Source organism: Bradyrhizobium sp. Rc2d (assembly GCF_900099855.1).
Taxonomy (GTDB): Bacteria; Pseudomonadota; Alphaproteobacteria; order Rhizobiales; family Xanthobacteraceae; genus Bradyrhizobium.
The window spans coordinates 1-57671 of sequence record NZ_FNCU01000032.1; the positions used below are offsets into that span (position 1 = coordinate 1).

Annotated in this window: 50 protein-coding genes and 1 pseudogene (1 of these 51 running past the window's edge); 27 read left to right on the forward strand and 24 right to left on the reverse strand. The window is 64.0% G+C overall.

Annotated elements, in window-relative coordinates:
* Positions 1-723: 723 nt before the first annotated feature.
* Positions 724-1167, reverse strand: a complete 444-nt coding sequence (locus tag BLV07_RS30625; protein ID WP_091893399.1) for a MarR family winged helix-turn-helix transcriptional regulator — start codon at positions 1165-1167, stop codon at positions 724-726.
* A 179-nt stretch (positions 1168-1346) separates the two neighbouring features.
* Between BLV07_RS30625 and BLV07_RS30630 the strand changes: the two genes are divergently transcribed.
* The 7 genes from BLV07_RS30630 (at position 1347) to BLV07_RS30660 (ending at position 9128) form a co-directional block, all read left to right on the forward strand.
* Positions 1347-2534: a substrate-binding domain-containing protein gene (locus BLV07_RS30630; RefSeq protein ID WP_176945867.1), complete on the forward strand. Its 1188-nt coding sequence runs from the start codon at positions 1347-1349 to the stop codon at positions 2532-2534.
* A gap of 168 nt (positions 2535-2702) precedes the next feature.
* Complete coding sequence (locus BLV07_RS30635; RefSeq protein ID WP_091893564.1) at positions 2703-4217, forward strand: amidase; 1515 nt, start codon at positions 2703-2705, stop codon at positions 4215-4217.
* A gap of 138 nt (positions 4218-4355) precedes the next feature.
* A complete protein-coding gene (locus BLV07_RS30640) occupies positions 4356-5213 on the forward strand; it encodes a branched-chain amino acid ABC transporter permease (RefSeq protein WP_091893403.1) in 858 nt (285 codons plus the stop codon).
* A 4-nt stretch (positions 5214-5217) separates the two neighbouring features.
* Complete coding sequence (locus tag BLV07_RS30645; RefSeq protein WP_091893405.1) at positions 5218-6435, forward strand: substrate-binding protein; 1218 nt, start codon at positions 5218-5220, stop codon at positions 6433-6435.
* A 192-nt stretch (positions 6436-6627) separates the two neighbouring features.
* On the forward strand, positions 6628-7719 hold the full coding sequence (locus BLV07_RS30650; RefSeq protein ID WP_091893407.1) for a branched-chain amino acid ABC transporter permease: 1092 nt from the start codon (positions 6628-6630) through the stop codon (positions 7717-7719).
* The gene (locus tag BLV07_RS30655; RefSeq protein ID WP_091893409.1) at positions 7706-8440 is read left to right on the forward strand and encodes an ABC transporter ATP-binding protein; all 735 of its coding nucleotides are present in this window, start codon (positions 7706-7708) and stop codon (positions 8438-8440) included. The genes BLV07_RS30650 and BLV07_RS30655 overlap by 14 nt, the downstream gene beginning before the upstream one ends.
* Positions 8433-9128 (forward strand): branched-chain amino acid ABC transporter ATP-binding protein, encoded by a 696-nt coding sequence (locus tag BLV07_RS30660; RefSeq protein ID WP_091893411.1) that lies wholly within the window; start codon positions 8433-8435, stop codon positions 9126-9128. The genes BLV07_RS30655 and BLV07_RS30660 overlap by 8 nt, the downstream gene beginning before the upstream one ends.
* A 179-nt stretch (positions 9129-9307) precedes the next feature.
* Here the strand turns inward: BLV07_RS30660 and BLV07_RS30665 are convergent, their stop codons facing one another.
* The 4 genes from BLV07_RS30665 to BLV07_RS30685 form a co-directional block, all read right to left on the reverse strand.
* Positions 9308-10870 carry a L,D-transpeptidase family protein gene (locus BLV07_RS30665; RefSeq protein WP_244551248.1) on the reverse strand — a complete coding sequence of 521 codons (1563 nt, stop codon included), beginning with the start codon at positions 10868-10870 and terminating at the stop codon, positions 9308-9310.
* Between the two features lie 527 nt (positions 10871-11397).
* A complete protein-coding gene (locus BLV07_RS30675; RefSeq protein ID WP_091893415.1) occupies positions 11398-12360 on the reverse strand; it encodes an acetyl-CoA carboxylase carboxyltransferase subunit alpha in 963 nt (320 codons plus the stop codon).
* A 343-nt stretch (positions 12361-12703) separates the two neighbouring features.
* Positions 12704-13660, reverse strand: a complete 957-nt coding sequence (xerD, locus tag BLV07_RS30680; protein WP_091893417.1) for a site-specific tyrosine recombinase XerD — start codon at positions 13658-13660, stop codon at positions 12704-12706.
* 17 nt (positions 13661-13677) lie between these two features.
* Positions 13678-13824: a histidine kinase gene (locus tag BLV07_RS30685; RefSeq protein ID WP_074116966.1), complete on the reverse strand. Its 147-nt coding sequence runs from the start codon at positions 13822-13824 to the stop codon at positions 13678-13680.
* Positions 13825-13970: 146 nt separating this feature from the next.
* On the opposite strand from BLV07_RS30685, the gene BLV07_RS30690 reads away from it, so the two are divergent.
* The 3 genes from BLV07_RS30690 (at position 13971) to BLV07_RS30700 (ending at position 17124) form a co-directional block, all read left to right on the forward strand.
* Positions 13971-14582: a shikimate kinase gene (locus tag BLV07_RS30690; RefSeq protein WP_164939658.1), complete on the forward strand. Its 612-nt coding sequence runs from the start codon at positions 13971-13973 to the stop codon at positions 14580-14582.
* On the forward strand, positions 14579-15727 hold the full coding sequence (gene aroB, locus BLV07_RS30695) for a 3-dehydroquinate synthase (protein ID WP_091893421.1): 1149 nt from the start codon (positions 14579-14581) through the stop codon (positions 15725-15727). The genes BLV07_RS30690 and aroB overlap by 4 nt, the downstream gene beginning before the upstream one ends.
* 92 nt (positions 15728-15819) lie before the next feature.
* Entirely contained in the window at positions 15820-17124 is a 1305-nt protein-coding gene (locus tag BLV07_RS30700; protein WP_091893423.1) for an HlyC/CorC family transporter, read from the forward strand.
* Positions 17125-17259: 135 nt separating this feature from the next.
* Here BLV07_RS30700 and BLV07_RS30705 read toward each other — a convergent pair whose 3' ends face one another.
* Positions 17260-17529, reverse strand: coding sequence for a BolA family protein (locus BLV07_RS30705; protein WP_091893424.1), 270 nt, complete (start codon positions 17527-17529; stop codon positions 17260-17262).
* 129 nt (positions 17530-17658) lie between these two features.
* On the opposite strand from BLV07_RS30705, the gene BLV07_RS30710 reads away from it, so the two are divergent.
* Positions 17659-18291: a J domain-containing protein gene (locus tag BLV07_RS30710; RefSeq protein ID WP_091893426.1), complete on the forward strand. Its 633-nt coding sequence runs from the start codon at positions 17659-17661 to the stop codon at positions 18289-18291.
* Between the two features lie 2 nt (positions 18292-18293).
* Here BLV07_RS30710 and BLV07_RS30715 read toward each other — a convergent pair whose 3' ends face one another.
* Both BLV07_RS30715 and BLV07_RS30720 read right to left on the reverse strand, forming a co-directional pair.
* A complete protein-coding gene (locus BLV07_RS30715; RefSeq protein WP_091893428.1) occupies positions 18294-19331 on the reverse strand; it encodes a sensor histidine kinase in 1038 nt (345 codons plus the stop codon).
* A gap of 256 nt (positions 19332-19587) precedes the next feature.
* On the reverse strand, positions 19588-20682 hold the full coding sequence (locus BLV07_RS30720) for a citrate synthase/methylcitrate synthase (RefSeq protein WP_091893430.1): 1095 nt from the start codon (positions 20680-20682) through the stop codon (positions 19588-19590).
* Between the two features lie 77 nt (positions 20683-20759).
* Between BLV07_RS30720 and BLV07_RS30725 the strand changes: the two genes are divergently transcribed.
* Positions 20760-21980: a citrate synthase family protein gene (locus BLV07_RS30725; protein WP_091893432.1), complete on the forward strand. Its 1221-nt coding sequence runs from the start codon at positions 20760-20762 to the stop codon at positions 21978-21980.
* A gap of 168 nt (positions 21981-22148) precedes the next feature.
* Here BLV07_RS30725 and BLV07_RS30730 read toward each other — a convergent pair whose 3' ends face one another.
* Positions 22149-22808 (reverse strand): DedA family protein, encoded by a 660-nt coding sequence (locus BLV07_RS30730; RefSeq protein ID WP_091893434.1) that lies wholly within the window; start codon positions 22806-22808, stop codon positions 22149-22151.
* Between the two features lie 306 nt (positions 22809-23114).
* On the opposite strand from BLV07_RS30730, the gene cobS reads away from it, so the two are divergent.
* The 5 genes from cobS to BLV07_RS30755 all read left to right on the forward strand — a co-directional run bounded on the left by cobS (position 23115) and on the right by BLV07_RS30755 (position 29343).
* A complete protein-coding gene (gene cobS / locus BLV07_RS30735; protein ID WP_091893436.1) occupies positions 23115-24113 on the forward strand; it encodes a cobaltochelatase subunit CobS in 999 nt (332 codons plus the stop codon).
* Positions 24114-24270: 157 nt separating this feature from the next.
* A complete protein-coding gene (cobT, locus tag BLV07_RS30740; protein ID WP_091893438.1) occupies positions 24271-26172 on the forward strand; it encodes a cobaltochelatase subunit CobT in 1902 nt (633 codons plus the stop codon).
* Complete coding sequence (locus tag BLV07_RS30745; protein ID WP_091893440.1) at positions 26169-27254, forward strand: esterase-like activity of phytase family protein; 1086 nt, start codon at positions 26169-26171, stop codon at positions 27252-27254. The genes cobT and BLV07_RS30745 overlap by 4 nt, the downstream gene beginning before the upstream one ends.
* A 270-nt stretch (positions 27255-27524) precedes the next feature.
* Positions 27525-28637, forward strand: coding sequence for an NADH:flavin oxidoreductase/NADH oxidase (locus BLV07_RS30750; protein ID WP_091893442.1), 1113 nt, complete (start codon positions 27525-27527; stop codon positions 28635-28637).
* Positions 28638-28935: 298 nt separating this feature from the next.
* Positions 28936-29343, forward strand: coding sequence for a hypothetical protein (locus tag BLV07_RS30755; RefSeq protein WP_091893444.1), 408 nt, complete (start codon positions 28936-28938; stop codon positions 29341-29343).
* Positions 29344-29546: 203 nt separating this feature from the next.
* Here BLV07_RS30755 and BLV07_RS30760 read toward each other — a convergent pair whose 3' ends face one another.
* Positions 29547-29798 carry a PilZ domain-containing protein gene (locus tag BLV07_RS30760; RefSeq protein WP_091893446.1) on the reverse strand — a complete coding sequence of 84 codons (252 nt, stop codon included), beginning with the start codon at positions 29796-29798 and terminating at the stop codon, positions 29547-29549.
* A 438-nt stretch (positions 29799-30236) separates the two neighbouring features.
* Positions 30237-31562, reverse strand: coding sequence for a T6SS phospholipase effector Tle1-like catalytic domain-containing protein (locus tag BLV07_RS30770; RefSeq protein WP_091893450.1), 1326 nt, complete (start codon positions 31560-31562; stop codon positions 30237-30239).
* 163 nt (positions 31563-31725) lie between these two features.
* On the opposite strand from BLV07_RS30770, the gene BLV07_RS30775 reads away from it, so the two are divergent.
* Positions 31726-32406, forward strand: coding sequence for a hypothetical protein (locus tag BLV07_RS30775; protein ID WP_091893452.1), 681 nt, complete (start codon positions 31726-31728; stop codon positions 32404-32406).
* A 414-nt stretch (positions 32407-32820) separates the two neighbouring features.
* Here the strand turns inward: BLV07_RS30775 and ftsZ are convergent, their stop codons facing one another.
* From ftsZ to BLV07_RS46635, 3 genes and pseudogenes are all read right to left on the reverse strand, one after another.
* Entirely contained in the window at positions 32821-34080 is a 1260-nt protein-coding gene (gene ftsZ, locus BLV07_RS30780) for a cell division protein FtsZ (RefSeq protein ID WP_091893454.1), read from the reverse strand.
* Between the two features lie 52 nt (positions 34081-34132).
* On the reverse strand, positions 34133-34645 hold the full coding sequence (locus BLV07_RS30785; protein WP_176945868.1) for a hypothetical protein: 513 nt from the start codon (positions 34643-34645) through the stop codon (positions 34133-34135).
* Positions 34646-34774: 129 nt separating this feature from the next.
* Positions 34775-34932 (reverse strand): annotated as a pseudogene (locus BLV07_RS46635) (phospholipase effector Tle1 domain-containing protein); the annotation flags it as partial.
* Positions 34933-35208: 276 nt separating this feature from the next.
* Here BLV07_RS46635 and BLV07_RS30790 point away from each other — a divergent pair.
* Together BLV07_RS30790 and BLV07_RS30795 are read left to right on the forward strand one after the other, a co-directional pair.
* Positions 35209-36945, forward strand: a complete 1737-nt coding sequence (locus BLV07_RS30790; protein WP_091893459.1) for an ATP-dependent nuclease — start codon at positions 35209-35211, stop codon at positions 36943-36945.
* The gene (locus tag BLV07_RS30795) at positions 36942-38666 is read left to right on the forward strand and encodes a UvrD-helicase domain-containing protein (RefSeq protein ID WP_091893461.1); all 1725 of its coding nucleotides are present in this window, start codon (positions 36942-36944) and stop codon (positions 38664-38666) included. The genes BLV07_RS30790 and BLV07_RS30795 overlap by 4 nt, the downstream gene beginning before the upstream one ends.
* 162 nt (positions 38667-38828) lie before the next feature.
* Here BLV07_RS30795 and rpmB read toward each other — a convergent pair whose 3' ends face one another.
* On the reverse strand, positions 38829-39137 hold the full coding sequence (gene rpmB / locus BLV07_RS30800) for a 50S ribosomal protein L28 (protein ID WP_091893463.1): 309 nt from the start codon (positions 39135-39137) through the stop codon (positions 38829-38831).
* A 529-nt stretch (positions 39138-39666) separates the two neighbouring features.
* Here rpmB and BLV07_RS30805 point away from each other — a divergent pair.
* From BLV07_RS30805 to BLV07_RS30835, 5 genes are all read left to right on the forward strand, one after another.
* Positions 39667-40476 (forward strand): DUF3108 domain-containing protein, encoded by an 810-nt coding sequence (locus BLV07_RS30805; protein WP_176945875.1) that lies wholly within the window; start codon positions 39667-39669, stop codon positions 40474-40476.
* A 735-nt stretch (positions 40477-41211) separates the two neighbouring features.
* On the forward strand, positions 41212-44592 hold the full coding sequence (locus BLV07_RS30815; protein ID WP_091893467.1) for a helicase-related protein: 3381 nt from the start codon (positions 41212-41214) through the stop codon (positions 44590-44592).
* Positions 44593-44617: 25 nt separating this feature from the next.
* Positions 44618-44869 carry an RNA-binding S4 domain-containing protein gene (locus BLV07_RS30820; RefSeq protein ID WP_091893470.1) on the forward strand — a complete coding sequence of 84 codons (252 nt, stop codon included), beginning with the start codon at positions 44618-44620 and terminating at the stop codon, positions 44867-44869.
* 131 nt (positions 44870-45000) lie between these two features.
* Positions 45001-45339: a ferredoxin FdxA gene (gene fdxA / locus BLV07_RS30825; RefSeq protein WP_091893472.1), complete on the forward strand. Its 339-nt coding sequence runs from the start codon at positions 45001-45003 to the stop codon at positions 45337-45339.
* Between the two features lie 344 nt (positions 45340-45683).
* Positions 45684-46496, forward strand: a complete 813-nt coding sequence (locus BLV07_RS30835) for a CarD family transcriptional regulator (RefSeq protein WP_091893477.1) — start codon at positions 45684-45686, stop codon at positions 46494-46496.
* Positions 46497-46636: 140 nt separating this feature from the next.
* On the opposite strand, the gene BLV07_RS30840 is transcribed toward BLV07_RS30835, so the two are convergent.
* Positions 46637-47008 carry a winged helix-turn-helix transcriptional regulator gene (locus tag BLV07_RS30840; protein ID WP_091893479.1) on the reverse strand — a complete coding sequence of 124 codons (372 nt, stop codon included), beginning with the start codon at positions 47006-47008 and terminating at the stop codon, positions 46637-46639.
* A gap of 108 nt (positions 47009-47116) precedes the next feature.
* Between BLV07_RS30840 and BLV07_RS30845 the strand changes: the two genes are divergently transcribed.
* Positions 47117-47821, forward strand: coding sequence for a glutathione S-transferase family protein (locus BLV07_RS30845; RefSeq protein WP_091893481.1), 705 nt, complete (start codon positions 47117-47119; stop codon positions 47819-47821).
* Positions 47822-47862: 41 nt separating this feature from the next.
* On the opposite strand, the gene BLV07_RS30850 is transcribed toward BLV07_RS30845, so the two are convergent.
* From BLV07_RS30850 to cyoA, 7 genes are read right to left on the reverse strand one after another with little or no spacing between them, the layout of a single operon-like run.
* Positions 47863-48396, reverse strand: coding sequence for a response regulator transcription factor (locus BLV07_RS30850; RefSeq protein ID WP_091893483.1), 534 nt, complete (start codon positions 48394-48396; stop codon positions 47863-47865).
* Positions 48386-49792, reverse strand: a complete 1407-nt coding sequence (locus tag BLV07_RS30855; RefSeq protein ID WP_176945869.1) for an ATP-binding protein — start codon at positions 49790-49792, stop codon at positions 48386-48388. The genes BLV07_RS30850 and BLV07_RS30855 overlap by 11 nt, the downstream gene beginning before the upstream one ends.
* Positions 49764-50615 (reverse strand): SURF1 family protein, encoded by an 852-nt coding sequence (locus BLV07_RS30860; RefSeq protein ID WP_091893485.1) that lies wholly within the window; start codon positions 50613-50615, stop codon positions 49764-49766. Before BLV07_RS30860 ends, BLV07_RS30855 begins: the two co-directional genes overlap by 29 nt.
* Positions 50612-50992 carry a cytochrome o ubiquinol oxidase subunit IV gene (gene cyoD, locus BLV07_RS30865; protein ID WP_091893488.1) on the reverse strand — a complete coding sequence of 127 codons (381 nt, stop codon included), beginning with the start codon at positions 50990-50992 and terminating at the stop codon, positions 50612-50614. Before cyoD ends, BLV07_RS30860 begins: the two co-directional genes overlap by 4 nt.
* Entirely contained in the window at positions 50989-51618 is a 630-nt protein-coding gene (gene cyoC / locus BLV07_RS30870) for a cytochrome o ubiquinol oxidase subunit III (RefSeq protein ID WP_091893490.1), read from the reverse strand. The genes cyoD and cyoC overlap by 4 nt, the downstream gene beginning before the upstream one ends.
* On the reverse strand, positions 51619-53616 hold the full coding sequence (gene cyoB, locus BLV07_RS30875) for a cytochrome o ubiquinol oxidase subunit I (protein WP_091893492.1): 1998 nt from the start codon (positions 53614-53616) through the stop codon (positions 51619-51621).
* A gap of 11 nt (positions 53617-53627) precedes the next feature.
* Positions 53628-54791 (reverse strand): ubiquinol oxidase subunit II, encoded by a 1164-nt coding sequence (cyoA, locus tag BLV07_RS30880; protein ID WP_091893493.1) that lies wholly within the window; start codon positions 54789-54791, stop codon positions 53628-53630.
* Positions 54792-54973: 182 nt separating this feature from the next.
* Here cyoA and BLV07_RS30885 point away from each other — a divergent pair, with 182 nt between their 5' ends.
* Entirely contained in the window at positions 54974-56302 is a 1329-nt protein-coding gene (locus tag BLV07_RS30885) for an MFS transporter (protein ID WP_091893495.1), read from the forward strand.
* A gap of 161 nt (positions 56303-56463) precedes the next feature.
* Here BLV07_RS30885 and BLV07_RS30890 read toward each other — a convergent pair whose 3' ends face one another.
* Positions 56464-57671: the 3' portion of a M48 family metalloprotease gene (locus BLV07_RS30890; protein WP_143035534.1), read on the reverse strand. 283 nt of this gene lie beyond the right edge of the window; the window shows 1208 of its 1491 coding nt (coding positions 284-1491); its start codon lies beyond the right edge, outside the window — the gene reads right to left on this strand; its stop codon occupies positions 56464-56466.

A 57671-nucleotide genomic window follows, 5' to 3' on the forward strand; every position in this document is an offset into this window, starting at 1 on the left:
GGCACCTACTATCTTGCAGCGCAGCAAGCCTCAGTCCAAATTTCCCCGGTGAAACTCTCGGTCGCTATCAGCACCCTAAAACGCTACAGCTACCCCGCAGCCCAAGACGAAGCTCGATGATGCGTTCGGGCTAGCTGCGGGCTCCGAGACACTGGGGCCAGCCCAAATGCATCAGCGACTCTGGGAGAGCTGGGAGTCCATCAGCAGTCCAAGATGCACAGGAGAAAAGGCAGGGTTCTCGACAAAAAATTGACAGGGCAGTTCTTTGCAGAATCCGAAGTAAAATACGCCTTTGAAAACGCTCGACAATATCCCGTAACGGTTGTATTGCGCTGGAAGTACAAGCACTGCCACGGCAAGTATGCGTAAGGCTTGAATGTATTTGTGAGGCGCGACGTCAGCGCCTCGTTCCCCGCTGTCGTCGCCCGGCTTGACCGGGCGACCGAGTCCGCCGCCTCTCGGCTCAATCACAGCATTCTCTGGAATACTGGATCGCCCGATTAAATCGGGCGATGACAGTTGAGTGTGTCGCGCTCAGCTCTCACCCCACCGTCGTCCTGGCGAAAGCCAGGACCCATTACCACAGGGGGAAGTCGCGGCGCGACGCCGGCAACCGCGAGTCTTCGCCAAACCAAATGCGGTGGTAATGGGTCCTGGATCAGCGCTCGGCTCTGCTCGCTTGTCCAGGACGACGTGCTTTGAGAAGCCGAACTTACTCACCCCTCAATTCGAGCTGTCGATCAAGCTCTCCAGCAGCCGCTTCAATTCGCTGGTCGACTTGTCGCCGTAGCTCTCCAGGATGTGCTCCTCCTGGTCCACCGCGAGCGAGTTGAGCTTCTTGCTCAGCACCTTGCCGTGGTCGGAGATGAACATCAGCACCTTGCGGCGGTCGTTGGGGTCCTGCACGCGGTAGACCAACGTGTCCGAGACCATACGGTCGATCATCTTGGTCAATGTCGGATGGTTGAGCAGCACGGCATCGGCAAGCTCGCCCATCGAATGGCCGTTGCCATCCGACAGCACTTTCAAGATGCGCCATTGCTCGACCGGCACGCCCTCCTTGCTCAACCGCAGTTCGAGCTGCCGGTTGATTTCGCGGTTAGCTTGCGCGAGCAGGTAGGCGAGGTGTTCGGTGATCGGGGAGTTTTCTTTCGACGGTTTTGCCACGGCTAAGACTTCGTCTTGACCCAAATGAGTGAATGTCTTGCAATCAATGCTGCATCTATATGCACTTCAATTGTTGAATATTCAATATTTTCAAAATAGGATCATTGCCCAACAAAAGGGCGGAAGCCGCGGCCGCCTGCTCAATGTGCTTTCAGGTCTGGTCCCAGACAGGAGTTGGCGTGCGCGCGACGGTAAACTTCCCGGCTCACGGCGGCCCGGCGTTGCCGCCGTCCTTGCTGTTCAGGAATCTGTCGTCGTCATCGGCGGCTGATGGTGTCTTGTCGCCCAGGGATCACGCCTTCTTCCGGCGGCGCGGCGCGAACAAGCTGCGGATCGGCGGCTTCATCTGCTGCACCGGCTCGCCCGGGGTCTGGGGCCCCTGTGCGACCAACAGTGCCAAGCTCGCCGTCGCCGAGATCAACAAGCGCGGCGGCATCCTCGGGCGCGAAATCGAGCTTTCCATTTACGACGCGGGCGGGCCGCTCGACGAGGTGCTGAACCGCGCTGAGCAGGCGATCGCATTCGACGAGGTCGATCTCATCGTCGGGCTGCACACCAGTGCGATCCGTGTCGGCTTGCGCGACGTCACCACGCGTCATCGCATCCCCTACATCTACACGCCGGTCTACGAGGGTGGCGAGCGCACGCCGGGCGTGATGGCGATCGGCGAGACGCCGCGCTGGCAGAGCCGGCCCTCGATCCACTGGCTCGCTGACGTCAAGAAGGCGTCGCGCTGGTACCTGATCGGCAGCGACTATGTCTGGCCCTGGCAGTCGCATCGCGCCGTGAAGAACTACATCAAGGAGACCGGCGGGCAGGTCGTCGGTGAGGAGTTCGTCCCCCTCGGCGAGGATAATCACGAGCCACATCTGGCGCGCATCCGCGCCACGAAGCCCGATGTCGTGCTGATTTCGCTGATCGGCACCGACAGCATCACCTTTAACCGTGCCTTCGGCGAATGCGGGCTTGCCGCGACGACGCTGCGGCTCGCGGGCGCGATGGACGAGACCGTGCTGCTCGGCATCGGCGCCGACAACAGCGAGAATATGTTCTGCGCCTCCGGCTATTTCCCCGGCATCGGCTCGCGGGCCAACGATGACTTCCAAAGCCGCTATCGCACGATGTTCGGACCGAACGCTCCGCCGATCGGCTCGCTCGGCCAGTCCACTTACGAAGGCCTGCGTTTCCTCGAAGCCGTCGCGAACAAGGCAGGTTCGCTGTCCATGGCTCCCATGCTCGCGGCGGGGCGCAACGTCGTTTATGGCGGCGCGCGCGGCCCGGTCACCGTTCGCAACGGTCACGCCCGCATGCAGATGTATCTCGCCGAGGCCGACGGTCTCGACTTCAAGCTGATCAAGCCGGTCTGAGCGAGATTGTCCATCGGTTGCGGGCGGATCTTCGAAATAATACTTGAAAAGGAAAATATTTCCGTCTGTAATATCGAGGTGAAGCCGGTCGGCTCCGCGCTGTGCAGGCGCGGTGCCCAAGCGGCTTCCGTCCACGCCAGGGATCAAGAAGCCTTTGAGGAGAGCGCCGTGACAGTTGTCCTTCCCACGCCAGCCCAACTTCGCAGCGTCGCCGAGCAGTGCGGCCTTTCGCTGACCGACGACGACGTCGCCTCGTTCCGCGGCCTGATGCAGGGCTCGATCGAGGCCTACAATCTCGTGGCCACAATGCCGGACGAGGTGCCGGAGGTGAAGTATCCCCGCACGCCGGGCTATCGGCCCTCGGCCGAAGAGAACCCGCGCAATGCCTGGTATCGCAAATCGACCGTGAAGGGCGCCGCCAGCGGCAAGCTCAAGGGCAAGACCGTCGCGCTGAAGGACAACATCATGCTCGCCGGCGTTCCCATGACCAACGGCTCGTCGACGCTGGAAGGCTATGTGCCCGATTTCGACGCCACCATCGTCACGCGCATGCTCGATGCCGGCGCCGAGATCGTCGGTAAAACCCATTGCGAGCACTTCTGCCTGTCGGGCGGCAGCCACACCGGCTCCTACGGGCCGGTGCACAATCCGCACAAGATGGGTTACTCGGCCGGTGGCTCGTCGTCAGGCTCGGGCGTCGTGATTGCGCTCGGCGAGGTCGACATGGCGATCGGCGGCGATCAGGGCGGCTCGATCCGCATGCCGTCCTCGTTCTGCGGCATCTACGGAATGAAGCCGACCTGGGGCCTCGTGCCCTATACCGGAATCATGCCGATCGAGATCTACGTCGATCATACCGGCCCGATGACCGCGACGGTTGCCGACAATGCGCTGCTGCTCGAAGTGCTCGCCGGCGACGACGGCTACGATTCCCGCATCAAGGCTCCGAAGGTCGAGGAATATACCAAAGCGCTCGGCCAGGGCGTCAAGGGCATGAAGATCGGCATCGTCAAGGAGGGCTTTGAGCAGCCGGGTGCAGAGGCCGCGGTGAATGAGAGCGTGCGCGAGGCGGCGAAACGCTTCAGGGATCTCGGCGCCAGCATCGAGACGGTGTCGATCCCGATGCACCTCCTGGGCGGCGCGATCTGGACCCCGATCGGCACCGAAGGCCTGACCCAGACCATGATGTTCGGCGACGGCTACGGCCTCAGCCGCGGCGATCTCTATTCGACCTCGCTGATGGACTTTCATCGCGGCTGGCGCCGGCAGGCCGATTCGCTGTCCGAGACCACGAAATTGTTCATGATGCTCGGCACCTACATCAACAACAATTTCGGTCCACGCTTCTACGGCAAGGCGCTCAACATCTCGCGACGGCTGACCGCGGCCTACGACAAGGCGTTCGGGGATTACGATCTGCTGCTGATGCCGACCACGCCGATGAAGGCGACGCCGCTGCCGGCCCCCAATGCCAGCCGCGAGGATTACGTTGCCCGCGCGCTCGAGATGATCTCCAACACCGCGCCATTCGACATCACCCATCATCCCGCGATGTCGCTGCCCTGCGGCATGGTCGACGGCCTGCCGGTCGGCCTGATGCTGGTCGGCCGCATGTTCGAGGAAGCCACGATCTATCGCGCCGCTCATGCCTTCGAGCAGATCGGCGACTGGAAGAAGATGTGAGCGAGGCTTCGATGCAGCCGAACGGAGCGCCAGGGCGTTTTCGAGCGAAGCGGATACCGGTTCGCGTCAAGAAAGCGCGTCAAAACAAGAATCCAGAGCCCCGTTCCGATTCCATCGGAGCGGGAAAGGCTCCGGCGCATGGCTAACGCGTTCGTCGCGGCGTTCGAGATCCTGAGCTTTGGCGCGATCATCGTCCTGATCGTGCTGGGGCTCGGGATCATCGCCAGCATGATGGGTATCTTCAACTTCGCGCAGGGCGAGTTCGTCCTGCTCGGGGCCTACATCACCTATCTCGCCTACGCCAAGGGACTGCCGATCTGGGTCGGCATGGTTGCGGCGCCCTTTGTGGTCGGCGCGCTCGGCTTCGTGCTGGAGGCGCTGATCATCCGCCGCTTCTACGCCGCGCCCATCGTCGCCATGCTCGGCACCTATGCGCTCGGCCTCATCATCCGCGAATCCGTGCGCGGCCTGATCGGCGGCTTCTATCTCACCGTGCCCGAACCGATCGGCGGCTCGATCGACATCGGCGCCATGCACATCTCGGCCTGGCGCTTCACCATCATCGTCATCACGCTCTTGGTCATGGGCGGCTGCTATCTGCTGCTGTCGCGCACGAGCTTTGGCCTGCGCGTGAGGGCGACGCTGGAGAATCCGTCGCTGGCGCGTGCGTCGGGCATCTCCACGCCGCTGATCTACGGCGCCACCTTTGCGTTTGGCGCAGCGCTGGCCGGCCTTGCCGGTGCGCTGATCGTGCCGGTGTTCAGCCTGTTTGCCGATCTCGGCCTGCGCTTCCTGATCCAGGGTTTTGTCGCGGTCATGGTCGGCGGCGTCGGCTCCTTCATCGGACCGGTCGCAGGCGCCGGCGTCATCGGCACGCTCAGCGCCGCGTTGCCCTGGGTGATGGCGCCCGTCGTCGCCGACGTGCTCGTCTTCGTGCTCGCCATCGTCTTCATCAAATTCCGCCCGCAGGGCCTCATCGCTGGAAAAGGGGTTTAGTCACATGTTCGATCGCACTCAGCTCTCACGGCGCCGCTTCCTCTCCAATTTCGCCTTTGCGTCCGGTGCGGTCGCAACCGGCGTCGGCAGCTGGGTGATCCCGGCGCCCTGGGCCAATGCGGCCGAAGCCCCGATCAAGGTCGGCATCGCCACCGACCTCACCGGTCCGATCGCCTATGCCGGCAATGCCGACGCCAACGTCGCCAAGATGGTGATCAAGGAGATCAACGCCGCCGGCGGCCTGCTCGGCCGGCCGCTCGAGCTCTATATCGAGGACACCGCCTCGAACGAATCCGTCGCGGTCGGCAACGTGCGAAAACTGATCCAGCGCGACAAGGTCGACATGGTGCTGGGCGGCATCACCTCCTCGATGCGCAACGCGATCAAGGATCCGATCGTGGCGCGCGGCAAGACGCTCTACATCTATCCGCAGCTCTACGAGGGCAAGGAGTGCACGCCCTACCTGTTCTGCACCGGCCCGACGCCGGCGCAGCAATGCGACGAGTTCATCCCCTGGCTGATCAAGAACGGCGGCAAGAAATTCGCGCTGCCGAGCGCCAACTATGTCTGGCCGCACACGCTCAACATCTATGCCCGCAAGGTGATCGAGGCGAATGGCGGCGAGGTCGTGTTCGAGGAATATTACCCGCTCGACCAGATCGACTTCTCCGCAACCGTCAACCGCATCATCTCCAACAAGGTCGACGTCGTCTTCAACACTGTCATCCCGCCGGGCGTCGGACCGTTCTTCAAGCAGCTTTATGAAGCCGGCTTCCTCAAGAACGGCGGACGGCTCGCCTGCGTCTACTATGACGAGAACACGCTCAACATCAACCAGGCCGCCGAGATCGAGGGCCTCGCCAGCTGTCTCGACTATTTCAAGGTGCTGACCAAAGAGAACCCGTTCGACGCAAAAATCCAGGCGGCGTACGAGAAGGATTTCCCGGGCAACTTCCTGTTCGCCGCCGGCAGCGCTGCGACCGGCACGTATCGCGGCCTGAAGCTGTGGGAAGCCGCGGTCAAGGAGGCCGGCAAGATCGACCGCGAGTCGGTAGCCGCCGCGCTCGACCACGCCAAGATCGCCGAAGGTCCCGGCGGACCTGCCGAAATGGTGCCAGGCAAGCGGCACTGCAAGATGAAGATGTACACCGCGGTCGCCAAGGGCGGAAACTACGAGATCGTCGCCCGCAGCAGCGGCCTCGTCGATCCCAAGGAATGCTGAATCTTCACCTCCCGTAGGGAGAGGTCGGATCGCATCGCAAGATGCGATCCGGGTGAGGGGATCTGGTCTCACTGGGGCGCCGCGGCCCCTCACCCGGATTGCACTGGACGATGCTTCGCATCGCCAGGTGCAATCCGACCTCTCCCCGCTGGGGAGAGGTCGATCGGCCACCATGGAGGGCTTTAACTCGGAATGCTGAAATCGATGGGTGTAGCTAAGCAGGTGGTCCACGCCGCGGTCGGGGACGACATGGACGTTTCGGTGGCCGAAGGCGTGCCAGCCGAGCGATCGTCGGCGCGAAAAGCCCTGCCGATCGTGGAGGCGGTCGTGCTCGTCGCGGCCCTGCTCGCGCCGCTGGTGCTGCAGGACTACCTCACGGTGTTCGCAACGCGCGTGATCATTCTGGCGCTGTTCGCACTGTCGTTTGACCTCGTCTGGGGTTATGCCGGGATCATGAGCTTCGGCCAGGCTCTGTTCTTCGGCTCGGCCGGCTACGGCGTCGCGCTGCTCGCGCGCGACCTCGACATCACCAACATCTTTCTGGTGCTGCCGGCGGGTACGCTCATCGGTCTCACCTTTGCGCTGCTGCTCGGCGGCTTCCTGCTGCTGGGACGGCATCCCTCCAGCGTGATCTTCGTCTCGCTGGGCACGTTGACCGGCTCCTACGCTGCCGACCGCCTGGCGCGCGGCTGGTATTATCTCGGCGGTCAGAACGGCATCCCCTCGATCGCGCCGATGTCGCTTGGTTCATACGAATTCTCGGAAGGGCCGGCGTTCTACTATCTCGTGCTCGGCATCCTCGTCGTCGTCTACCTGCTCTGCCGCTTCCTGGTCCGCTCGCAGTTCGGGCTCGCGCTCGCAGGCCTGCGCGAGAACGAGCAGCGCATCGCCTTCTTCGGCTACAAGGCGCAGCATCTGAAAGCGATCATCTTCACTGTCGGCGGCGCCATCGCAGGCCTTGCCGGCAGCCTCTACGCGTTCCACGAAGGCTTCGTCTGGCCCAACATGGTCGGCGTCGTGGTCTCGACGCAGGTGGTGCTCTATGTGCTGTTCGGCGGCTCCGGCACGCTGATCGGCGCCGTCATCGGCACGGTCATCGTCGAGGGTGTCAGCTTCTGGCTGTCGGACAATTATCGCGACGTCTGGCCGATCATTCTCGGCCTCTTGCTGTTGCTCGTGATTCTGTTCCGGCCGCTCGGTCTCATCAGCTTCGTGCTGGGTGAGCGCGAGCGGGTCGGCAGCTTTGGTGCGAAGCCTAAGGAGAAGCGCAATGCCGCTCCTTGAAGCCGCCGGCATCAGGAAAGTCTTCGGCAAGCTCACCGCGCTCGATGGCGCGGCGCTCACCGTCGGCGAGAACGAGTTTCACGGACTGATCGGTCCGAACGGCTCCGGCAAGAGCACGCTGATGAAGTGCATCGCCGGGGCCGAAGTGCCGACGGAGGGCAAGGTGTCATTCGTCAACACCGACATCACCGCGTTCACGCCGACCGAGCGCGCCCGCGCCGGCATGAGCCTGAAATTCCAGATCACGTCTGTGCTGCCGTCGCTGACGCTGTACGACAACATCCTGCTCGCGCTGCAGGCGCAGTGCTCGCTGTTCGACCTGGTGCTCTCGCGCACGCGCAGGCTGCTGCACGACCAGGTCATGACCATGCTGAGGCAGTTTCGCCTCGCCGACCGCGCCTTCGACGCGGCCGCCGCGCTGTCGCACGGCCAGCAGCAATGGCTGGAGATCGCGATGGCGCTGGCGGGCAAGCCCAAACTGCTGCTGCTGGACGAGCCGACCGGCGGCATGAGCCTGGAAGAGCGCCGCGTCACCGGCGAACTGCTCCAGCCGATCAAGCAGCATTGCTCGCTCGTCATCGTCGAGCACGACCTCGATTTCATCCGCGACATCTGCGATCGCCTCACCGTGCTCGACCAGGGCAAGGTGCTGGCGTCAGGCACGGTGGCCGAGATCCAGTCCAACAAGAGTGTCCAGGAGATTTATCTGCGCCGTGCCTGAATTTTTGGACATCAAGCATCTCGACGCCGGCTATGGCCGCAGCCAGGTGCTGTTCGACGTCAGCCTTGGCATTCCCTGGCGCGGCGGCGTCGCCGTTCTCGGCCGCAATGGCGCCGGCAAGACCACGCTGATGAAGACCATCGTCGGCGAACTGCCGGCCTGGAAGGGCGAGGTCGCCTTCGACGGCCGCGACATCAGCCGCCGCGCCACCCAGGAGCGCGTGCGCGCCGGCATCGGCTACGTCCCGCAGGAGCATTCGGTGTTCGCGCGCCTGTCGGTGCGCGACAATCTCGCCGTCGGCTCGCTCGCGAGCAAGGATGCGTCTGCCGTCGATCGCGTGCTGACCATCTTCCCGAAACTCGGCCAGCGCCTCGACCAGCCCGCCGGCACGCTTTCCGGCGGCGAGCGCAAGATGCTCGCGATCGGCCGCGCCATGCTGGGCGATCCAAAACTGTTGCTGCTGGACGAGCCGACCGAAGGCGTCTGGATCGGCGTGATCGAGGAGATCACCGAGCGCCTGATCGAACTCGCGAAGACCATCGCCGTCATCATCGTCGAGCAGCACCTCGACCTCGCGCTGCGCGTCGCCGACTACGCCTACGTGCTCGACCGCGGCAGGGTCGCGCTGCAAGGCGAGGCAGGCGAGGTGCGGAGCAATCCGGAGCTGATGCGGTATCTGGCGCCCTAGGACATGCGCGTGTAGCGCGCCGCTTTCACACCGACCTCAGCTGTCATGCTCCGCGAAAGCGGGGCATCCAGTACGCCGCGGCCTCTCGGTTCAATCACTGCTGTCTCTGGAATACTGGATCGCCCGATCAAGTCGGGCGATGACAGTCGAGCGTGAGGCGAGAACTAAAGTCGGGTCCCCTACTTCATCGCCCCAAACCGGCTGTCGAACGAGTTTGACTGCACCACCGGCGCGGCGCCGGCGAGCTGCCCGCTGTCACCCGCGCCATCCGACACCGACGGCTTTAGCGCCGGGCGCGTTGCGGCGAGGCGCGTGTCTGGCTTCGCCGGCTCGGCGGGCTTGGCGGCGACGGCGGGCTTCGTCGCGTCCTTCGCCGCATCCTTGGATTTGTCATGCCCCGGCACGAAGCGGGTCACTGCGGCCTTCAGCTTCGACGCTGCCGTGGGCGGCGTCGTGGGCGTCGTGGCCGGCGCGACGGACGCCGTGGCTTGCGGCGAAGGCGTGGTCGCCGTGGTGTCGGCGGTGCCGAGGCCCATCTTGCGGCCGAGGTTGGAGAAGAAGCCGCCGCCTTGAGATTTCTCTTGCGATTTCTCGGCCGGAGCAGCCGTGGCGACGCGCGTGTTGGTCGCGGGCGCGCTGCTAGCTGTGACCGGCTCTTCCTGCGGCCCGCTTGCTGCCACATCGAGATTCGGCTTGGGCGGATTGACGTGGCCGGGGATCGTGCCCGGCGCCTTCGCCATCGCCAGCATCTGCAGCGTGGTACCTTCGGCGCCCTCCGACAGGCCGGTCGAGCCTTCCGGAATCTTGGCGGCGAAGATCTTGTTCATGCCGCCGTCGATGCCGGTGTTCATGCGCGCCACCGGCGTGCCCTTGGCGACGAGCTTGGCGTATTCCGTTTCGTCCTTGGCCTGCTTCTCGCGCACCGCGCTGGCGATGTCCTCGGGGATCACATAGGCCGGGCATTTTGCCGAGGCGTCGAACACCGGGTCGCGCTTGGCGTCCGCCGGCTTCGCTGCATCGAACACGTATTTCTTCTCGCAGAAATCGACCTTCGGCTCCTGCCGCGTCACCTCGAAATGATCATAGCCTTCCTTGATCATCTTCCAGAAGGCCATGTTCGGATTGTTCCGGTGCTTGGCCATGTTCACCGGCGTCATCTTGAACGGATAGGCCTGGAGCTGGAACGCCTTCTGGCCGCCGAAGAAGGATTCGCGCCCCAGCGAATAGATCTCCGCGATCTGCTCGTCGGTCATGGCGTAGCAGCCGCGCGACGAACAATCGCCATGCACCATCAGCTGCGAGCCGCTGCGCCCGAGCGCCTTGTCGAACGCGTTCGGATAGCCGGTGTTGAACGACAGGTAATAGGCCGACTGCGGATTCATCTGGCTCGGATTGATCGAGTAGAATCCTTCCGGCGCCTGGCGGTCGCCTTCGCGCACCTTGGGCCCGAGATCGCCCGACCAGCGGCAGATCGGATAGGTCTTGAGCAGCGCAAACTGGCCTGAGCGGGTCTGCTTCCAGACCTCGAGCTCGGCCTCCTGCTTGAACAGGCGGACCAGGATCGGCGATTGCAGATCCATGTTCTTCTCGGCCATCGCGGCGAGAAGCTTTGGCGGCACCGGCTGATTGGCCTTGGCGTTGGTCGCGAGCGAAACCTGGTCGGTGTCGCAGCCGGCCAGCACGACGCTGGCGGCAAGCGCAACCGAAGCCAAAAGCGCGCGAGCAAGCGAACGAGAAATCAAGATGGACCCCACACCGTGCCGGGCAGCGAAGCGCGAACCCCAATTCTTTTGAAGCATGGCCTGACCGCAAATCCGGACCCGTCACGACGGGCTTTTTCAGACCACGCCCCAGCGCTTATGCCCTGAAGCCATTGATTAAAATTCTAACCTCTGGGTCATGTGGTCGCAACCCGAGCGGAGATCACGAGCCCGTTGGCCCAGTGGCATGGTCAACGAAGACTGAATGGACGCGACTTTGGACGCGACTTGGGACGTAACTTGGGCCTTTCGGCCGGATTGGAACAGAGATCGCTGATTTGGGCAAAAAAAGGGTTAATGCGGGGTTACTGGGGAAGGCGGGTTGCCCCAGCGTCAAACTCGGTGTCGTCCTGGCGAAAGCCAGGACCCATAACCACAGGGAGTGGTTTGGCGAAGACTCGAGGTTCGGTACTCCCAGCGTCCCCATCGCGAGATTCCGCGGTATGGGTCCTGGCTTTCGCCAGGACGACGAGCTGAGAGAGCCGTATTTGTAGTCGAACCGGGACGAATCAGCCCAGTTTCCGGCCGATATCGAGGAATTTCTGCCGCCGCTGCTTGCGGATGGCGTCGCCGTCGAGGCCCCGGAGCTCGTCGAAGGCCTTGGCGATGGCGTCGCCGGTGGTAGCGATCATAGCGGCGGGGTCGCGGTGGGCGCCGCCGACCGGCTCCTTCAAAATGCTGTCGATCACGCCGAAGCGGAGCATGTCCTGGGCGGTGATCTTCATGTTGTTGGCGGCTTCCTGCGCCTTGGTGCCGTCGCGCCAGAGGATGGAGGAGGCGGCTTCCGGCGAGATCACGCTGTAGATCGCGTGCTCCAGCATCAACACTCTGTTGGCGGTGGTGATGGCGATGGCGCCGCCCGACATGCCCTCGCCGGTGATGATGGCGACGTTCGGCACCGTCAGCGCCAGGCAGGCATCCGTCGAGCGCGCGATCGCCTCGGCTTGTCCCCGCTCCTCGGCGCCGATGCCGGGATAAGCGCCGGCGGAATCGGCGAGTGACAGCACCGGCAGGCCGAACCGCTCGGCCATCTCCATCAGCCGCACGCATTTGCGATAGCCTTCCGGCCGCGCCATGCCGAAATTGTGCCGGATGCGGCTTTCGGTGGAATCGCCCTTTTCCTGGCCCATCACGCAGATCGGCTCGCCGCGGAAGCGGCCGAAGCCCGCGACCAGCGCCTCGTCCTCGCCGAATTTGCGGTCGCCGGCCAGCGGCGTGAATTCGGTGATCAGGCCCTTGATGAAGTCGTTGAAATGCGGCCGCTGCGGGTGCCGCGCCACCAGCATCTTCTGCCACGGCGTCAGGTTCAGATAGAGATCGGCCAGCGCCTGCGCCGCCTTGTCCTCGATCCGTCCGATCTCCTCGGCGATGTCGGTGCCGGAGGCCGCCAACATCCTGAGCTCGTCGACCTTGGAGTCGAGCTCGGCGACGGGCTTTTCGAAATCGAGATAGCTGCGCATCTGGTCTGGCATCAACTCAATATAAGGGGACGGGGCGAGAGAGCGAAACGAGGTTGGGGTTGTGAAAAGAAGTTTAGCTTCTTCAATGGTTTGGCTTGTGTGCTCGTGAGACGCCAGCCAAATCAATCGTGAGGCCACGGCTCTTTCCGCGGAGATGTGGCCGAAGTCAAGGCGATTTGCTTCACCTCCCCCGCTTGCGGGAGAGGTCGCGCCCAACGGGTCGCGCCGAAGGCGCGCCCGATGACAGGCTCCGGCGCGGGTGAGGGCTTTCACCTCTTGGGGATTGTCCCTTTGCGGAGACACCCTCTCCCCAACCCTCTCCCGCAAGCGGGAGAGGGGGCGCACCTCCCACGCCTCACTTCTCCGCCAGCGGGTGCAGGTCGCGCACCAGGCTCTTCAGTCGCTCCTCGACCACGTGGGTGTAGATCTGGGTCGTGGAGATGTCGGTGTGGCCGAGCAGGGTCTGCACGATGCGCAAATCGGCACCGTTGTGCAGCAGATGGCTGGCAAAGGCGTGGCGCAGCACGTGCGGGGAGACCAGGCGGGCCTGAAGCCCGGAGGCGACCGCGAGCTCCTTCAGATCGCGGGCGAAATGCTGGCGCGTCAGATGTCCGCTCTCGCCAAAGGAGGGAAACAGCCATTTCGAGGCGGCCACGCTGTTCTCCTTGTCAGCCTTCGCAGCTTCCGTCGCGGCGAGATAATCCGCCATCGCCTGCCGCGCGGCGTCGTTGAGCGGCACCAGGCGTTCCTTGTTGCCCTTGCCGCGCACCACGATCATGCGCGCATCGCGCTTGGCGGCCGAGCGCGGCAGCGCCACCAGCTCGGAGACGCGCAGGCCGGTGGCGTAGAGCACCTCGAGCAGGCAATAGAGCCTCAGCGCGCGCAGCCGTTTCGATGGCGAGGCGTCCATCGCCTCGCTCAATTCCTTGGCGCGACGGAGCATGCGGTCGACATCCGCAATCGACAGCACTTTTGGCAGGCCGCGGCCGCGCTTGGGTCCCGACAGGATCGCTGCGGGATCCTCGGTTCTGATCCGCTCGTTGAGGAGAAAGCGGAACAGATGCCGCATCGCCGACAGCCGCCGCGCCACGCTGGTGGATTGGAAGCCGCGCGCATCGAGATCGGCGAGATAGTCGCGCAGGACTTGCGTCTCCGCATCCGCAAAACTGTGGCCGGCACGTCCCAAAAATTCCGAGAAATCGGTGAGGTCGCGGCGGTAGGCATCGAGCGTGTTGACCCCGGCGCCCTGTTCCGCCGCGAGCATGTCGAGGAACAGGCCGGTGAGCTTGCTATCGGAGGGCTTGGTGCGCATGCCCTGGAGCCTAGCCGCTATTTCTTGAGAAACTTGTCAGGCGGGATCGTCACCGTCATTTCCCGCGGCTTCGGACTGACGAAGTTCGCCAGCGCGAAGACCACGCCATAGACGATGCCGGCGATCACGGCGACGACCGTCAGGAAGCGGAACAGGCTGGGCATCGTGCTGGGGTCCGGAGGCCAAATTAACCAATGAAATCATCCAACATGTTCGCCGTTTCGTGGCAAGAGTCCTCTGGCGAGGCCCCCTGCGGGGTCGTATAGGTGGCAAAAGCATGCCGCCTTTGGCGGCAGATCGAGCGAGATCCATGTCCGACGCCGCGTTGCCGCTATCCGGTTCGCCTGAGGCCGACATCCTGTCGGCGCTCGGGGCGCGCTCGATCGTGCTCGTCGGCATGATGGGGGTGGGCAAATCCACCATCGGCCGCCGCATGGCGGCGCGGCTCAAGCTGCCTTTCGTCGACGCCGACACCGAGATCGAGGCGGCGGCCGGCATGACCATACCGGAAATTTTCGAGCGCCATGGCGAGCCACATTTCCGCGACGGCGAGGCCCGCGTGATCGCGCGGCTGCTGGACGGCGGGCCGATCGTGCTCGCGACCGGCGGCGGCGCCTTCATGCGCGAGGAGACGCGGGCGCGCATCGCGGCGAAAGCGGTCTCGATCTGGCTCAAGGCCGACCACGACGTCATCATGCGCCGGGTGCGGCGCCGTGCCGATCGCCCGCTGCTCCAAACCGCCGATCCCGAAGGAACCGTGACGCGCCTGCTCACCGAGCGCGAGCCGGTCTATCGCCATGCCGACCTCACCATCGCCTCGCGCGACGTGCCGCACGACAAGATCGTCGAGGAATGCATCGAGACGCTGCACGCCCATCTCTGCGGCGTGCCGCCTGCTGACGTTGCGAGTGCCGTACGATGACTGCGCCCTTGAAACATTCCGATCCTGTCAATGTCGATGTCGCGCTGGGCGAGCGCGCCTATGACATCGTCATCGGCCGCGGCGTGCTGGCCTCGCTCGGCGAGCGCGTCGCGCGCTTGCGCCCCGGCGTGCGCACCGCTGTTGTGACCGACCGCACCGTTGCAAAGCACTGGCTGGAACCCACCGAGGCATCGCTCACTGCCGCCGGCATTCCCACCTCGCGCATCGTGGTCGAGGAAGGCGAGATCTCCAAGACCTATGCCGGCCTGGAAAAGGTCAGCGAGGCCCTGATCGCCGCAAAAATCGAGCGCAACGATCTCGTCATCGCGCTCGGCGGCGGCGTGGTCGGCGATCTCGCCGGCTTTGCCGCGGCGATCCTGCGCCGCGGCGTCGATTTCGTGCAGGTGCCGACCTCGCTGCTGGCGCAGGTCGATTCCAGCGTCGGCGGCAAGACCGGCATCAACTCGCCGCAGGGCAAGAACCTGCTCGGCGCCTTCCATCAGCCGGTGCTGGTCATCGCCGACACCGCCGTGCTCGATACGCTGTCGCCGCGGCAATTCCGCGCCGGCTATGCCGAGGTCGCCAAATATGGCGTGCTCGGCGACGAAGCCTTCTTCAGCTGGCTGGAGAAGAACCATGCCGACATCTTCAGGGGTGGCTCGGCGCGCGAGCATGCCATCGCGACGTCGTGCCGCGCCAAGGCCGGCGTCGTCTCGCGCGATGAGCGCGAAACCGGCGAGCGTGCGCTGCTCAATCTCGGCCATACCTTTGGTCACGCACTGGAAGCAGCGACCGGCTTCTCCGACCGCCTGTTCCACGGCGAGGGCGTCGCGATCGGCATGACGCTGGCGGCGCAGTTCTCGGCCAGGCTCGGCATGATCGGCGAGCAGGACGCGGCGCGCGTCGAGCGTCACCTCATCGAAGCCGGCCTGCCGACGCGCTTGCAGGACATCGCGGGTTTTGCCCAGGAAGGCCTTGCCGATGCCGACGCGCTGATGGCGCTGATGGCGCAGGACAAGAAGGTCAAGCGCGGCAAACTCACCTTCATCCTGCTGGAGGCCGTCGGGCGCGCCGTGATCGCCAAGGATGTCGAGCCCGCCCCGGTGCGTGATTTCCTGCAAGAGAAGCTTGCGCAGAAGGCGTGATGCGCGGCTGAACGGCGCTAAAGCGTTTTCGCGCGAAGTGGATACCGGTTCGCGTCAAGACAACGCGTCCAAACAAGATGCTAGAGTGGTGCATGGACTGGCTCGGATTCACCATCGTCGTCCTCTGCCTCCTGGTCTCGGCGTTCTTCGCCGCGAGCGAGACCGCGCTGACCGGCGCCTCGCGCTCCAGCATGCTCAGGCTCTCCAAGCAGGGCAATCACGACGCCGACGTCGTCTCGCAGCTGCTCGACATGCGCGAGCGCCTGATCGGCGCGCTGCTGCTCGGCAACAACATCGCCAATATCGGCTCCTCCGCGATCGCCACCGCGATATTCACGGCCTGGTTCGGGGATGTCGGCGTGCTCTATGCGACCGGGGTGATGACGGCGCTGGTCGTGATCTTCGCGGAGGTTCTGCCGAAGACCATCGCCATCAACGCGCCGGACCGCGTGGCGCTTGCGGTCGCACGCCCGATGCGGCTGACCATGTACGTGCTGGGGCCGCTGCTGCGCATCGTGGAAGTCATTGTGCGCCTGTTGCTGCGCCTGTTTGGCCTCGCCGGCGAGCATCAGGCGATCCTGTCGCCGACCGAGCGCCTGCGCGGCGCGGTCGACCTGTTGCACCACGAAGGCAAGTTCGAGAAGCATGATCGCGACATGCTCGGCGGCCTGCTCGATCTGCGCGAGCTCCAGGTCTCCGACGTCATGATCCATCGCACCGAGATGATGATGATCAATGCCGATTTGCCGCCGGAAGAGCTGGTGCGCGAGGTGCTGGCGACCGAATACACCCGAATCCCGCTGTGGCGCGAGAAGCCCGAGAACATCATCGGCGTGCTCCACGCCAAGGATCTCCTGCGCGCGATCCGCGCCTCCGACGGCGACACCTCGCGGATCGATGTCTCCACCATCGCGCTGCCGCCCTGGTTCGTGCCGGAGATGCGCCCGGTCTCCGAGCAGCTCAAGGCGTTCCGCCGTCGCAAGACCCATTTCGCGCTCGTCGTCGACGAGTATGGCGAGGTTGAAGGGCTCGTGACGCTGGAAGACATTTTGGAAGAGATCGTCGGCGACATCTCCGACGAGCACGACGTCGTGGTCGCCGGCGTGCGCGCCCAGCCGGACGGCTCGGTCGTGGTCGACGGCTCGGTGCCGATCCGCGATCTCAACCGCGCCATGGACTGGCACCTGCCCGACGAGGAGGCGACCACGGTGGCCGGCCTCGTCATTCACGAGGCCCGCTCGATCCCCGACCGCGGCCAGAGCTTCACCTTCCACGGCTTCCGTTTCCGCGTCCTCCGCCGCGAACGCAACCGCATCACCGCGCTCCGTATCTCACCGGTGCCGCGCGAGGCGGAGCTGGAGGAGGCAAAACCGAGGAGGGCCGGGACGTCGTTCTAGCCGCCACAACCGTTGTCATCGCCCGCGAAGGCGGGCGATCCAGTATTCCAGTGGCGCGCGGTGGGATACGGATGGGCCGCGGCGTACTGGATGCCCCGCCTGCGCGGGGCATGACGGCGAGTTAATTGGGTCGCTCTACCCTTCCCCCGGCGCCTTCGCGTGGATCGCGAGCGCGTGGACGCCGCCGGCGAGTTCCGCCGCCAGCGCCGAATTTATCATGCGATGGCGATCGACCCGGCTCTTCCCTTTGAAGGCCTCAGACACGATATACACACGGAAGTGCGTCTCGCCGCTTGGCCGATGGCCGGCGTGGCCTTCATGCAAGTGCGACTCGTCGACGACCTGCAGGCTTTCCGGCCTGAAAGCTTCTTGCAACCTGTTGCTGATAGTGTCTCTGATAGCCATGTGTGTGCCATTAAGGTGCGCGATCGCACCCCGTCAATACCCGGGAGTCCCAGGTAATTGCGACCGGGTTTCTAGCTAATTGCAATGTCAAGACTTGAAGGTTTTTGCATTGCGTAGTCAAAGGCAGCCATGCCGATCGATTCATCAAAGTTCTTCGACTCCATCCGCGTCAAGCCGCGCGGCAAGCAGCCGGAAGCGAAGCCGCGCGAGACCGTGGTCGCCTGCGAATGGACCGGCTGCCAGAACAAGGGCAGCCACCGCGCGCCGAAGGGGCGCGAGAATTCGCGCGAGTACTGGCACTTCTGCCTGGAGCATGTCCGCGAGTACAACCAGAACTACAATTTCTTCTCCGGCATGAATGCCGATGCGGTCGCGCGCTACCAGAAGGATGCGCTGACCGGCCACCGACCGACCTGGAAGATGGGCGCCAACGGCGGCAAGAAGGCTTCGGAAGCCGAGATCGATGGCGCCTTCGATCCGTTCAGCATGTTCAGTGAGATCAACGGCCGCGCCAGCTGGCGCCGCGGTCCCGAGGCTCAGCCCAAGGCCGAGACGCGCAAGGTGATGAACGCCGAGCGCAAGGCGCTCCAGGTCATGGGCCTCGGCCCCGACGCCACGCTCGCCGACGTCAAGACCAAGTACAAGGCCCTGGTGAAGCAGCATCACCCCGATGCCAATGGCGGCGACCGCTCGACCGAAGACCGCCTGATCGAGATCATCAAGGCGTATAATTATCTGAAGACGGTGGTGCGGGAGGCGTAAGGCTACGCCTCCGGGAAGGACAGTTCGCAAACCAGTCCTTCCGGCTTCCACCACCGGGTCACCCGTCCGCGCAAGGTCCGGATGATGCCATCGACCGTGCCGATGCCAAAGCCCTTGCGCGTGGGCGGCTCATCGACCCTGGGACCGCCGCGCTCCGACCAGTGCAGCACGAGAGGTTCTGCACCATTGGTCTCCCAGCGGATCTCGAGCCGGCCCGAAGGCGTCGATAGCGACCCGTATTTGGCGGCGTTGGTCGCAAGCTCGTGCACGGCGACCGCGATCGATTGGGCGAGCGTCGCCGGCAGCCGGATGTCGTCTCCAGTGATGCTGATACGTTCGCCGTCTCTGCCTGCGTAGGGTCGGAGTTCGTCTTCGACGATGGTCTTCAGGCTCGCACCGGTCCAGCGCGACGCCGAGAACAGCCTCTGCACGTTGGCAAGCGCACTAAGTCGACCTTGAAACGCGGCCTGGAATTCTGCAGCGGTCTCGGCCTTCGTCAGCCGCAGCATCGCCTGCGTCACCGCGAGCAGATTGTTCGAACGATGATCGACCTCGTAGGCGAGGAGCATCATCCGCTGCTCGGCCTGCTTGCGAGCCGTGATGTCGACCAGCATGTTCACCGCGCCGACCAGTCGGCCGCGTTCGTCGCGCAGCGGCGTCGGATATGGCATGAAGCAAATCCGTGAGCCGTCCGGCCGTTCGGCCACGGCCTCGACGTCGCGCACCGGCCGGTTCTGCTTGAGCGCGATTGCCATGGGGCACTCATCATGGGGGAGCGGCGTGCCGTCGGGCAGATAGAGCTTCCATGTCACGCACCACATCGCGCCGACCTCTGGCGTCCGTCCGGCAAAATCGATGCAGGCTTGATTGAAGAAGGTGATGCGGCCTTCTGCGTCGGTCGTATAGATCGCGGCGGGCAGCGCCTGGAGCAAGTCCCGGAATCGCCTCTCGGAATCCGCGCCGCCAGCGCTCCTGCTCGCTGCTTGCCTCGCGATCTCGCCGATCCTGGCCTCGTCCGAATGTCCAAGCAAGTCCAGCATCGCGTTCCTCTGCGGGGCCAGCTCATGCAATTCGCCGGCCGCGCATTCGTTCCACAGTGCTCGCCGGAGACGTATAGACCCTCCTCAACCTGTCGTAGATTAGGACTTCGCCTGCACGACAGCGGAGTGGGAGCTCCGCTGTCGCCTTTCTCTTAGTCCTCAGCCGCGTAGCCTGGATGGAGCGTCAGCGTAATCCGGGTCTTTCTCACACAAGCGACTTTCCTGGATTTCGCTTCGCTCCATCCAGGCTACTTCATCATTCCTTCGGCATGGCCCCCACATAGGACGAACTCGGTCGGATCAGCCGTCCCGTGCGCTGCTGCTCGCGCGCATGCGCGGTCCATCCTGCCGCACGCGCCACCGCGAAGATCGGCGTAAAGGCCTGCCTCGGAATTGCGAGTGCATCGAGCAGGATGGCGGTGAAGAACTCGACATTGGTCTCCAGCGGCCGGTCTGGGTTCTTCTTGCGCAGCGCGCTACGGATATACGCCTCGACCTCGCCGGCAAAGGGCAGGTCGGCGCCATTGGAAGCCAGTGCCTCGATCGCGGTCTTCAGCACGTCGGCACGCGGGTCGCGCACGCGATAGACGCGGTGACCAAAGCCCATCATCCGCTCGCCGCGTGCCAGCGCCGCATCGACCCAGCTCTGGATGCGTTCGCGCGAGCCGATCGCATCGAGCATTTCCAGCACCGGCTCCGGCGCGCCGCCATGCAAGGGGCCGGTGAGCGCGCAATAGCCCGCGGTCACGGCGGCGAACAGATCGGCTTGCGTCGAGGCCACCACGCGGGTCGTGAAGGTCGAGGCATTCATGCCGTGGTCGCAGACGGTGACGAGATAGGCATCGAGCGCGGTGACCTCGCGCGTTGCAGGCGCCCGCCCGTGCAGCATGCGCAGCGTGTCGGCGGCGTGGCTCATGCTGGGATCGGGCGCGACCGGCTCGAGCCCTTTTGCGCGGCGGACCAGCGCGCCCGCAATGACCGGAAACGCGCCGACGATGGTGGCCTCGTGCTCCAGTCCATGTTCGGCGCGAAGTCCCGCGACCGCCGCACGAAACCCGTCGACGATGCCCATGCCTTGTGTCGCCGGCAACAGATCCGGCAATCGCGCGAAGGCGCGCTCGCGCGCGGCCCCCAGGCTCGCTCGCACATTGGCTTCGCTTAAGCTGGTCTTGCTGGCGCCGTTCCAGAGCCGGGCGGTGACGCCCTCGAAACTCGATTTGGCGGCGAGGCTGCCGACATGCTCGCCGGCGATGATCAACTCGCCGCGCTCGCCATCGACATGGCTCAGCACGGTCTCGGCCGCGGGAACGCCGTCCAGCCCGATCTGGCTTTTGGTGAGGTGGATGTTCATGGCCCAAGCTCCTGTTTGACGCATGGGAAAGGTCGGGCCTCTCGACAGATTGATCAATCTTGATTATATAAATCAATATGAAAAATTCCAGCGAGCTCTACCTCTCCGCCCGGGAAGCCGCCGCCGAGCTCGCGATCTCGCCAGCCACGCTCTACGCCTATGTCAGCCGCGGCCTGATCCGCTCCGAGCCGACATCGGATTCCCGCAAGAACCGCTACCGCGCCGAGGACGTCCGCGCCCTGAAGGAGCGCCGGGTGCCGTCGCCGGAGCCGAGGGGCCTGCGCAGCTTCGACGCCGACCTGCCGGTGATGGATACGGAGATCTCGACCATCACCGAGGAGGGCGCGATCTACCGCGGGGTCAACTGCGTCGATCTCGCCGAGAACGACACGCTGGAGCACACGGCGACGCTGCTGTGGGACGTCTCCGGCGTCGATCCGTTTGATCCGGACAATCAGCCCCTTCTTTCAGAGGAGATGCGGACGATCGGGCAGGCCGCGCGGCGGGCGGCGCCGATCGACCGCGCCATCGCCGTGCTCGCCCTGGCCGCGAGCGTCGATCCGCGCGCTTTCACCCGCGCGCCCGATGGCCGCGCCCTGGTCGGCGCGCGCATCGTCCGCCTGTTGGTCGCGACCATGCTCAATGCCGAGCCGTCGGCCGAGCCGCTGCATCAGCAGGTTGCGAAAGCGTGGGCGGCCGACAACAAGCATGCTCCCGATCTGATCCGCCGCGCGCTGGTGCTGCTCGCCGACCATGAATTGAACGCCTCGACCTTCACCGCGCGCTGTGCCGCCTCGACCGGTCTCAATCTCTATGACGCAGTGATCGCCGGCCTCGCCGCGCTGAAAGGGCCCAAGCATGGCGGCGCCGGCGTGCTGGCCTCGCAACTCGTGAAGACGCTGATCGATCGCGACGTCGAGCCGATGGTGCGCGAGCGCGTCGCGCTCGGCGAGCGCTTTGCCGGCTTCGGCCATGGCGTCTACAAGCGCGGCGATCCCCGCGCGCAATCGCTGCTGAATGCCTTGTCGCGCGCCGGCGCACCGCGAAAGTTCACCCGCGAGGTGCCGGAGCGGATCGCGGAGGCGACCGGCGAGTTCGTCAACATCGACTATGCACTCGCCGTGCTCGTGCACGCCCTGCGCCTGCCCGCCGGCAGCGAGCTCGCTCTGTTCGCCATGGCCCGCAGCGTCGGCTGGATCGCCCATGCCAGTGAGCAATTGCAGTTCGGCAAGCTGATCAGGCCGCGGGCAAGGTATGTCGGGCCGGCGCCGGGACGGAGGGCGGGGGGTGTTGGTTAGGGACGTTGCGAGAGCGGCCCTCTCCGCCGTCGTCCTGGCGAAAGCCAGGACCCATACCGCGGAATCTACCGATGCGGACGCTAGGAGTACCGAGCGCCTAATCTTCGCCAAACAACGCCTTGGGGTAATGGGTCCTGGCCTTCGCCAGGACGACTCGAGGGAAAGTCCTCAACCCCGCGGCTTCGCTTCCGCGACACCGCTGCCGTGCCTTCGGCGGATGAACCAGAGCCCAACGCTCACCACGATCGCCACGGCCACCACGGTCAAAATCCAGATGTGCTTGCCGACATGCCCATGATGATGCAGCCCGGCATATTCATGCAGCGCTGAGACCGCCAGCACGCCCGGCAGCACATGCGCGGGGGCCCAGGCCAGGATCGCGGGGATGTTCACCGCGTAAAACTTCGCTGGCGCCATGCCGAGCGCGCCGGCGGTAACAGGCACGAAGGCGCGGATCGGGGGCACGAAGCGGGCAAAGAACACCGCCCAGGTGCCGAAGCGATGGAAGAAGCTCTCGCTCTGCGCGACCAGGCGCGGATAGTTGGTCAGCGGCCAGGTATCGAGGATCTCGCGTTGCTGCCGGTGCCCGATCCAATAGGCCGATCCGTCCCCGAGCACCGCGCCGAGTGCGGCCGCCAGCAGCACCCAGGGCAGCTTCAGCTCGCCGCCCGGAACCAGCGCGCTCAGCGCCAGGATGATGGTCGAGCCGGGGATCACCGACCCCACGACCGGGACGGCTTCGAGCAGTGCCGCCAGGAACAGGGTCAGATAGGCCAGCCACGCATGGGCCGAGACGAAGGCGATGAGGGGATCGAGGAAGGATGTCACGTCGTCTCTGTGGTGGGCTGGAGCATCGGAATTCAGACCCTACATAGGTAGGCACATGCGGCAACAGTGCCATCCGCGCAGGCAGCGGCGTCAACCGCCCGAGATTCGAGCGTGATTCGCAAGGCAGCCCTCCAAAAACTGCGTTCCTTGCCTATCTAAATGAAAAGACAACGGAACTTTGATTGGTACCCGGGCTTCTGCCGGCCACTTGTCTCTGATAGGTTGATTTTCAGCACCCAGCCGCAGCCAACGTGCAAATAACCGGTTTCGGGACCGCCCGGGACCGCCCGGGACCTCGGAGGATTGATGACGACCGCCGCCCTGTCCAAAGTTGAGGAAGTTTCCGGCCAGCCCGACATGAAAGTGTCGGTGCGCCAGGTGTTCGGGATCGACAGCGATCTCGAAGTCCCGGCCTATTCCGAAGTCGATCCTCATGTGCCCGAAGTGGATTCCGACTACCGCTTCGACCGCGCCACCACGCTCGCCATTCTCGCCGGCTTCGCCAAGAACCGCCGCGTGATGGTGACCGGCTATCACGGCACCGGCAAATCCACCCATATCGAGCAGGTCGCCGCGCGCCTGAACTGGCCCTGCGTGCGCGTCAACCTCGACAGCCACATCAGCCGTATCGACCTCGTCGGCAAGGACTCGATCGTGGTCAAGGACGGCAAGCAGGTCACCGAATTCCGCGACGGCATCCTGCCCTGGGCGCTGCAGAACAACGTCGCGCTGGTGTTCGACGAATACGACGCCGGCCGCCCGGACGTGATGTTCGTGATCCAGCGCGTGCTGGAGGTCTCCGGCCGCCTGACGCTCTTGGACCAGAACAAGGTGATCAAGCCGCATCCGGCGTTCCGCCTGTTCGCCACGGCGAATACCGTCGGCCTCGGCGACACCTCGGGCCTCTATCACGGCACCCAGCAGATCAACCAGGGCCAGATGGACCGCTGGTCGATCGTCACCACGCTGAACTATCTCAGCCATGACGAGGAAGTGGAGATCGTGCTGGCCAAGGCCAAGCACTATCGCACTCAGGAGGGCCGCGACATCGTCAACAAGATGGTGCGCCTCGCTGACCTCACCCGCAACGCCTTCGCCAACGGCGATCTGTCGACGGTGATGAGCCCGCGCACGGTGATCACCTGGGCGGAGAATTCCGACATCTTCGGTGACATCGGCTTTGCCTTCCGCGTCACCTTCCTCAACAAATGCGACGAGCTCGAGCGTCCGCTGGTCGCCGAGTTCTACCAGCGCTGCTTCAACGCGGAGCTGCCGGAATCGGCGGTGAACGTGGCGCTGAGCTGAGGTTTGATGTCGTCCCGGCCTAGTGCGCAATTGCGCACGGGAGCCGGGACCCATACCGCGTGATGTCTCGATTGAAGCGACGCTGATAGTTTCCTGACCCAACGACGGCCGGTGGTTATGGGTCCCGGCTTTCGCCGGGACGACGGATTAAGGTGATATGACCACCTCCAACTCCAAATTCCGCAGCAACAAGGAAGCGCCGACCGAGCCGTTCAAGCGCTCGGTCGCCTCCTGCCTGAAGGCGATCGCGAAATCGCCCGAGCTCGACATCTCATTTGCGGCCGAGCGCCCGGGCCTTGCGCCCGGCAAGGCGCGGCTGCCCGAGCCTGCGCGCAAGATGACTAGGCGTGACGCCGCGATCGTGCGCGGCCATGCCGATTCCATCGCGCTCAAGCTCGCCTGTCACGATCCGAAAGTGCATCGCAAGCTGATGCCGGGCAATCCGCAGGCGCGGGGCGTGTTCGAGGCGGTGGAGCAGGCGCGGGTCGAGGCGATCGGCGCGCGCCGCATGGCGGGTGTTGCCAAAAATCTCACCGCGATGCTCGACGATCACTTCCATCGCGGCAAGTTCGACGAGATCACCGACCGCGCCGATGCGCCGCTCGCCGATGCGCTGGCGATGCTGGTGCGCGAGCGCCTGACCGGCATGGCGCCGCCCACGGCAGCGAAGAAGATGGTCGATCTCTGGCGTCCGATTCTCGAAGACAAGATCGGCAGGCGGCTCGACCGGCTCGACGGCGTCCTCGAGGACCAGACCCGGTTCGGCGATGCCGTGCATGATCTGCTCTCGGCGCTCGAGCTCGGCGACGAGCGCAACGCCGATACCGAGGACAATGACGAGAACGACGAGAACCAGGACGGCGACAACGACCAGTCCGGCGCCGAGGGCTCGCCCGATTCCGACGCCGCGCAAGAGATGAGCGCCGACCAGGCCCAGGCGACCTCGGAGGAGATGAGCGAGAGCGCGATGGAAAGCGCGCAGGCCTCGACCTCGGATACGTTCGACGACGGCGAGCTCGGCGACGACGAGACGCCGGGCGAGGCGACGCGGCCGAATTCGCGCGGGGCCAATGAGCCGCGCGGGCCGGAATATCACGCCTTCGCGCCCAAGTTCGACGAGGTCATCGCGGCCGAGGATCTCTGCGACCATGACGAGCTGGAGCGTCTGCGCGCCTATCTCGACAAGCAGCTCGCGCATCTGCAAGGCATCGTCGCTCGCCTCGCCAACCGGCTGCAGCGCCGCCTGATGGCGCAGCAGAACCGCGCCTGGGAGTTCGACCTCGAAGAGGGCATCCTTGATCCCGCGCGGCTGTCGCGCGTCGTCACTGATCCCTATCACCCGCTGTCCTTCATGCACGAGAAGGAGGCGACGTTCCGCGACACCGTGGTGACGCTGCTGCTCGACAATTCCGGCTCGATGCGCGGACGCCCGATCACGGTCGCCGCGACCTGCGCCGACATTCTCGCGCGCACGCTGGAGCGTTGCGGCGTCAAGGTCGAGATTCTGGGCTTCACCACCCGCGCCTGGAAGGGTGGGCAATCGCGCGAAGCCTGGCTGGCCGCCGGCAAGCCGGCCAATCCCGGTCGCCTCAACGATCTCCGCCACATCATCTACAAGTCCGCCGATGCGCCGTGGCGTCGTGCGCGAAAGAATCTCGGCCTGATGATGCGCGAGGGCCTCCTGAAGGAGAACATCGACGGCGAGGCGCTGGACTGGGCGCACAAGCGCCTGCTCGGCCGGCCCGAGCAGCGCAAGATCCTGATGATGATCTCGGACGGCGCGCCGGTCGACGATTCCACGCTGTCGGTCAATCCCGGCAACTATCTCGAGCGGCACCTGCGCCACATCATCGAGGAGATCGAGACCCGCTCGCCGGTCGAGCTGATCGCGATCGGCATCGGTCATGACGTGACGCGCTATTATCGCCGCGCGGTGACGATCGTCGACGCCGAAGAGCTCGGCGGCGCCATCACCGAGAAGCTCGCCGAACTCTTCAGCGAGACCAACACCGTGCCGACGCAAGCGCCCGGCCGGCCGCGCCGCAAATTGCATTCGTGAGCAACCATCAATCCCGCCGCAGCTTTCTCGGCCACGCGGCGGCGGGATTTTCCTTTCTGACGATGCCGCGATTGGCGCAGGCGCAGTTGCAGCCCGCGACCGAGCCGCCGCCGCGCGCCCTCCAGCTCGAGCACGCCGTCGCCGCGCCGGTCAGCGTCGAGGTCAACGCACGCAGCATTCCCAATTTCGAGCCGCGCGACCGCGCGCGCACGCGCTTCGGCTCGCTGGATTTTCGCAGCGGCCTGGTGCTGACCTCGCCCTATCGCGGTTTTGGCGGCCTGTCCGGCCTCCGCTTTCTCGACAACAAAGGTGAGCGCTTCCTCGCGATCTCCGACCAGGGCGGCTGGTTCACCGGCACCATCCGCTATTCCGGCCGCGAGATGGTTGGGCTCGCGGACGTCGAGGCCGCGCCGCTGCTCGGTGCTGACGGGCGGCCGATCACGGACAAGCGGCTCTGGTACGACAGCGAGTCGCTCGCGCGCGACGGCAACCTCGTCTATGTCGGGCTCGAGCGCGTCAACCAGATCCTGCGCTATGATTTCGCCAAGGGCGGCACCCGCGCCCGCGGCGAGGTGATCGCGGTGCCGCCTGCGGTCCGCAAGTTGCCCTACAACAAGGGGCTCGAAGCGCTCGTCGTCGTGCCCAAGAACCAGAACCAGGTGCTCGCGGGCACGCTGATCGCCTTCTCCGAGCGCGGGCTCGACGCCGACGGCAATCTCGTCGCGTTCCTGATCGGCGGCCCGACGCCGGGCCAGTTCAGCGTGCGGCGCTCCGAAAACTTCGACATCAGCGACGCGGTGCTGCTGGCCTCGGGCGATCTCCTCATCCTCGAGCGCAAATTCTCGCGGTTCACCGGCGTCAACATCCGCATCCGCGCGATCCCCTTGAAGGGAATCGCGCCGGGTGCGCTGGTCGACGGCCTCACGCTGTTTTCCGCCGATCTCGGCCACGAGATCGACAACATGGAAGGCATCGACGCCCATGTCACGGCCGAGGGCGACACCGTGCTGACGCTGATCTCCGACGACAATTTCTCGATGCTGCAGCGGACGTTGTTGCTGCAGTTCACACTGGTGGAGTAGCTGTCGTCCCGGCGAAGGCCGGGACCCATACCGCGAGGTCCATCGATCGCGGCGAGTAGGAGTACCGAACGGCCAATCTTCGCCAAACTCCTCCCTGTGGTTATGGGTCCCGGCCTTCGCCGGGACGACGGCGGAGGGTGTGGTGGCGCCGTGCGACAAACGAGAGCGCAATGCATGGCCCCACGGGCCGCCATTCCCGCCGCGCGCCTAGCATTCCGCCGCCCGCTCACTACACTCCCTGCAGCATCCTCCATCCCCTGGAACTCCCGCATGAGCGCCCTGTTTTCCCCGATCAAGCTGCGCGGACTGACGTTGAAGAACCGCGTCGTGGTGTCGCCGATGTGCCAATATTCGGCCGATGACGGCGTCGCCACGGATTGGCACTTCACCCACATCAACAATCTCAGCCTGTCGGGCGCGGCGATGTTCTGCATCGAGGCGACGCATGTCGAGGCGATCGGCCGCATCACGGCGGGCTGCCTCGGGCTCTACAGCGATGCCTGCGAAGCCGCCTTGAAGCCGATCCTCCATTCGGTGCGCAAGCATTCCTCCACCGCGATCGGGATGCAGCTTGCCCATGCCGGCCGCAAAGCCTCCAGCGCGCGGCCCTGGGAGGGCGGCCAGCTGATTCCGATCGAGCAGGGCGGCTGGCAGGCGGTTGCGCCATCAGCCGTGCCGCACAAGGAGGGCGAGGCCGCCCCGCTGGCGCTCGACGCCGCAGGCCTCAAGCGCATCCGCGAGGCCTTCGTCGATTGCACCAAGCGCGCTGCGCGGCTCGGCATCGATGCCATCGAGGTCCATGGCGCGCACGGCTATCTCCTGCATCAGTTCCTGTCGCCGATCTCGAACAGGCGCACCGACGACTATGGCGGCTCGCTCGAGAACCGCATGCGCTTTCCGCTGGAGGTGTTCGACGCGGTGCGCGCCGCATTCCCCGCTGACAAGCCGGTGGGCATGCGGGTGTCGTCGACCGACTGGGTCGAGGGCGGCTGGGATCTGACGCAGACCATCGCCTTTGCCAAGGCGCTGAAGGCACGCGGCATCGACTGGATCGATGCCTCCTCGGGCGGCGTCTCGCCGCTGCAGAAGATTCCGCTCGGCCCCGGCTATCAGGTGCAGTTCGCAGAGGCCATCAAGCGCGAGACCGGATTGCCCACCATCGCCGTCGGCCTGATCAGCGAAGCCAGGCAGGCGGAAGAGATCGTGGCCAGCGGCAAGGCCGACATGGTCGCGCTCGCCCGCGGCATGCTCTACGACCCCCGCTGGGCCTGGCACGCCGCCGCGGACGTCGGCGGCGAGGTCGAAGCCCCGCCGCAATACTGGCGCTCGCAGCCCTCGACGCAAAAGGCGCTGTTCGGCAGGACCACGTTCGGGGCGCGGTGAGTTCTTCACCAATCCGGGTGAGGGGTGAGACGCGGTAGCTGTGCAGCAATCATCGGTGTCGTCCTGGCGAAGGCCAGGACCCATACCGCGTGATCTCTCGATTGTAGAAGGTAGGCGTACCGAACGACCGGTCTTCGCCAAACCACTCCCTGTGGTAATGGGTCCTGGCTTTCGCCAGGACGACGGCTGAATGTGTGGCGCACCCCTCACACCCCTCACGCATCCGTAAAACTCCTCGCCTTCCACCCTCCCCAAAACTGGCCTAACCTGTCTCCTCAACGCCTCACGGAGGCCGGCCATGCGGTTTGGTGTTCGCAAAACTGCCCATGTGTTCGAGCGCGTGGGTCTTGCGATGGCGGGGGCGGCGTGCGGATTGTTCGTCGGCGCCTATGTGGGATCTGCGATCTCCTCGCTCACCACGCAGGGGTTCCTGTTGGTGATGATGGTGCTCGGCTTCATCGGCTTCTATCTCGGCATCGACACGCCGCAAATGCCCTTCGACGATGCGCACAACGCCATCGACGCCGCGGAATTTCTGAGCTCGGCCGGCACGCTCTGCGCCACGCTCACCGCGCTCGCCTCCGTCGCCGTCATCGTGCTCCGGCTCGATCCGCACATCAACTTCGCCTGGCTTGCTCTCTTCGGCTGGTCCGCCGGCGTCGCCATGCAGATCGTCGCGGGCGCGAAGGCCAGGATGCGGAATTAGGCTTTCCGACCCTCCCCTGGAGGGGGAGGGTCGGCTCATATTGAGCGCAGCGAGATATGAGACGGGGTGGGGTGACGGTCCCTCCGCGACGTACGGTGCCCGAGTGGAGAGATCACCCCACCCCGCTCGCGCTTCGCGCGATCGACCCACGGGCGAGCTACGCTCGTCCCGGACCCCTCCAGGGGAGGGTAAGCACGCAGCCCCTAAAACACCACGCCCACCCGCGTCCCGCGCTTCCACGCGATGCGGCAGCGCTTCTTGGTGTTGACGTGCAGCAGCTCGAACCGATCGGGGATGCTCACCTGTCCGCCGAGATCGACGCAGGCCCCGCCGGGCGAATAGTCGATCAGCGTGCAGGGAATCACGGGCGCACGCGGGTCGGTGATGATCTTGGCCTGGCGCGACACCAGCCCCGAAGGCTTCACGCGGGCATATTTGCGCGGATAGTGCGGCACGTCTCCTCCAGCTCCGCTGTCTCGCGGGGATCGGACGCGATGATGGAACAGAGTTGATGCGATCCCGCTAAGCCGGGCCGAAGAATTTTAATGAAAAGCTGCTGCGACTGCAGAAAGCGGCGGTAGCGGGGTGCGGTGGGGGGCTCCGCTTGCTGCCACAAACTCCACCGTCGTCCTGGCGAAGGCCAGGACCCATACCGCGGAATTTATCGATGGCGTGCAGTAGAAGTACCGGACTGCGGATCTTCGCCAAACCGCTCCCTGGGGTAATGGGTCCTGGCTTTCGCCAGGACGACGGCGGGGTGTGTAGCGCGAGCCTGCCTCTTCCACCGTCATTGCGAGGAGCTCGTGCGACGAAGCAATCCAGACTGCTTCCGCAGCGGCAGTCTGGATTGCTTCGCTGCGCTCGCAATGACGAGCGGTGAGAGCGGAGCCCCCTCACACCCCCTCCATCTCCCCCGCCACCTCCGCATGCTGCGGCCCGACCGGCATCGGCACCGTCACAAAATCCTTCGGCAGATTCACCGGCCGATAGTCCGGCTCCACCGCCATCCGCTTCACCACGCTCTCATGCACATGCGCGCCTTCGGGGATGACGCGCGGCTCGCTGTCGGGAAAGTAGAAGCCGAGCGCCACCTTCCGCTCCGGCCATTCCTTGTATTTCGCGCTCTTCGGCAAATACTCCAGCAGTCGCCAGCCCGCCGTCATAGAGTTGTGCAGCACGCCGGTCTTGCCGGTGAAGGCGGGCGCGACATAGCTGAACGGTGAGTTCTTGCGCTGGATGCCGAAGGCGAGCTGGTTCACCGTGCGCGGGTTGAAGTTCAGCCCCGCCTTCGCGGCCTCCTCGATCATCCAGATCAGCGGATATTTCGATTCGCCGCTCTCCGCCTCCGGATAGCCGCCGCCGACGTCGCTGTGCACGCCCGCGAACCATACCTGCAGAATGTCCTGCGGCTCCTTCTTCTCGTCCGGCACGTAGCGATTGCGCCAATACTCCTGCGGCTCCCTGTATTGCTTCAGGCGGAACATGCAGCGCCGCTCGTCGATCGCGACCGCCTGGCGGAAGATCTTGACGCTCGGATTGCGCAGCGTGAAGGCGAGCTCCTCGAAGCTCGGCCAATACAGCCGGTCGGCGCGCGGCACGATCACGCTCGCCACCGTATCCCACACGCCGATGAAGTGGATGGTCGGCCAGCGCGTCGAGGTGATGCGCGCGAACTGCGCGGCGAGATCGAATTGGTCCTTCGGCAGCGGCCCCTGCTCGTCGACAGCGACGTCTGCGAGGTCTTCGACGTCGTTGCCGCGCCCGGTGCCAGAATATTGCTTGTAGGCGATGAGGCCCGAGCCTGCGAGGTTCACCTGCTCCGGCGAGATCAGCCCGACCTTGTGGATCAGCCCCGCCAGCACCCGCACCGTATAGGCCCCGCGCGAGAAACCGAACAGGTAGATCTTGTCGCCCGGCGCATAATGCTGGACCAGGAAGCAATAGGCTGACAGCACGTTGTCATCCAGCCCGTAGCCGGTGGCGAGCCCCAGCACCAGGTTGATATTGGCCTTCCAGCGATTCCACGTCGTCGGCTCCGTCACCGTGCCGACCCCGGGATCGTAAAACACCATCTGCCGCGGCTGCGTCTTGTCGGTCTTGCGCAGGCAGCGATAGAGCTTCAGGACGTTGGAGATGTTCTCGCTGATCTCGTTGCCGGTGCCGTCACAGCAGATGACGATGTTCTTCGGCTCTGGCTTGGTGGTGTGGGCGGGTTCCATGGGATGCGCCTCGAGGTGATGCTACCGGGGCGAGTATAGCGGAAATGGACGGCGGCGAGCAGCCGAAGGCGGCGTCGCCAGCATTTTGCCCCATCTCTCACCTGTTGACATTAACAACTTGTTAACCATGCCGTCGCCTAATGTGGACGAGTGGGGGATCACCATGTCGGCCCATGTGACGCGACCGAAATTGATGCCTGTTTCGGCCGATCCAGCCTTTCGTTCGCTTGCCAGGCTGGCGGTTCGCGCCAAGGCCGTCCTACAGACCAAAACGGCTGTCGTACGGAGCAAAGCCATGTTTGGAAAGGACGACTTAGTGGACAATCTCAGCCGCGATCTCGATCGCGCGCGCGGAAGACGCGATGCACTCGCATCCGAAGCCACGACCCTGACGGCCCAGATCGCCGAAATTGAAGCCCGCCTTTCGGAGGAGAAGAAAAGGCGGGAGCGTGAGCGCGTCTTATGCGAGATCGAAGCGATCAAAACCCGAATCAAGCAAGCCGCCGGCGCGTTTACACCCGTCGTCGATGGTCTCTCCAAGGCGATCGAGTCGGCTGCGGCCGTCGTGCCCGAGGCGCGCGAGCTCAATAGTTTCCTGGTGTCGGTGGCGACCGAAATCGACAGCGTGCTCGATCCCCTGTTGCGCGAACTGGATCAGCGCGCGGATGCGGTGCGAACCGGGCACGTCGCGCTGGACCTGCCGAGCTCGGCCAATGAAGCGCCGCCCATCGAGCTGCCGAAAGACAGCAACGAACGCCTGCTTCGTTTTCCAGCATGGCTGTCTCGCGACAAGGAGACGGACAAGAAGGAAACAGCGGAGAGCCCGCGCAGCACGGCAGCGTGAGCGATCGGCGCGCTGCGCCGCTTAAGAAGCTCGTCTGCAGATCTGACATTCGGAGTTCGCCGATGAAATTCCCGTCGGCGGCGCCGGCGCGCCGACGGCATGCGTCGACGGACTCCGGAAGGCGATGAGTGTTGGTTGAATCGCTGCAAGCCGAGAGCTCAGACCACCTCTCCCGGAGGGAGAGGTCGGAGCGCATCGAAAGATGCGATCCGGGTGAGGGGGATACGGTCTCACTGAGCGCCGCGGCCCCTCACCCGGATTGCTCAGGCGCGCAATTGCGCGCCATGGCAATCCGACCTCTCCCCGCTGGGGAGAGGTGGACCTCCGGCCGAACCTGATTTCATCGCGCTTTGGAGCCGCGTAGCAGCGGTCCATATCCGGCGTTGGAACGAGTAACCCCCCTCCTGCCACCGCTCAGTTGGCGGCGCGGCGCAGGAAGGCGGGGATATCGAGAACGGCCTCGTCGGGCGCATTGCGCGCAGCGGTGCGGCCGTAGGGATCGAGCGGCCGGTCGGTCGCGTGGCGCGCATGTTCCAGGCTCGGCCTTGTCGGTGGTCCCACGGGGTGGTGCGGGTTGGAGCGGAGCGGCGGGCTTTCCACTTGCGGCAGGGGGGCGCTGCGCTCGATGCGATCGGCGATGCGGCGGCCGTCGTTGCGCAGCCGGCCGGCGAGCTGCGTCAGGGCGGTTTCCACCGGTTGCGCCTGCGGTGCCGGGTCGAGATTATCTATACCGGTTGCCACCACCGAGACGCGGACGATGCCCTCGAGGCTGTCGTCAAACGACGCGCCGACGATGATGTTGGCGTCCGGATCGGCCTCGTCGCGAATGCGGGTCGCGGCTTCGTCGACCTCGTACAGCATGAGATCCTTGCCGCCGGTGATGGAGATGATGAGGCCACTGGCGCGCTTGATCGAGGGATTCTCGATCAATGGATTGGAGATCGCGGCCACGGCGGCGGCAAGCACGCGCTTCTCGCCGGAAGCCTCGCCCCGTCCCATCATGGCCTTGCCCTTCTCCTTCATGACGGAGAGGACGTCGGCAAAATCGAGGTTGATCAGGCCTTCCTTGACGATGAGATCGCTGATGCAGGCCACGCCCGAATAGAGCACCTGGTCGGCAAGGGCGAAGGCGTCGGCGAATGTGGTCTTGTCGCTGGCCACCCGGAACAGGTTCTGGTTCGGGATGATCAAGAGGGTGTCGACCGTCTTCAGCAACTCCTCGATGCCGGCTTCGGCAAAGCGCATGCGGCGCTGGCCCTCGAAGTAGAACGGCTTGGTGACCACGCCGATGGTGAGGATGCCGAGCTCGCGCGCGGCCCTGGCGACGATGGGGGCGGCCCCGGTGCCGGTGCCGCCACCCATGCCGGCCGTCACGAACACCATGTGTGCGCCGGTCAATTGATCGCGGATCGTATCGATCGCCTCTTCGGCTGCGGCGCGTCCCAATTCCGGCTGCGAGCCGGCGCCGAGGCCTGCGGTCACCTTTGTGCCGAGCTGGATCAGGTGCCTCGCCTTCGACATGGCCAGCGCCTGCGCGTCGGTATTGGCGACCACGAACTCGACCCCTTGCAGCCCGGCCGTGATCATGTTGTTGACCGCATTGCCGCCGGCGCCGCCGACCCCGAACACGACGATGCGGGCCTTCATTTCGTGGATATCGGTGATGCCAGTCATGCTTCCCTCGTGATTGCTCCGGCATGCCGGGGATGGAGAAAGTTTTCGAGTGCTACCTGCAAGCCGCGCGGTCTGCTTGCACGATCGCAGCGGCCAGATGTCCCAATCGACGCGCGGCTTGTCCTGAGATCGCGCCGCCCGCCCGGCGACCGGTCCGCAAGTCCGCCACTTCGTCTTCCAGTCGTGCCGCCCACGCATTGGCTGCCGCCGTCTCGGCGGCCGCCTGCATCAGCTCGACTTTGAGCCGGTCGGCACGCTCGCGCTCGCGCTCGAAATCGACCCGGGTGTTGGCTGCCACTGCTTCGAGCCGCGCGATCTCCGCCTTGAATGCCTCGATCTTGAAGGCCTCGATCTTTGCCAGGGAGGCATCGATCGGGTCTGCCCGGCGGCCGCGTCGTGGGCGGGGCGTGTAGCGGAGCTCGGAGAAATCAACGCTCACCAGGGCCTTGCCGTCCTCCGACCGCGAGCGCGGCCACCGACGGCGTCTCGCCAGCGAACGCGCGGCCTCTCGCGAGATAGCGAGGCGGGCACTGAGATCGGCATACGTCAACAACTCAACGCACATCGGCGCTTCTCCTGGAGCGAACCGGGAAGGCATTTCGAGCTAATGATGGCTGGACGATTGCCGCAGGCTAGGCTGCGTTGGTTAATGGACGGTTAACGCGCGAGGGGCGCTGTTTACGAGGGCCATCGCCGTGCCGACGGCGGGGTCGTAGGGCAGCATCTGCCGCGGCTGGTCCTGTCCGTCTTGCGCAGGCAGGAATAGAGCTTCAGGAGGTTGGAGATGTTCTCCGCGATCTCGTTGCCGGTGCAGTCGCAGCAGATGATGAGGTTTCTCGGTGTGTGCTCCATGGGGTGCGGCTTGGGGGGATGCGACCGGGGCGAGTACGACGGAAAACAAAGAACAAGATGAGAATGTGTGACTCTCAATTCGGCAATTTTCGTTTGAACTCGGATAGCACTTAATACCAGAACGGCTTGCCCGCTGTTGCTCTAGCCTTCGACACTACCAACGACCTATTGTCAGTCGAGATTTGGTAATGCAACGCTAAATTGTTCTCGCGAATCTCCTAAGATCGAGCGCGGGCGATTCACCAAGCGACGGCGGCGCAAAACCAAAGGGATGAGATGTATCTAGCCGAATTGTCTATTAAGAATTTTCGTCGCCTAAGCGATACCACTCTCAGATTCGTACCCGGTCTCAACGTTCTCGTCGGTCCCAACAATATTGGTAAGAGCGCAGTTGTCGACGCGCTCAGGGCGCTGTTGGCCGGTGCCGACGATCCTTATCCGAGATTCGATAAAGACGACATCCATATTCCCAAGAGCGGCGCACCAGAGACGGAGATTCGCTTTGAGTATATCTTCAGGGACTTGAGCCTCGAGGATGAGGCGGACTTTCTTCATGCGCTGCGCAAGGGCTCGGACGGAGCGATTGAAGCAGTGCTAGGGGTCAGTTATGGCGAAATTGATAAGGTCGGACGCCTGCGTCCACACAAATGGTGTGGCGAGTATAAAGACGTTTCAATAAGTTCAGGAATGCTGGAGAATCTACGAAGCGTCTATTTGCAGCCACTGCGCGATGCCGAACAAGGCCTAAAGCCGAGCAGAACAAGTCAACTATCCAGACTTTTGCAGCTTCTTACCGACGAAGCTGGCAAGACAACAATTGCCGATGCTTTGAAGAACCTCGATGCAGAATTGAAGGCCAAACAGCCCATCATTGATACGCAGAGCGCAATCACAAAGCGTCACGTGTCGATGCTTGGCAGCAAGTTGGCCCAGATTCTCGAAGTGGGTCTGAGCGCGAGCGACTTTCACAAGCTGGCATCTCGTTTGTCGATCGTAGTTGATTCTCTCGAAATCGATAGTAATGGCCTAGGGTACAACAACCTAATCTTCATGGCCGTAGTCTTGAGCGAACTTGCCAAGAATGCTGACGCGGCCTATCGCAGTCTCATTGTCGAAGAGCCAGAAGCGCACCTGCACCCACAATTGCAAGCGGTCCTTCTCCGTTATTTGTCCGATATGCAATCAACGGCGGGTGAGCAGCCGGTGCAGGTTTTTGTAACGAGCCACTCGCCAAACTTCGCAAGTATCGCGAAATTATCGTCGATCGTCTGCCTTGTTGATGGAACGGCAAAGGTCGAAGCCTTTCATCCAAGGGACGCAAAGTTTGGAAAAGGAAAGCGGGAGAAGCTTGAACGATACTTAGACGTAACAAGGGCTGAATTGTTCTTCGCCCGCCGAGTAATATTCGTTGAAGGCGCGGCTGAGTTGATGATGATCAATTTGCTAGCAAAGCGACTTGATGTTGATTTGAGGGATCACGGCGTAAGTTTGATTAGCGTCGAGGGGCTAAATTTCGATTCATTTATGCCGCTGTTCGGATCGGGCGCAATCAGAATTCCGGTGGCGGTTGTAACTGACGCTGATCCGCAGAAAAGCACCGGGGCTGATGGTTCGACGGAGGCAATTTATCCAGCGCCTGGCGACGTCATCTCTCTATCGGGCAATGCGACAGCGATGAAAGAGAACGAAGATGACTTCGTGAAAGTATTCTGTGGCCTAAAGACTTTTGAGTACGATTTTGCCCTCCATGAAGCGAATAGAGGGGCAATGGTTGCGGCCCTGAAAGATCTGCATCCCAAGATAGGAGCGCAGTTGGCGATCGATGTCGCTGCAGAGACCGGCGATGCCGCGAAGGCTAAGGTGCTCTTCCGGGGCATGTTTGAGCGCTCTCAGAACAATGTTCAGAAGGGACGGTTTGCGCAAGCGCTTGCGGCCAAAATAGAGGAAGAAAAGCTACCCATTGTCATCCCTGCTTATATCGCCGATGCAATCAAGCATGTGGTCGGCACATGAGCGATCTGTCATCCGACCAGAGGGACGTCGTCGAGCTTCCGCTCGGCCCAATATGTGTGACCGCTTGCGCCGGCAGCGGCAAGACGAGGACTGCGGTTCATCGCCTGTACCGGATGCGCCAGTCCTTGTCAGACAGATGTGGAATTGTTGCGCTTCTCTCCTTCTCAAATGTGGCTGTCGATACTTTCAGAACGGACTATTTCGCGCTGACTAGGAGCGAGTCTATTGGGGAGCGATCTTCGGCGGTTGAAATCGAAACCGTGGACGGCTTTCTTACTGCTAATATTCTGCGTCCGCATGGCTACAAGGCAATGGGTTGCAATCGAACTCCTTTCCTTGTGGGCGGATCGGAGCCCTTTCTGAAGGGGTTTAAGGTATTTGGCGGCGTCAGATCGCATGAAATCGGAAATCTCAATGCTAACGTGAGAAACGGAGCCTTCGAGTTCAGTTGCGACGAAGGCTACGCATCGGTCCCTATCCCTTCGACAAACGCGAGGAAGGTGATTGACAAGCTCGGCGCAGTGGGAGCGTACACTCATTCGCTCGGACGATATTGGGCCATCCGAACGCTAGAGCGCGATCCTTATCTGCTGCGCGCTCTCTCGCGACGTTATCCTCATATCCTAATTGACGAAGCGCAGGATATTGGCCCTGAGCACCAGTTCCTTCTGGAGATGCTAATTAAGAACGGCAGCCAGCTATCGCTCATTGGAGACCCGCATCAGGGGATCTATGAATTTTCAGGTGCGGATGGGCACTTTCTCAATGCATACAGCGCGCGCGAAGGGGTTTCGCCTCATAGCCTTACGGTAAATTATCGGTCCGTGCCGATTATTGTGGAGGTGGCTAACAAACTCTCGGGACGCTCGGATGCAGCCGATAGAGTCCCACCTTCGAGTCTGAATGGCGCCTATTATATTCCGTACAAGAAAGCGGAGAAGGACAAGCTATTGGAGGCGTACAAGAGCATGCTTGCGTCTGCCAATGTTGCTGCCAAGGATGCTTCAATCGTATGCCGAAGTACAAACTGGGTGGAGGAGTGGCGGGGTGGCGGCGAGGCGCAGGGCCAAGGAATTATTAGATCGTTTGTAGAGGCCACCATAAGGCGCGACAAATTAGGCCGGTTTGACGAGGCCTTTGACAAAGCCTGTAAGGGTATCGTCGGCTTGTTGGGACAAGAACATGGGGATCTTGTTTCAGTTTTGAAAAGAGGTGTGCCCCGTGCCACGGCAGTTCCGCTGCGGAGAGCCATCTGGTCATTCGTGCGAGATGCAGATAGCGGGTTGCCCTCCGGAAGGTTGCTCGCCAAATCGGAGTGGCATCCCCTGTTGAAGGCTCGTCTGCTTGTGCTGCTTGAGCGTTTGGTGACTGATTTTTCGCTCACACTAGCGGACAGCATCGGCCAGAAATTGGCCAACAAAGCCTTGCTCGATACTCCGATAACTGAATTATCTGATCTCGTTAGTAGCCAAGGCGAGCCTGTGCATGTGTCTACGGTTCATCAAGTGAAGGGCGAGAGCATTGGCGCTGTTATGTACGTTGCTGACAGAGGGCAGGTGCGGAATATGCTCGACGGAACACGCACCGAAATCGGCCGGATTGGGTATGTTGCCGTTACACGCGCACGCAATCTGTTCGTCCTTGCGGTGCCTGAGAATTGCATCGGGGATTTTGAATCTGAGCTCGTTGCGTGCGGATTCTCCAAGGCGGGTTCATCCTAAACGAGCGGTACAAGCGACTAAGGTGAGGATTTCAAATCTCTCACGGGGCTCTGCCCCAAACAAAAACGGCCGGATCTTCCGATCCGGCCGCCACTCAAACTCTTACTGGCCAAGCCTACGCCACGAGACGCAACTTAGCCCCCGCCCGATTCCAAAATTCTCTTAGCTCGCCTTCTTGACCGGCGCGGTGTCGCCGACCTTCTTCTGGATGGCGCGCTTCAGCTCGAGGGCGCGCGGCGACAGGGCGTCGGTCTTGGCCTTGAGCAGGAAGGCATCGAGGCCGCCATTGTGGTCGACGCTCTTGACCGCGGTGGTGGAGACGCGCAGGCGCACGTTGCGGCCCAGGGCTTCCGAGATGAACGTCACGTTGACGAGGTTCGGCAGGAAGCGGCGCTTGGTCTTGATGTTGGAGTGGCTGACCTTGTGGCCGACGAGGGGGCCCTTGGCCGTCAGTTCGCAGCGGCGAGACATGGCAAAAATCCTTATCCTAAACCCCCAACGATTTGCGGCCGCCATTCTGGGCGCCACGGGGGCGAATTCTCTGTCCTTGCAGGGAGCGGGCGGACGTATAGGGGGGAAGGGGCGGGTAGTCAAGGATTTGGGGTGGGTTTCGTGCCCGGCGCAATGCCCCACCCGCGGTGTCATCGCCCGCGCAGGCGGGCGATCCAGTACTCCGAGACGGCGCGGCCGGAGTCGAGGGGGCGCGGCGTACTGGATGCCCCGGTCTAGCCGGGGCATGACAGCGGAGGGGGTGGGGAGAGGTGTTCGAGCTCGGGGCGCCCCAATCACCAAAACGGCAATGATCGGAACGCCTTACCATCACATAAAGGGCGTAATCGCGCCGGAAGAATCCGGTGGAGTTCCGCGTCTGCGCGCCCGGACGCATTGCCTGCCGCCGATTTCGGCTTAAGTAACGCATCGATTGGCGCCCCGATTGGAAAGCTTCGTGCCCACCTCGTCCCCCGTTTCGCCCCGGCGGCGCTCTGCCGGCCAGCTGGCCCTGGCGGGCCTGTGCGGCCTCGCCGTGGCGTGGGCGGCCGAGCCCGTGGCGGCGCAGGGCAAGCTCGAGGCGCAGTATGAGGCGACGCTGGCGGGCATTCCCGTCGGCAGGGGCGCCTGGAACATCGACATCCAGGACGACGTGTTCGCGGCCGCGGCCTCCGGCGGCACCACCGGGATCTTGAAGTCGTTCACCGGCGGGTCCGGCACCGGCGCCTCGCAGGGCCGCGTCGTCAACGGCGCGCTGGTTGCGACCGGCTACCAGGCCTCCACCACCACCTCGAAGAAGACCGAAGAGATCCGCATCACCCTCGACAAGGGCAATGTGAAGGAGTTCGCGATCCTGCCGGAGCCGCCGGTCGATCCGGACCGCATCGTCGTCACCGAGGCGCATCGCCGCGGCGTCTGGGACCCGATGACGGCCTCGCTGCTGCGCGTGCCCGGCACCGGCGACCCGGTCTCGCCCGAGGCCTGCCACAACGCCGCGCCCGTGTTCGACGGCCGCATGCGCTACGACCTAAAACTCGATTTCAAGCGTATGGAGAGCGTCAAGGCCGAGAAGGGCTATCGTGGCCCGGTCGTGGTCTGCGCGCTCTATTTCGTCCCTGTGGCCGGCTACATCCCCGACCGCCCCGTGATCAAATACCTCGCCGCCCAGCGCAACATCGAGATCGCGTTTGCGCCGGTGGCCGGCACGCGCATCCTGGTCCCGTTCTGGCTGAAGGTGCCGACGCCGCTGGGGCCGGCGATGCTGGAAGCAACCAGCTTCATCACCGCCCCCCAGCCGCCACGCGTCGCCAAGACGCAGTAGCCTTCACCCTCCCCTGGAGGGGGAGGGTCGGCGCACATTGAGCGCAGCGAAAATGAGCGACGGGGTGGGGTGATCTCTCCGCACGAACAGTGCCCGTGCGGAGAGATCACCCCACCCCGCTGTGCATTTCGCTTCGCTGCATGCCCAGCGACCCTCCCCCTCCAGGGGAGGGTAAGAAAGTGTGTAAATTCAATGATGTGCTACTGTGCATGGGGTTGTTTTCGCACTTTTTGTTTTGGCAGGGTTCGTGGCCGGGGAATCCATTTGACTCCCGCCCGATTCTGATTCGACTCCGCGCCATCCCCAATTTTAAGAAACCCGCCACCGAAACGTCGCTTGTGCGATCGGGCAAAACTCCATCTAGTGCGCAATCAATACGAGTCCCGCGACATGTTGCGTGAACGGAACAGGACTCATCAGGGAGTCAGCGATTCGGCCGCGATTCGTTCTAGAGTCGTTCCGAAGCTTAAGGCCAACGGGAAAAGCGTCGCAAAGTGAGACAGTTGCGCGAGGTTTGGGGAGGAGTGCCACCACATTCTCCGCTGTCATGCCCCGGCTTGACCGGGGCATCCAGTACGCCGCGGCTTCTCGGTTCAATCACTGCTGTCTCTGGAATACTGGATCGCCCGGTCGAGCCGGGCGATGACAGCGGTGTGCGTGGTCGGCGCCATGCACCTCATCGCCCCAAAACGGCACTGACATTCGCCCAAATCGCCACTACCTAATCCCCCAGACATGGCTTTCTCTCCCTCCCCCTTCGCTTCCGAGCGCGCGCCCGGCGCCGGCGTCACTGCGGTGCTTGGGCCGACCAACACCGGCAAGACCCATCTCGCCATCGAGCGGATGCTGGCGCATCCCTCCGGCATGATCGGCTTGCCGCTGCGCCTGTTGGCGCGCGAGGTCTACAACAAGATCGCCGATCGCGCGGGGCTGGAGAGCGTTGCGCTCGTCACCGGCGAAGAGAAGATCAAGCCGAAGAAGCCGCGCTATTGGGTCTCGACGGTCGAGGCGATGCCGCGCGACCTCGATGTGTCGTTCCTCGCCATCGACGAGGTCCAGATCGCCTCGGACCTCGAACGCGGCCACGTCTTCACCGACCGCATCCTCAACCGCCGCGGCCGCGACGAGACGCTGCTGCTCGGCGCCGCCACGATGCGCCCGATCATCGAGCGCCTTTTGCCGGGCGTGTCCATGATCACGCGGCCGCGCCTGTCCAGCCTCGAATTTGCCGGCGACCGCAAGATCACGCGCCAGCCGCGCCGCACCGCGATCGTCGCGTTCTCGGCCGACGAGGTCTATGCCATCGCCGAGCTGATCCGCCGCCAGCATGGCGGCGCCGCCGTGGTGCTGGGCTCGCTCAGCCCTCGCACGCGCAATGCGCAGGTGGCGATGTTCCAAAGCGGCGATGTCGACTATCTCGTTGCCACCGACGCGGTCGGCATGGGCCTCAACCTCGACGTCGACCACGTCGCCTTCGCCTCCGACCGCAAATTCGACGGCTACCAGTTCCGCCGGCTGACCCCGGCCGAATTCGCGCAGGTCGCCGGCCGCGCCGGCCGCGCCACGCGCAACGGCACCTTCGGCACCACCGGCCGCTGCGCCCCGTTCGAGCCCGAGCTCGTCAACGCGCTGCAGAACCACACCTTCGATGCCGTGAAGATGCTGCAATGGCGCAACTCGAAGCTGGATTTCTCCTCGCTCGGCGCGCTCCAGGTATCGCTGAACCTTGCCCCGGGCCATGAGGCGCTGACGCGCGCGCCTGTTGCCGAGGACATGCGCGTGCTCGACCACGCCGCCCGCGACGGCGAGGTGCGCGATATCGCGCATGGCAAAGACGCCGTGGAACGCCTCTGGGAGGCATGCCAGGTCCCCGATTACCGAAAGCTGTCGCCCGCCGCCCATGCCGAGCTGGTGACGACGCTCTACGGCTTCCTGATGCAGAAGGGATGCGTCCCCGATGCCTGGTTTGCCGCCCAGGTCGACCAGGCCGACCGCACCGACGGCGACATCGACACGCTGTCGGCCCGGATCGCGCAGATTCGCACCTGGACCTTCGTCGCCAACCGCCCGGACTGGCTGAAAGACCCCGAACGCTGGCAGGGGATCGCGCGGGAGGTCGAAAATAAATTATCGGATGCGCTCCATGAACGCTTGACTGAGCGTTTCGTTGATCGCCGGACCAGTGTATTGATGCGCCGCCTGCGGGAGAACACGAGCTTGAATACTGAAATCGGCAAGACCGGCGAAGTCATCGTCGAAGGCCATGTCATCGGCCGCCTCGACGGCTTCACCTTTGCACCGGACGTGGCGGAAGCCGGCTCCGATGCGAAAGCCTTGCAGGCTGCAGCGCAAGCGGTGCTCGCCGGCGAGATCAACACGCGCGCCGAGAAGCTGGGCAACGCGCCGGACGAGCAATTCGTGCTGACCTCGGAAGGCGTCATCCGCTGGACCGGCGATGCCGTGGCGCGGCTGTCCGCCGCAGACGACGCGCTGCATCCGCGCATCCGCATCATCTCCGATGAGAGATTGACTGGGGCGCCGCGTGAAAAAGTGCAGGCGCGGCTCGAGCTCTGGCTCAAGACGCATATCGAAAAGCTGCTCGGGCCGATGTTCGAGCTGTCGAAGGCCGAGGATGTCACCGGCATCGCCCGCGGCATCGCCTATCAGCTCGTCGAGGCGCTCGGCGTGCTCGAGCGTCCCCGAATCGCGAACGAGTTGAAGGATCTCGATCAGCCCTCGCGCGCGGTCTTGCGCAAATATGGCGTCCGCTTCGGCGCCTATCACATCTATTTCCCCGGCCTGCTCAAGCCCGCCGCGCGCGCGCTCGCAGCGCTGCTCTGGGCGCTGAAGCAGGACAATGTCGATCTGTCCGCGCTCTCGGGCGCGCAGCATCTGGCATCGTCGGGCCGCACCTCGTTCCCGGTCGACAAGCAGCTGCCGCGCGATGCCTATCGCGTGCTCGGCTACAAGCAGGCCGGCGAGCGCGCCGTGCGCGTCGACATTTTGGAGCGGCTCGCCGATCTGATCCGCCCGGCGCTGGCCTGGCGTGAGAACTCGCCCGGCGAAAAGCCCGCCGGCGCGTTCGACGGCCGCAGCTTCGTGGTGACGCAGGCGATGACCTCGCTCACGGGATCGGCGGGCGAGGATTTTGCGTCCGTGCTGCGCGCGCTCGGCTATCGCATGGAGAAGCGTCCGCCGCTGCCGCAAAAGCCTGTGGTGACCGAGACCATCGCGGCAGAGACGCCGCCCGCCGAGGGCAGCGCGGAGACGTCGACCGAGACCTCGACCGAGACCGCGGCTGAGGCCGTTGCGGGTCTGCCCGCAGAGGCATCCACGGATGCCGCCGCGGAACCCGTCACCGTCGAAGACGCGCCCGGCGTGGAGCCGCAGGACGAGGCAGCGCCCGCGGAACCGGCGCTGGAAGCATCGCCCGAGGCTCCCGTCACGCCCGAAGATGCCCCTGGCATCGCGCCGCCGGCGGAAGAGACCGCTGCGTCGGCGGAGGCTGCCGGCCTCGAAGCCGCCGCCGCCGAGACCGCGGCAACGGAAGCTGCCGCATCGCCTGATGCCGCCGCGCCTGAGGCTGCGGCGACGCCGGCCGAGCCCGAACTCGTCGAGGTCTGGCGTCCCGGCGGCCGTCACGAGGACCGCAAGCCGCGCCACGAGCGCCATCGCCACCAGCGTCATCATCACCGTCCGCAGGCGGGTGCAGAGGGCGCCGCGGCGGCGCCGGGCGAAGCCGCGCAGTCAGCCGACGGCGAGAAACGCGGCGAGCGCCATCGCCATGGTGGTCATCGCCGCGATGGGGCTAAGGATTTTCGCAAGCCGCGTGAAGGTGGCGAGGGCGGTGATCGCCGCGAGGATAGGAATCGCAGCTTCCAGGGCAAGGACCGCGACAACAAGGGCAAGTTCGGTGGCGATCGCGACAAGGGTCGCGAGCATCGTGGCCGCGACCGCGACAAGGGCCGCGACCGTCGCGACCGTGAGTCCGGTCCGTCGCTGCGTCCCTATGCCTCCAGCGCGAATCCGCGCGAGCGCGATCGTCCGGTCGATCCGAACTCGCCGTTCGCCAAGCTCGCCGCGCTGAAAGAGCAGCTGTCCGGCCGGAAGGAGTGATCCCACGGCGACCGAGCGGCAGCGCATCGATAAATGGCTGTGGCACGCCCGGGTGGTGAAGGCGCGCACCTCCGCCGCTGAGCTGGTCGTTACCGGCCACGTTCGCGTCAACGGCGCACGCGAGACATCGCCGGGGCATGCGATCAAGCTCGGCGATGTCGTCACCATCGCGCTCGATCGCACCGTGCGCGTGTTGAAGGTCACAGCCTTCAGCGAACGCCGCGGCGATGCCGCCTCGGCCCGCGTGCTCTATGAAGAGCTCGGCGAGCGCAATTAATTGCGCTTGGTATTCATTTCTTGGCCGATCAACGCACACAAGTGTCATGATCGGCTGTTGCCGACCTTGCAGCGCCGGGCCATCCGCGCTACGCAAGCCGCGACTTTTAAAAGAGCTTTTCGGAGCATTGGATGACTTACGTCGTCACTGAAGCCTGCATCAAGTGCAAGTACACCGACTGCGTCGAGGTCTGCCCGGTCGACTGTTTCTACGAGGGCGAGAACATGCTCGTCATCCATCCCGACGAGTGCATCGACTGCGGCGTGTGCGAGCCGGAATGCCCCGCCGACGCCATCAAGCCGGACACGGAACCGGGCCTGGAAAAGTGGCTCCAGGTCAACGCCGACTATGCCAAGAGCTGGCCGAACATCACCCAGAAGAAAGAATCACCCGCCGACGCCAAGGAATTCGACGGCATGGAAGGCAAGTTCGAGAAATATTTTTCTCCGAACCCGGGTTCGGGAGACTAATTAGGGCCCAAACTTAACCCTATTAGCGGCGTTGCCGCCGAAAACCAGCCCTCAAGACCCCTAAATCATTGATTTTTGCGGGAAATGTGCTATATTGGGCACATTAAGCCGAACCCCGTCAGCCCGTTGGCCCCTCTGGGTTCCCGTGAAACCAAATGTCGAACAGGGGCGTGGCAGTTTTCCGCGCGCAGGCTGTGTCACAGAAAACGCGTAAAAAGAGTACTTCAGCGAGGGCTTCCCATAAGGAGGCCAAAAAAGTCGCCGCGGCCAGCCGTAGCGCATCCAAGGGTCGGACCGCGACGAAGGCGCCGGCTGCAAAGTCCTCGAAGAACAAAAGAAGCGCAATGCCTAACAAGACTGCCAAACCGGCCGCGAAAGCGACCGTTGCCAAGCCTGCTGCTGCCAAGGCTCATCCTGCGAAGGCTCACGCTGCCAAGCCCGCCGCGCCGAAGGCTCCCGTTGCTGCTGCTCATGCCAAGGCTCCTGCCGCTGCCAAGCCGGCCGCCAAGCCCGCTGCTGCGCCGAAGGTCGAGGAAAAGAAGGTCGTGACCCAGCGTCAGGGCTTCAAGGCCAACGAATTCGTGGTTTATCCCGCTCACGGCGTCGGCCAGATCCTGGCCATTGAGGAGCAGGAGATCGCCGGTGCCAAGCTCGAGCTGTTCGTCATCAATTTCATCAAGGACAAGATGACGCTGCGGGTTCCGACCGCCAAGGTCGCCAATGTCGGCATGCGCAAGCTGTCCGATCCGGCGCTGGTCAAGAAGGCGCTGGAGACGCTCAAGGGCCGCGCCCGCGTCAAGCGCACCATGTGGTCGCGCCGCGCCCAGGAATACGAAGCGAAGATCAATTCGGGCGACATCGTCGCGATCGCGGAAGTCGTGCGCGACCTCTACCGCTCGGAGTCGCAGCCGGAGCAGTCCTACAGCGAACGCCAGCTCTATGAAGCGGCGCTCGATCGTCTCTCCCGCGAGATCGCGGTGGTGCAGCACTCGACCGAGACCGAAGCGGTCAAGGAGATCGAGGCCCAGCTCGCCAAGAGCCCGCGCCGCGCCAACGCCAAGGCGGAAGCCGCCGACGGCGAAGCCGATTCGGATGCCGAGGGCGATACCGACGACACCGATGGCGACGACACCACCGTCGCCGACGAGGCCGCGTAAGCGTCTCGTTGCACGGATCGCAACAGATCGAAAGCCCGGCCATTCGGCCGGGCTTTTCGTTTGGGGCGGAGGCTGTCCTCGTTCGGCGACGTGTCAAATCGGGCAGGCGATCGATCGGGACCGCTCGATCCCGACCAGGATCAAATCCGCGGCGCGTTTCGTGACGAGCCGATCCCGGTCTCGCGGCCTTCTTCGCCAGCCACCGGCGCAACCGTCGACCACCAGTCACCCAATGCATCGATCAACGGCACGAGCGTGTGACCGGCGGAGGTCAGGTCATACTCGACCCGCAGCGGATAACCGTCGAATTCGGTGCGGGTGACGATACCGGCGTCCTCCAGCTTGCGAAGCTCGAGGGCCAGCATTCTGTGCGAGATGGTCGGATTGTCCCGGCGCAAGTCGCTGAAGCGCTTGGTGCCCTGCTTCAAATAGTAGATCAGAAGCGTAGGCCAGCGACCGCTCAGAATCTGCATCACTTCCTCGATGGGGCATCTCGAAACGAGATCTTTCATCGGTCGACTCCAGGTTACAAAAAAGTTCGCAATTTACTTGGCGCAGCGAGTGGCTAGGGTCCGGCACCGCTGCGCAGCGTGATCATCAGAAATCACGGAGAATGGATCATGGACCCAATTCTAATCTACGGCTTCCCGATGGGAAGCTCCATGGGACTCGTTGCGGCGCTCGAATGGCTGGGCAAGCCATATCGGCTGTGTCGCGTCGATATGCTGGGCGAGATGCGAAGCCCATCATACGCCCGAATCAATCCGCGACATGAGACGCCCGCGTTCATCACGGACCAAGGCGCGGTGCTGACCGAAACAATGGCGATCGCGGCCTGGCTCGAAGCCAGGGACGTCGAACGGCGCATCAGCTTCGATCCGCTGTCGCGGCAACCCGACCGAATGCATCAGCTCATGGCGTTCGTGAATACGGGCTTTACCGCGGCCTTCGCGCCGCTCTGGGCCGCAATGGAAGGTGAAGCCATGGAGCCCGCAATGAAGTCGGCCCTGCGGGATTTTGGCAGAAGGAAGGTGATCGAGCGCCACGACAAGCTCGAAGAATTGATCGAAGGGACGCGCTTCTTGCTCGGCGACAGGCCGACGCTGGCCGACGCGTTGCTGACAGGCGTGGCGCGCTGGCTCGACTTCCACGCCGTCGCGGAGCGGAGCCGCTGGCCAAAGCTGGCGGCGCTGCGAGAACGCCTCGAAGCTGATCCTGCCGTCGTCTACGCCACCGCCTTGGAGAACGGAGTCTCCGATCCGGGAGCAGGTTTCTGCGCAGGCCATTGCGCGCTAGCCGATATCATTGCGCGGTTCGGCAAATAGACGCTACGAGGGAAGGGAGGAGGGATCTCGATCCGCTCCTCCTACTTCACCGGCCGCTTCTCCAGCTTCCGCGCCAGCGTCCGCCGATGCATGCCGAGCCGCCGTGCCGCCTCCGAGATGTTGAAATCCGTCTCGATCAGGGTCTGGTGGATGCGCTCCCATTCCAGCGTCTTGATCGATGTCGGCCGGGTGTCGAGCGCGACCTCGGCGTTGCCCTCGGCCTTGTTGAAGGCGGCCTCGATGTCGTCGGTGTTCGATGGTTTTGCCAAATAGTGGCAGGCCCCTAGCTTGATCGCCTCGACGGCGGTGGAGATGCTGGCAAAGCCGGTCAGCACCACGATCAGCATGTCGGGATCATGCGTGTGCAGAAGTTCGACGCAGGCGAGCCCCGAGGCGCCGCCGAGCTTGAGGTCGACCACGGCATGGCCGAAGGATCGCTCCTCCAGCACTTGGCGCACCTCCTCGATCGAGGCGGCGAGTACGACCTCGTAGCCGCGGCGCTCGAACGAGCGCTTCAGCGTGCGGGCGAAGCCGGCATCATCCTCGACGACGATGAGCGAGCGGTCAGGCGTCAAAATTCCCTCCGATCGCGAGTGTTGCGAGCGGCAGCGTGAGGCGGACGGTGGCGCCGCGCTTCCTGTGGTTCTCGGCGGTCACGCTGCCCCCCAACTTGCGCACCACGTTCACCACCAGGAATAGGCCGAGCCCGCCGCCGGCACGACCCTTGCTCGACTGATAAGGTTTTCCGAGCTGAGCCAGCATCTCCGGTGCAAAGCCGGGGCCGCGGTCGCTGATCGCAAGCACGAGATTGTCGCCCTCGCGCTCGGCGACGAGCTCGACCCATTCCCGCGAAACCTCGTAGGCATTGTCGAGCACGTTGAAGATCACTTGTTTCAGCGCGACGTCGGAGACGATCGCGACGTCCTCGCCGAAGGTGTTGACGAAGTAGAGCGTGCGCGCCGAGCGCGCATCGCGCCATTCCTCCACCAACGCGGTGACGAAGGCCGTCACCGTCGTCGGCGAGGAGCCTTCGCCGCGTGCTTCGCCCGCCGACACCAGGATGCCTGTGACGATCGACTTGCAGCGTTGCAGCGAGGTTTCCATCTCCGCGAGATCTTCGGCGAGTTCCTGATCGGCGGCGAGATCGGGCATGCGGCGCCAGTCGCTGAGGATCACCGAGAGCGAGGCCAGCGGAGTGCCGAGCTCATGGGCCGCGCCGGAGGCGAGCAGGCCCATGCGCACGATGTGATCCTGCTCGGCCGCGTGCTGGCGCAGCGCCGCCAGATGCGCGTCGCGCTCGCGCAAATTCCTGTTGATGCGGGTGACGAACACCACCAGCAGCACGGCGTTGAGAACGAAGCCCAGCAGCATGCCGGTTACGGTGAGGCTGTAGGTCTCGCTGATGGGATTGGGCGGCAGGTCGAGCGGCCGGTAAGCGAGCGTCAGCCACACAAAACTCGCGCAGGTCAGGGCCACCAGCGACCAGGTCGAGCGGGCGTCGAGCAGCACCGCGCCCAGTGTCACCTGGAGCAGGAACAGCGAGGTGAACGGGTTGGTGGCGCCGCCGGAGAGGTAGAGCTGCGCGGTCAGCGCGGCGACGTCGAGCATCAGCGCGACCAAGAGCTCATTGTTGGTGATCGCCGCGCGATGGCGCACCCAGACCAGGCTGGAGACGTTGAGCAGCACCAGCGCGCCGATCACCGCGCCCATCCGTTCCAATGGCAAGGCAATACCCAGGCCAAAATGCACGACGCCGATGGTCACGATCTGGCCGACCACCGCGGTCCAGCGCAGCTGGATCAGCAGCGCCATGTTCTTGCGGTTGGTCTCGTCGTCGGTGGGAGCAGTGCCGATCAGCTCGCCGCGCGCGTCCGCCTGCGATTGCAGCGTCACGGCCAGCTCGCCGCCATGGGCAAGCGTCCGGGGACTCGACTTTGCGTCGTCAGGTCGGCTCGACGATCGTTCCAGCATCTGATCCCGTCCTGCGGGCAGCGGCATCGGAGCCGCCGGCCGGTTCATGGACGAAGCGTTTGCGGCGGAACAGCCCGCCGCCGAATGTGACGAAAAGCCTGCCGACCAGCATGAAAGCCAGGGCAAACCACGTCAGCGCGTAGATCAGGTGGTTATTGGGAAAGCGGATCACGGTCAATCCGCCGATCGGACCGCCGGCAATTTGTGATCCGGCGTCGGCATCCACGAAAAAGGGCGCGACCTCGTAGAGGCCGCGTGCCGCTGCGATCGCGGCGACATCCCGCGAATACCAGCGGTTGTGCTGGGGCACGTTGTTCCGCAGGAATCCGCCCTTCGGCTCCGTCATGCGCAACAGGCCGGTGATCTCGACCTGGCCGTCGGGATTGCCGTTCCGGCGCGTCGATGCGTCGCGCCGCTCGGACGGCACGAAGCCGCGGTTGATCAGGACCTGCGTGTCGTCGCTGCGCAGAAGCGGCGTCAGCACCCAATAACCGGGGCCTTCCTCGGTGACGGCCTGAACCAGCGTCTCGCGGTCGTGCAGGAAGCGGCCGGTGACGCTGACATGCCTGTATTCGTCATTCGCGGCCGAGATGGCCGGCCATTCCGCAGGCGAAGGGATCGGCTGGGCCGGGGCATGGACGCGCTGCTCGACGCGGTCGATCAGCGCCAATTTCCAGGCGCGGCGCTCGATCTGCCAGACGCCAAGCGCGATCAGAAGGGCAATCGCCGTCAGCGAGAGGACCGTGAGCCACAGGGACGGGGATCGCGCAGCCTTGCCGCGCGTCCCGCTTGCCTTGCCCGTCACGATCCGGGGGCCGATCACTTCATTCCCGTCATCTGGTGGATCGGCATCATGTTGCTGTTGAGGTGGTTCATCACCCACAGCGAACCGGACAGCGCGATCACCACCATGACGATGGTGAAGATCAGCGCCATCATGCTCCAGCCGTTCTCGGACGTCGTGTTCATGTGCAGGAAGTAGATCATATGCACGACGATCTGCACGACCGCGAAGGCCATAATGACGAGCGCGGTGATCTGCTTGCTCGGCAGCGCGCCGCTCATCACCAGCCAGAACGGGATCGCGGTCAGCACGACCGAGAGCACGAAGCCGAGCATGTAGGTCGAGAACGTGCCGTGGGCGTGGCTGTCGCCGTGGTGATGATCGTCGGCGTGGGCGGCGTGAGTATCGGTGTTCATCGCAGAACTCCCAGGAGATAGACGAAGGTGAAGACGCCGATCCAGACCACGTCGAGGAAGTGCCAGAACATCGACAGGCACATCAGGCGGCGGCGGTTGGCCTCGATCAGGCCGAACTTCCAAACCTGCACCATCAGCGTCACCAGCCAGATCAGGCCGCAAGAGACGTGCAGACCGTGGGTGCCGACCAAAGTGAAGAAGGCGGACAGGAAGGCGCTGCGCTGCGGCGTTGCGCCTTCATGGATCATGTGGGCGAACTCGGTGAGCTCGATGCCGATGAAGGCGAGGCCGAACAGGCCGGTGATCGCCAGCCACATCTGGGTCTGGGCAACCTTGTTCTGCTGCATCGTCAGCATGGCAAAACCGTAGGTGATCGACGACAGCAGCAGCATCGAGGTGTTCACCGCGACCAGGTCGAGGTCGAACAGGTCCTTTGGCGCGGGACCGGCGGCATAGTTGCCGCCGAGCACGCCGAAGGTGGCGAACAGGATCGCGAAGATGAGGCAGTCGCTCATCAGATAGATCCAGAAGCCGAGCGAGGTGCTCCAGCCTTCCGGATGCGGGTGCTCGTCGGCGAGATAGAAGACCGGCTCGCCGGTCTGCGAGGGATTGATCGCGACAGTCATTTACTTGGCTCCGGCGAGCAGTTTGGTGCGCGCGTCCTCGGTCCGGATGACGTCTTCAGCCGGAATGTCGAAGTCGCGGTGATAGTTGAAGGTGTGACCGATACCGACGGCGAGCATCGCGATGAAGCTCACGGCGGCCAGCCACCAAATGTACCAGATCAGGCCAAATCCCATCGCGGTGGCAAGGCCGGCGAGGATGATGCCGGTGCCGGTGCTGCTCGGCATATGGATCGGCCTGAAGCCGGTGAGCGGACGCTGGTAGCCGCGCTTCTTCATGTCCCACCACGCGTCGTTGTCGTGCACGACGGGCGTGAAGGCGAAGTTGTAGTCCGGCGGGGGCGAGGAGGTCGCCCATTCCAGCGTGCGCGCATCCCAGGGATCGCCGGTGACGTCCTTGAGCTGCTCGCGCTTGAGGAGGCTGACCGCGAACTGCATCAGCATCGAGAGAATACCGATGAAGATGAAGACGGCGCCGATCGCGGCGATGATGAACCAGATCTGCAAGGATGGATCATCGAACACGCGCAGGCGGCGGGTCACGCCCATCAGGCCGAGCACGTAGAGCGGCATGAAGGCGAGGTAGAAGCCGGTGACCCAGAACCAGAACGACATCTTGCCCCAGAACGGATCGAGCTTGAAGCCGAACGCCTTCGGGAACCAGTAGTTGATGCCGGCGAAGGCGCCGAACACCACGCCGCCGATGATCACGTTGTGGAAGTGCGCGATCAGGAACAGGCTGTTGTGCAGGACGAAGTCGGCCGGCGGCACCGCGAGCAGCACGCCGGTCATGCCGCCGATCACGAAGGTCAGCATGAAGGCGATCGTCCACATCATCGGCAGCTCGTAGCGGATGCGGCCGCGATACATCGTGAACAGCCAGTTGAACATCTTCGCGCCCGTCGGGATCGAGATGATCATCGTGGTGATGCCGAAGAACGAGTTGACGCTGGCGCCTGAGCCCATCGTGAAGAAGTGATGCAGCCAGACCAGGTACGACAGGATGGTGATGACGACGGTGGCGTAGACCATCGAGGTGTAGCCGAACAGCCGCTTGCCGGAGAAGGTCGAGGTGACCTCCGAGAAGATGCCGAAGGCGGGGAGAACCAGGATGTAGACCTCGGGGTGGCCCCAGATCCAGATCAGGTTCACGTACATCATCGGGCTGCCGCCGAAATCGTTCGTGAAGAAGTTGGTGCCGACGTAGCGGTCGAGCGAGAGCAGCGCGAGCACGACGGTCAGGACCGGGAAGGAGGCGACGATCAGGACGTTGGTGCAGAGCGAGGTCCAGGTGAACACCGGCATCTTCATCATGGTCATGCCGGGGCAGCGCAGCTTGACGATGGTGCAGATCAGGTTGATTCCGGATAACGTCGTGCCGACGCCGGCGACCTGCAGCGCCCAGATGTAATAGTCGACGCCGACGTCGGGACTGTAGCCGATGTTCGACAGCGGCGGATAAGCCAGCCAGCCGGTGCGGGCGAATTCGCCGATGAACAGCGAGGCCATCACCAGCACCGCGCCGCCGACCGTCATCCAGAAGCTGAAATTGTTCAGGAACGGGAACGACACGTCACGCGCGCCGATCTGGAGCGGCACGACGTAGTTCATCAGGCCCGTGACCAGCGGCATCGCCACGAAGAAGATCATGATCACGCCGTGGGCGGTGAAGACCTGATCGTAGTGATGGGCGTTGAGATAGCCTTCGGAACCGCCAAAGGCGAGCATCTGCTGGCCGCGCATCATCAGCGCGTCGGCAAAGCCCCGCAGCAGCATCACGATGCCGAGGATCATGTACATGATGCCGATGCGCTTGTGGTCCACCGTGGTGAACCACTCGCGCCAGAGATAGCCCCAGAGGCGGAAATAGGTGAGGCCGCCGAGCAATGCGGCGCCGCCGAGCGCGACCACCGCGAAGGTGCCGACGACGATCGGCTCGTGCAGCGGCAGCGATTCGAAGCCGAGCCGGCCGAAGATGAGCTTGAGAAGATCAGGAGACATGCGGGATCTCTTTAGGAGTCTGACTTCGGACGCTGTCCGAGGAAGAAGGACGAGGACTTCAGCGGCGTGAACGACGGCCGCTTCAGGCCGGCACCGAGCAGCGGCGCGGTGTCGGTGGGAGCCTTGATCGACGCGGTGGTCGCAGCGCCCTGCGGCGCATCCGGCGTGCAGCTGCCGGCGACGAAGCTCGGCTCCGGCCCAAGCACCGTGCCGCGGCGGGCGTATTTGTCGTAAGTGAGCGGCAGGGTGTTGTTCAGACCCTCGTGGCCGTTGCCGCCCTTGGCGTCGATCGCCATCATCTCGCTCTGGCACATCTTGCCGGTCTCGACGCACATGTTGAGGATCAGGCGGTAGAGATCGGAATCGACGGTGCCATAGCGGCGCACCGGGTCGTTCTGGCTGGGCTTTTCGAGCTGGAGATATTCAGCGCGGCCGAGCGAGCCGCCGGCCGACTTGGCGCTGGCGATCCAGGCGTCAAAGCTCTTGTCGTCGAGGCCCTGGAAGTTGAAGTGCATGCCGGAGAAGCCGGCGCCGCTGTAGTTCGCCGAAAAACCCTTGTAGGTGCCGGTGTGATTGACGACGGCGTGGAGCTTGGTCTCCATGCCCGGCATCGCGTAGATCTGGCCGGCGAGCGCTGGGATGTAGAACGAGTTCATCACCGAGGACGCGGTGATGCGGAAGGTGATCGGACGATTGACCGGGGCTGCCAGCTCATTGACGGTGGCGATACCGTAGTCCGGATAGATGAAGAGCCACTTCCAATCGAGCGCGACGACGTCGACCTCGAGCGGAGCCTTGGACTGATCCACGGCGCGCTCCGCATGGATGCGGCCGAGCGTGCGATAGGGGTCGAGCAGATGCGTGCCCATCCAGGTCAGTGCGCCCAGGCAGACGATGATCAAGAGCGGCGCCGACCAGATCACCAGCTCGAGCTTGGTCGAGTGGTCCCATTCCGGCTCGTAGCGAGCCGAGCTGTTGGACTGGCGGTAGCGCCAGGCGAACAGCACCGTCAGCGCCATCACGGGGACGACGATCAGGAGCATCAGGACGGTGGAGATGATGACGAGGTCGCGCTGCTGGGCAGCGATATCGCCGGCGGGCGCCAGCACGATGTAGTTGCAGCCGCTGAGCGCAACTGCCAGGGGTAGCAGCGCCAGGATCTTGAGACGGGACACGGGCCGAGCCTTATGAGAATGAGTTTCCTTTGCGGGGGCAAGGGGTAGCTGCGGCGCAACAATCCGGACATTGGACAATTTGTCCAATGTTGCAGTGCGGAATGTTGGGTCAGAGAGAACCAGATTGCCTGGCGTCCCGCCGGGCGGTCGGCTTTGGTTTTCAGGACGTTAAGGGCGCACGAATGGCGACGGCACAGACCCCCGCAATGGCAGACCTCCACTCGGGCGAGCATGGCCACGACCAGGCCAGTCCCGGCGAGATCGCCATCGGCGTCATCATTGGCCGCACCTCGGAATTCTTCGACTTCTTCGTCTTCGCGATCGCCTCGGTGATCGTGTTCCCGCGCCTGGTGTTCCCGTTCGCGAGCGAGCTGACCGGTACCCTCTATTCCTTCATGATCTTCGCGCTGGCCTTCATGGCCCGGCCGATCGGCACCGTCATTTTCATGACGGTCGACCGCGCCTACGGCAAGACCGCCAAGCTGATCTCGGCGCTGTTCCTGCTCGGCACCGCCACCGTCGCGCTCGCGTTCCTGCCCGGCTATCACGAGATCGGGGTCGCGGCGATCTGGCTGCTGGCGCTGGCGCGTCTCGCCCAGGGTCTCGCATGGGGCGGCGCCTGGGACGGTCTCGCTTCGCTGCTGGCGCTGAATGCGCCGTCTTCGAAGCGCGGCTGGTACGCGATGGTGCCGCAGCTCGGGGCCCCGCTCGGCCTGATCGTGGCGAGCGCGCTGTTCGCCTATTTCGCCGGCAACCTCTCGGCCGATGACTTCTTCGATTGGGGGTGGCGCTATCCGTTCTTCGTCGCCTTCGCCATCAACGTCGTGGCGCTGTTCGCTCGCCTGCGCATGGTGACGACGGAAGAATATTCCTCGCTGTTCGAGACCCGCGAATTGCAGCCGGCGCGCATTTCCGACACCGTCGCGCGCGAAGGCCAGAACATCATGCTCGGCGCCTTCGCGCCGCTGGCGAGCTTCGCGCTGTTTCACATGGTCACGGTGTTTCCGCTGTCCTGGGTGTTCCTGTTCACCCGCGAAAGCCCAGTGCGCTTCCTGATCATCGAGATCGTCGCCGCCGTGTTCGGGGTCGTCGCGATCGTGCTCTCCGGCATCATCGCCGACCGTGTCGGCCGCAAATCGCTGCTGATGGGATCGGCGATCGCGATCGCGATCTATAGCGGCTTTGCCCCGCAGCTGCTCGACGCCGGTGCGTTCGGCGAGACCATCTACATGGTGATCGGCTTCATCCTACTCGGCCTGTCCTTCGGCCAGTCCTCGGGCGCGATCGCCTCGAACTTCAAGCAGACGTACCGTTACACGGCTTCGGCGCTGACTTCGGACATGGCCTGGCTGTTCGGCGCCGGCTTCGCTCCGCTGGTCGCGTTGCTGCTCGCGACCAATCTCGGCGTCATCGCCTCGGGTGCGTACCTGCTGTCGGGCGCGTTCTGGACCCTGCTCGCGCTCTGGCTCAGCGGCCAGCGCGAGGCCGGCGATATGGATGCGGGGCGGTAATTTCACACTCGATGTCGTCCTGGCGAAAGCCAGGACCCATTACCCCGACCGTTGGTTGTTGAAGCACGCTGGGACCATCAGCGTGCCCTTTCCAGCATCCTGTGGCTATGGGTCCCGGATCTGCGCTTGCGCTTGTCCGGGACGACGGCGGAGTTGGAGGATCAATCCGCCACGATCTTCACGCGATCCCGCACCTTCACCTGGGCGCTGCGATCGAGTCCGTTCAGTACGCGGAAACGTTCGGCGGGGTGATCGACACCGGCCATGCGGTGGGACAGCGATTCCACGGTGTCGCCGGGCTGCACCGTAATCACCTTGATGCGCAGTGGGCGCGCGGCCTGGATCTCGTCGAGCGTCAGGCGGCGGAATGAGTTGACGGTCTCGCGCGCGTTGCGGTCGCTCTCGGTCGACTTCTGCCGTGTCGCGAAGATGAAGCGATAGACATCGCTGCCGAAGCGCAGTGCATAGACCTTGAACTGCCACTGATCGCCCTTGGCGGTGGCGGACGCCGCCGGAAAACCGTTGATGGTGAGGTCCTCGGTGGACGCCTTCTCGACGCCTTCCATCCAGCCGGAGTTCAGGTAATCGCCGAGCGATTGCTCGGCCGGCACCCGCACCACGTCGAAGCGCATCGCCTGCGAGCCGCCGTCGCGCACGCCGATCACGGCCTGCGCGGTGTTGTCGAGCGTGAAATTGTCCGGCGCCTGGAAGGTGAAGCCGAGCTTCGGATGCAGGAACCTGCGGCCGCGGACAAAACCTTCGCTGGGGTCTTCGCCATAGACGAGGTTGTCGATCGCGGCGAGATAGGTTTCGCGGTCGCGTTCGGCGCCCTCGGGCGCTGAATATTGCCGCGCGATGGTCTGTGCATTCTGCACGCGCTCCGGGGTAGCCGGATGCGACGAGGTGAAATCCTGCGCGCGCGGATCGAGCGAGCTCTTGCCGGCCTTCAGCTCGGCATTGCGCTCCATCGCTGAAAGGAAGCGGGCCGCACCGTAGGGGTCGAAATGTGCGCGGGCGGAAATGCCGACGCCGATGCCGTCGGCCTCGATCTCCTGCTTGCGCGAGAAGCTCGCCATGGTGAGCTTGGTCTTGGCCAGCGCCAGCGCGGTGAGATCGGGATCGTTGCTCATGTCGGTGACGACGCGGGTGACGATCGCGGCCTGGCGCGCTTGGTCCTCCCGCATCGCGGCGTGCTTGGACAGCACATGCGCCATCTCGTGGCTGAGCACGGACGACAATTCCGAAGTGTCGCTGGCGAGCGCGAGCAGGCCGCGCGTGACGTAGAGCTGGCCGTTCGGCAGCGCGAACGCATTCACCGCGCCGGAATTCAGGATGGTGACCTTGTATCCCTGATCGGGACGGTCGGAGG

Bases quoted from the DNA above. Each gene is read 5' to 3' on its own strand.
- BLV07_RS30640 (WP_091893403.1), top strand. From the start codon at position 4,356: ATGGCTAACGCGTTCGTCGCGGCGTTCGAGATCCTGAGCTTTGGCGCG.
- BLV07_RS30645 (WP_091893405.1), top strand. From the start codon at position 5,218: ATGTTCGATCGCACTCAGCTCTCACGGCGCCGCTTCCTCTCCAATTTC.
- BLV07_RS30650 (WP_091893407.1), top strand. From the start codon at position 6,628: ATGCTGAAATCGATGGGTGTAGCTAAGCAGGTGGTCCACGCCGCGGTC.
- BLV07_RS30655 (WP_091893409.1), top strand. From the start codon at position 7,706: ATGCCGCTCCTTGAAGCCGCCGGCATCAGGAAAGTCTTCGGCAAGCTC.
- BLV07_RS30675 (WP_091893415.1), bottom strand. From the start codon at position 12,360: ATGCCAGACCAGATGCGCAGCTATCTCGATTTCGAAAAGCCCGTCGCC.
- xerD (WP_091893417.1), bottom strand. From the start codon at position 13,660: ATGCGCACCAAGCCCTCCGATAGCAAGCTCACCGGCCTGTTCCTCGAC.
- BLV07_RS30685 (WP_074116966.1), bottom strand. From the start codon at position 13,824: ATGCCCAGCCTGTTCCGCTTCCTGACGGTCGTCGCCGTGATCGCCGGC.
- BLV07_RS30690 (WP_164939658.1), top strand. From the start codon at position 13,971: ATGTCCGACGCCGCGTTGCCGCTATCCGGTTCGCCTGAGGCCGACATC.
- aroB (WP_091893421.1), top strand. From the start codon at position 14,579: ATGACTGCGCCCTTGAAACATTCCGATCCTGTCAATGTCGATGTCGCG.
- BLV07_RS30700 (WP_091893423.1), top strand. From the start codon at position 15,820: ATGGACTGGCTCGGATTCACCATCGTCGTCCTCTGCCTCCTGGTCTCG.
- BLV07_RS30705 (WP_091893424.1), bottom strand. From the start codon at position 17,529: ATGGCTATCAGAGACACTATCAGCAACAGGTTGCAAGAAGCTTTCAGG.
- BLV07_RS30710 (WP_091893426.1), top strand. From the start codon at position 17,659: ATGCCGATCGATTCATCAAAGTTCTTCGACTCCATCCGCGTCAAGCCG.
- BLV07_RS30715 (WP_091893428.1), bottom strand. From the start codon at position 19,331: ATGCTGGACTTGCTTGGACATTCGGACGAGGCCAGGATCGGCGAGATC.
- BLV07_RS30720 (WP_091893430.1), bottom strand. From the start codon at position 20,682: ATGAACATCCACCTCACCAAAAGCCAGATCGGGCTGGACGGCGTTCCC.
- BLV07_RS30725 (WP_091893432.1), top strand. From the start codon at position 20,760: ATGAAAAATTCCAGCGAGCTCTACCTCTCCGCCCGGGAAGCCGCCGCC.
- cobS (WP_091893436.1), top strand. From the start codon at position 23,115: ATGACGACCGCCGCCCTGTCCAAAGTTGAGGAAGTTTCCGGCCAGCCC.
- cobT (WP_091893438.1), top strand. From the start codon at position 24,271: ATGACCACCTCCAACTCCAAATTCCGCAGCAACAAGGAAGCGCCGACC.
- BLV07_RS30750 (WP_091893442.1), top strand. From the start codon at position 27,525: ATGAGCGCCCTGTTTTCCCCGATCAAGCTGCGCGGACTGACGTTGAAG.
- BLV07_RS30755 (WP_091893444.1), top strand. From the start codon at position 28,936: ATGCGGTTTGGTGTTCGCAAAACTGCCCATGTGTTCGAGCGCGTGGGT.
- BLV07_RS30770 (WP_091893450.1), bottom strand. From the start codon at position 31,562: ATGGAACCCGCCCACACCACCAAGCCAGAGCCGAAGAACATCGTCATC.
- BLV07_RS30775 (WP_091893452.1), top strand. From the start codon at position 31,726: ATGTCGGCCCATGTGACGCGACCGAAATTGATGCCTGTTTCGGCCGAT.
- ftsZ (WP_091893454.1), bottom strand. From the start codon at position 34,080: ATGACTGGCATCACCGATATCCACGAAATGAAGGCCCGCATCGTCGTG.
- BLV07_RS30785 (WP_176945868.1), bottom strand. From the start codon at position 34,645: ATGTGCGTTGAGTTGTTGACGTATGCCGATCTCAGTGCCCGCCTCGCT.
- BLV07_RS30790 (WP_091893459.1), top strand. From the start codon at position 35,209: ATGTATCTAGCCGAATTGTCTATTAAGAATTTTCGTCGCCTAAGCGAT.
- BLV07_RS30795 (WP_091893461.1), top strand. From the start codon at position 36,942: ATGAGCGATCTGTCATCCGACCAGAGGGACGTCGTCGAGCTTCCGCTC.
- rpmB (WP_091893463.1), bottom strand. From the start codon at position 39,137: ATGTCTCGCCGCTGCGAACTGACGGCCAAGGGCCCCCTCGTCGGCCAC.
- BLV07_RS30815 (WP_091893467.1), top strand. From the start codon at position 41,212: ATGGCTTTCTCTCCCTCCCCCTTCGCTTCCGAGCGCGCGCCCGGCGCC.
- fdxA (WP_091893472.1), top strand. From the start codon at position 45,001: ATGACTTACGTCGTCACTGAAGCCTGCATCAAGTGCAAGTACACCGAC.
- BLV07_RS30835 (WP_091893477.1), top strand. From the start codon at position 45,684: ATGCCTAACAAGACTGCCAAACCGGCCGCGAAAGCGACCGTTGCCAAG.
- BLV07_RS30840 (WP_091893479.1), bottom strand. From the start codon at position 47,008: ATGAAAGATCTCGTTTCGAGATGCCCCATCGAGGAAGTGATGCAGATT.
- BLV07_RS30845 (WP_091893481.1), top strand. From the start codon at position 47,117: ATGGACCCAATTCTAATCTACGGCTTCCCGATGGGAAGCTCCATGGGA.
- BLV07_RS30855 (WP_176945869.1), bottom strand. From the start codon at position 49,792: ATGCTGGAACGATCGTCGAGCCGACCTGACGACGCAAAGTCGAGTCCC.
- cyoD (WP_091893488.1), bottom strand. From the start codon at position 50,992: ATGAACACCGATACTCACGCCGCCCACGCCGACGATCATCACCACGGC.
- cyoC (WP_091893490.1), bottom strand. From the start codon at position 51,618: ATGACTGTCGCGATCAATCCCTCGCAGACCGGCGAGCCGGTCTTCTAT.
- cyoB (WP_091893492.1), bottom strand. From the start codon at position 53,616: ATGTCTCCTGATCTTCTCAAGCTCATCTTCGGCCGGCTCGGCTTCGAA.
- BLV07_RS30885 (WP_091893495.1), top strand. From the start codon at position 54,974: ATGGCGACGGCACAGACCCCCGCAATGGCAGACCTCCACTCGGGCGAG.